Origin of the sequence: Streptomyces sp. AP-93, from assembly GCF_022808175.1 — a bacterium.
Classification (GTDB): domain Bacteria; phylum Actinomycetota; class Actinomycetes; order Streptomycetales; family Streptomycetaceae; genus Streptomyces.
On sequence record NZ_JALGBX010000011.1, the window covers coordinates 20,115 to 77,785 of the forward strand.

Genomic DNA, 57,671 nt, shown 5'->3' on the forward strand with positions numbered 1-57,671 from the left:
GCGTCCCCGACGTCCCCGACCGGCCTTCTGGCCCTGGCAGCCCTGGCGGGCTGGACCACCTCGACCACCTCGATCGGCCTGGCGGCCCCGGCGGCAGCGGCCTCGATCGCCTCGACCGGCCGAATCGTCTCGGCCGGCCCGGCGGCCCCAGCGGCCTCGACCGCCTCGACCGCCTCGGCCGGCCTGGTGACTCCGACGGGTCCGGCGACCCCGGCGACCCCGACGGCCGCGATCGGCCTGGCCACGTCGGTCGGCGTGGCGGGCTCGGCGGCTCCTACCGCCTGGGCCGGTCCGGCGGCCTCGACCGCCTTGATCGGCCCGGTCACCCTGACGGGTCCGGCGACCCCGACGGCCCCGATCGGCCTGGCCACCCTGGCCGGCCCGGAGGCCCCGGAGGCCCCGGAGGCCCCGGAGGCCCCGGAGGCCCCGGAGGCCCCGGAGGCCCCGGAGGCCCCGGCGGCTCCGGCCGAACCGGCGGCTCCGGCCGAACCGGCGGCTCCGGCCGAACCGGCGGCTCCGGCCGAACCGGCGGCTCCGGCCGAACCGGTGGGTCGGGCCTGGCCGGCCGGGTCGCGGTGTTGGCCGGGGTTGGGTACGCGGTGTTGCCGCCCGTGCAGATGTACGCCCAGGAGGGGCGCTCGTACGCCTTCGTCGCCGCGGCCGTCGTCTGGGCCACGTACCTGATGCTGCGCGAGCGCTGGGTCGGCTACGCCGTGGTGCTGGCGCTGGGCTGCTGGCTGCACGAGTTCGCCGTACTGGCGCTGCCCGCGCACGCGTTCGCCGCCTGGCGCTCGCGCGGCTGGCGGCTCGCCGCCGGGGCCGTGGTGGCCGCGCTGCTGCCCCTCGCCCTGGTCAGTGCGCGGCAGGCGCAGCAGCAGCTGGGCTGGCTCGGGCGGCCGAGCTGGCAGGACTGGACGGCGTACGGGGTCCTCGCGGCCGTGTCGCTGCTCCTGGCCCGGGGAGCCGCGCGGGAGCTCGTACGGGTCGCCCTGCCGCTGGCGCTGCTGCCGCCCGGGCTGTTGCTCGTGATCTCGCTGGTGCACCCCTGGTACGTGGACCGGTACGTCCTCTACGCCCTCGCCGGCCTCGCCCTCCTCGCGGGCGCGCGGCTCGCCACCGCGCGGGGCTGGTGGGTGTGGCCGCTGGTCGGGGTGCTGCTGGTCCCCGTCGGATTCTGGTCCGCGTGGCTGCGTACCCCCGAGAGCCGCAAGGACGACGCGCGGGCCGTCGCGGCGGCCGTCGCCGAAGTCGCGCGCCCGGGCGACGCGGTGCTGTTCCTCCCCTCGCGGCGGCGCGCATGGCTGTTGTCCTCACCGGAGACCTACGGGTCCCTGCGCGACCTCGCCCTGTCCCGCACCCCGGCGGCTTCGCGGAGCCTCCAGGGCGTGGAGCGGACTCCGGAGGAGATCCGGGCGGCGCTGCTGGACCCGGCCGTCGACCGGGTGGTCGCCCTGCTCGACCCGGTGGGGCAGCCGCTGGACGGCTACCCGGCCGAGGCGGTGAAACGCCAGACGCTGGTCTCCTCCTTCGACCTGTGTTCCGTGACGGACGTGCGGGGTGCGCGCGTGGCGCTTTTCGCCCGGGCGGGTGACTGTCCGTAGCTCCCGGCGGGGCCGCGGGGCGGCGGGGCCGTGGGGGCGCGGGGCCGTGGGGCCGCTCACGGCCCACCCACCCGTCTGCTCCCGGGAGTACCTGCGCCGACCGGTCGCGCACGCATCCGGTCAGGCACCCCGGCGGCCGCCCGGCGCGAGCCCCGGTACCGCTGCGCCGGTCGTCACCGGCGTGGGTCCGGGGGCGCGGGCCCGCCGCCGGAACCGCTGCCCGGGGTCCCCTACCCTCCCTTCCACCGTTCCCCGGGCCGGCCCGGACCCGAAAGACCTGGGGCTCCGCCCCAGACCCCGCGCCTCAAGCGCCGGCGAGGCTGGAATCGGCCGGCCCCGTCTGCCACGTGCACGAAGTCCCCGACGCCTGCTCCTCACGTGAGCGCTCGCGGGGCGGGCCGCCGACCTCGTAGGCGGGTCGGCCGGTCCGCTCAGGGGTCCGGCCGCCCGCTTGGCCCGCGCCGACCGGCTGCGCCGCGCCCGGGGGCCGGCCCGCCGGGGGCAACGTGCCCCGGAGGCGGAGGCGGAGGCGTTCGCGGGAGGTGGAGTCGCGGGAGGGAGGATGGGCGGCGGGCCGCCGACCTTGCCGGGGCCCGCCGACTTCTGCCAGAGGTGCCGTATGGACGCAGCCCGCCAACACCCCTACCGCCACTCCCTCGTGCCGCCCGGTCCGCTCGTTGGTGGGGACTGGCTCGCGGAGCGTCTCGGTATACCCGGGCTCGTCGTCTTCGACGCCTCCGTCGTGGCGCACCGCGCGACGGGCCGGCGGATTCCGGGGGCCCGTCCCTTCGACCTCGACGGCGCGCTGTCCGACCACACCGCCGCCGCCCCGCACACCATGCCCGGCCCGGCGGCCTTCGCCGAGGCGATGCGCGCCCTCGGCGTCGACGACGGCAGCACGGTCGTCGCGTACGACGGCGCCGGTGTCTACTCCAGCGCCCGCGCCCGGTGGATGCTGCGCAGCATGGGCTTCGACCGGGTCGCCGTCCTCGACGGCGGGCTGCCCGTGTGGACCGCCGCCGGGCGGCCGGTGGAGGAGCGCCGGCCGGGGTACGAGGGCCCGCGCGGTTCCTTCACGGCCAGGCCCCGCGCCGGGCTGCTGGTGGACGCGGCCACCGTCTCGGCGGCCCTGGCCGATCCGGCCGCCGCGGTGCTCGACGCCCGGACCCGCGAACGCTTCGCCGGCACCGCCCCCGAACCCCGACCGGGCCTGCGCGGGGGCCACATGCCGGGCGCGGTCAGCCTCCCCTTCGGCGAACTGCAGCGCCCCGACGGCCTGATGCGGCCCGCCGCCGAACTCCGTACCGCCTTCGGAGCGGTGGCGGGTGAGCGGGAGCGGCTGTACTTCAGCTGCGGTTCCGGGGTCACGGCCTGCGTGCTCGCGCTCGGCGCGGAACTCGCCGGGTACGAGGACCTCGCCGTGTACGACGGCTCCTGGAGCGAGTGGGGCATGCCCTCCCCGAACCGGCCTGTCGTGCAGGGGAGTTAGGCCGCCCCTCCCGGCTCCGGCTGACTGTGTCCTGTCCTGTCCTGCCCTGCCCGGCCCGGGGGTTGGCCCCACCCCGGATCCGGGCACGTGGCCCATGCCTCCGGGCCCCCGTACCAAGGCCACTGCCACCGCCAGGTACACCGCCGCGGCCGTCGCCGCCGGGCTGCTCCTCACCGGTTGCTCCTTCGGCTCGCTCATCTCGGGCGGGGGACCGGCGAAGACAGCGAGCGCGGACACCAGGGTGGCCGAGGCCGTCACCGCGGTCGAGGTGTCGGACGCCGGCAGCGGATCCGTGGAGGTCGTCGCCGGATCCGGCCCGGGCGTGACCGTCCGCCGCACCGTCCGCTGCCACGCAGACACCGTGCCCGAGCCCGCCCAGCGGCTCGCCGGCGGCGTCCTGACCCTCACCAACGGCGACTGCTCCGGCCGCTGTTCCGCAGCAGCGGCCGCGTCACGATGTCGGGGGTGGCCGCCGCCGACGGCGTGACGTCCTGGGGCGCGGTCGCTGCCGGAGAACTGTCCGGAACGGGCGCGGACGCCCGTTCCGACTCCGGCGACGTCCGTCTCGCCTTCACGACGGCCCCGGCCTCGATCGCCGTGCGGACCAGCTCGGGCGACGCCAGGGTGAAGGTCCCCGCGGCCGCGTACGCACCCGACGTCTCCACCGACTCCGGCGACCGCGACATCACCCTCCCCGCGACCCCCTCCGCCACCGCCCGCCTCGCGGTTGTCCTGTGACAGCGAAGTTTGAGCGTGTGTCATCGAGGTTCGACTGATTACGAAGCCTAAGGACAGGGCACGGTTCGCAAAGAACAGCCGCCGGGTACGGCCCCTGGAGCACTCACCCGGACAGCTCGGCCCGCCACTGCCGTGGCCACTGCCCCGACGGCGGCGGAGCTCCGTTGATTCCGAGGTCACGCCGCGCGCTCTCGTAGAACGCGTCACGCGCCGCACTCGCCAGCCGATGGACCTTCGTCCACTTCTCCGCGTCGACCGGTCCCTCTCGTATGAGCAGCTCGATGGTCCAGATCGTCTCGTGCCAGCGCCGGGCCGCTGCGATCGTCGCTGCGTCCCCGACGAGCAGGACAGACTCCCACTCCGTCGCACGGTGGGACTCCGCGTCGGCGAGCAAAGGCAGACCGTCGGCCGGCGGCAACGGGTCGGCCACGTCGGCGAATCCGAGGGCGGCGCCGATGCGCTGGGCGAGACGAAGCTGGGCCTTGAGGGCATTGGCGTAGCCGCCGTATGTCTCGAAACGCTTCTCGTCCCACCGCTCCTCCCGCTGCCGCTTCCACTTCCGGCGCTCAGTCGAGCTCTGCACGGCATAGGAGCCGAGTGAACCGACCACGACGCCTATCAGAGCAGGCAATTGATCCAACAGAGCCACAGTTACCCCTCGACCAGTTTCCCGATGCCGCACGCTCATCGCTCCGCGGCCGACAGCCCCCTGCCCACCCGGGCACCTCTGCTCGGTGGGATGCCGGCCGGTTTGTTCCTCGTAGCCCCGTGATGGATGGCGGTCAAACTGCGGTGACATTAACTGCCAGTGGTCAAACTTCGCTGACATTCGGTGAAGGTTCGATGGCACAGGACAGCGGTGCGGACCTCCTCGGGAGACATCCACATCTCGGCGGCCTGAGCGCCCGCCGGGCGGTGTTCGCCGCCGGCGAACGGGTGTTGGGGAACATTGGGGCGCGCACATGCATTGAGTCGGCATAGCTCAACTTCACTGCCGGAGGGAAGATCATGGCTTCGACGTCCGTAACGCTCACTCTGCCCGTGCTGCCGCTCGATGACGAGGTCGTGCTGCCTGGGATGGTCGTTCCGCTGGACCTGTCCGATGCAGAAGTGCGGGGTGCCGTCGAGGCCGCTCAGGCCGCCGCCGCGGGGGACAAGCCGAAGGTGCTGCTCGTGCCCCGGATCGACGGGAAGTACGCCGGCACCGGGGTGCTCGGGACCGTCGAGCAGGTGGGGCGGCTGTCCGACGGGGACCCCGGGGCGCTGATCCGGGGGCGCGGGCGGGTCCGTATCGGGGCCGGGACGACCGGGCCGGGGGCCGCGCTCTGGGTCGAGGGCGAGACGGTGGACGAGGCCGTCCCCGATCCGCTGCCCGGGGGCGTCACCGAGCTCGTCAAGGAGTACAAGGCGCTGGCCACCAGCTGGCTCAAGAAGCGCGGCGCCTGGCAGGTCGTGGACCGGGTGCAGCAGATCGAGGGGGTCGGGGCCCTCGCGGACAACTCCGGCTACTCGCCGTTCCTGAGCGTCGAGCAGAAGGTGGAGCTGCTGGAGACGGCCGACCCCGTGGCCCGGCTGCGGCTCGCGGTCAGGGCCCTCAGCGACCACCTCGCCGAGCAGGACGTCGCCGAGTCCATCGCCAAGGACGTCCAGGACGGCGTCGACAAGCAGCAGCGAGAGTTCCTGCTGAAGCGGCAGCTCGACGCCGTGCGCAAGGAACTGCGCGAGCTCAGCGGGGAGAAGGACGGCGAGGAGTCCGACGACTACCGGGCCCGGGTCGAGGCCGCCGACCTGCCCGAGAAGGTACGGGAAGCCGCCCTCAAGGAGGTCGACAAGCTGGAGCGTTCCAGCGACCAGTCCCCCGAGGGGTCCTGGATCCGCACCTGGCTGGACACCGTGCTCGAACTGCCCTGGAACGAACGGACCGAGGACGAGTACGACATCCGGGGAGCCAGGGCGGTCCTGGACGCGGAGCACGCCGGGCTCAGTGACGTGAAGGACCGGATCACCGAGTACCTGGCCGTGCGCAAGCGCCGCTCCGAGCGCGGGATGGGCGTCGTCGGCGGGCGCAGGGGCGGGGCCGTGCTGGCGCTCGTGGGCCCTCCGGGCGTCGGAAAGACCTCCCTCGGGGAGTCCGTGGCCCACGCCATGGGGCGCAAGTTCGTCCGCGTGGCCCTCGGCGGAGTCCGGGACGAGGCGGAGATCCGCGGACACCGGCGTACGTACGTGGGCGCGCTGCCCGGCCGGATCGTACGGGCGATCAAGGAAGCCGGGTCGATGAACCCGGTCGTCCTGCTCGACGAGATCGACAAGGTCGGCTCCGACTTCCGGGGGGACCCGGCGGCGGCGCTGCTCGAAGTCCTCGACCCCGCCCAGAACCACACCTTCCGGGACCACTACCTGGAGGTGGAACTGGACCTGAGCGACGTCGTGTTCCTCGCCACCGCGAACGTGCTGGAGGCCATCCCCGAAGCCCTCGCCGACCGTATGGAACTGGTCCGCCTCGACGGCTACACCGAGGACGAGAAGGTCGTCATCGCCCGCGACCACCTGCTGCCCCGGCAACTGGAGCGCGCCGGCCTGGCCGCGGAGGAAGTGGTCCTGGAGGAGGACGCGCTGCGCAAGCTGGCGGGGGAGTACACCCGGGAGGCGGGCGTGCGCACCCTGGAGCGTTCCCTCGCCCGGCTGCTGCGCAAGGTGGCCTCCCAGCACGAACTGGGGGAGCGGGAGCTCCCGCTGCGGATCGGCGCGGACGACCTGCGGGCGCTCATCGGGCGGCCGCACCACGTCCCGGAGTCCGCGCAGGACCCGGCCGAGCGGCGCACCGCGGTACCGGGCGTGGCCACCGGCCTCGCCGTGACCGGGGCGGGCGGAGACGTCCTGTTCGTCGAGGCCTCGCTGGCCGACCCCGAGACGGGCGCGGCCGGGCTCACGCTGACGGGCCAGCTCGGAGACGTGATGAAGGAGTCGGCGCAGATCGCGCTCAGCTTCCTGCGCTCCCACGGCGCCGAGCTGGAACTCCCCGTCGCCGACCTGAAGGACCGGGGGGTGCACATCCACTTCCCGGCGGGCGCGGTGCCCAAGGACGGTCCGAGCGCGGGCATCACGATGACGACGGCGCTGGCCTCGCTGCTGTCGGGCCGGCAGGTCCGCACGGACGTGGCCATGACCGGCGAGGTCTCGCTGACCGGGCGGGTGCTGCCGATCGGCGGGGTCAAGCAGAAGCTGCTGGCCGCACACCGGGCCGGGCTCACCACCGTCATCATCCCGAAGCGGAACGAGGCCGACCTGGACGACGTTCCGGCCGAGGTGCTGGCAGGGCTGTCGGTGCACCCGGTGACGGATGTACGCCAGGTCCTGGAGCTGGCCCTGGCGGCGGACGCGGTCCCGGTGGCCGCCGCGGCCTGATCCGGGCCTCCGGACATCCGGACATCCGGGCCTCCGGACATCCGGGCCTCCGGGCCTCCGGACATCCGGACCTCCGGGCCTCCGGACATCCGGACACCCGGGCCTCCGGCCGGGCGGCCAGGGCCCGGGGTTCCCCGCTCCGGCGGGGCCCCGGGTCCCCGGCGTACCCGCTGCGAAATACTGGTGGGCCACACACCAGCGAAGGAGCGGGCCGTGCACGGGACCGAAGACCAGGAGTTCCTTGCCCTGGAGCGGGAGCTGTCCGTCTTCCTCCGACGGGCCCGCGCCTCCTCCGGGGAGATGGCGCGCGAGCTGCACCCGGAGCTGGAACCGGCCGCGTACGGGCTCCTCGTACGGCTGGAAGCAGCCGGGCGCCAGCGGGCGACCGAGCTCGCCGCGTACTTCGGGGTCGGCAAGGCCACGATGAGCCGGCAGCTGCGGGCCCTGGAGGTGCTGGGCCTGCTGGCCCGCGAGCCGGACCCGGCGGACGGGCGGGCCTTCCTGGTCGGGCTCACAGAGGAGGGCCGGGAACGCTTCCTGCGCGTCCGGGGCGCCCGGCGCGAGCAGTACATGCGCAAGCTCGCGGACTGGGACCGCGGAGAAGTGGCGGAACTGGCGCGGCTCCTGAACCAGTTGAACGCGGGCGGGGAGTAGCCCCCGGGCCCCGGGCCCCGGCCCCGCTCCCCTACAGCTCCGCGTACGCCGCCGACGCGTCGTCGTGGCGCTTGCCGCGGCGGTGCGCCCGGCCCGGGTCCGATTCCAGCGTGCGCACCCGGTCGATCAGGGACTGCGCGCCCTCCTTGCGCAGCACCGCCAGGCATTCGGCCCAGTCGCCCTCCCCGAACGTGTCCGTCCACCGGCTGGCCCCGTCCGTGAGCGCCGCCACCGCCCGCACCTCCGCGCGCGGCGTCAGTCCGGTCACCGCCCGGGCCGCCACCTCCGGGTCCGCGGCGGCGGTGAAGAAGCCGCCCTCCGCGTTGCGCAGCGCGTCGGCGGAGGCCTCCGTACGCAGCCGCTCGCGCGGGATCCGGTCCAGCCGGTCGTCGAGGACCGCGCGCACCTCGCCGCCGGGCGCCTGGAGGAGGAGTACGGAATCCGAGAGCACCAGGTGTTCGACGCGGGACTCGTCCCAGCGGACCACGACCACCGTCGCCTGCGGCGTCCGGACGTGAGAAAGGTCACATGTGTCGCGATGGGCGTCGGCGGTGACGCGGATGGCCTCCGCCAGGACCCGGTCGAGAGGCATGTCCCGGCGCGATACGGACAGTTCGGTCAATCGGCCGCCCAGCCGGGCCGCGAACCACGGCACCCCGTGCACGCATCCGACCTCGCCCGGAGGCGGGGTGACCCCGTCGAGGGCGACCAGGACGCCGCCGCCCGAGGCGGGGATCGCGGCCGACAGCCAGTCCTCGTTGGGGCGTTCCAGGTTGCCGGGGGCGGAGGAGAGATCGATGCGCATGCGGACATTCTGCCCGCGCGGGGCTCCGTAGGGCCGGGAAGAGCCGGGGAAGGTCCGGACCAAAGCGGGACGGGTGGGGCGTGAAGGGACTCCCGGGGTCGGCGGGGTGACCCTCGCCATGTGGGCGGGCATCCTGCCAAAAGCCGCATCGATCTTTCAACCACCCGTCCACGGCGGGGCTCTGACAGCCGATCGCCGAGTTGGTCGCCCCCTCTTCCGTGCTGTTCACTCCTTCGTGTGGCCGGGCGGGCGATGTGCGGCCCTCTTCCCAACTCACTGCGAGGGTCTGAAGCGGTGCGGCGGTACGGCGCGGCGGTACAACGGAGGCGGGCGACCGTTTGCGGTGACCGGCCGTCACCCCGGCCCCAACAGGCAACGAGCACGAGCAGCACACGTAAACAGGATTGCGAGCACCGGTGCAGAAGAAGCGGCCGCGGAAGAACGGCACCGTCGCGAACGGCACCGCACCCGACGGCACCGCAGGGCGCCGCGTCCGCGTGCGCCGCAGGCTGGTCATCGGGGTCGCCGTGGCCGGGCTCGCCGTCCTCGTGGCGGGGTCGCCCGCCGTCCTGTCCGCCTCCGCGGACCTGAAGGACTCCCAGGACCTGGTCACCCTCGCCGACCGGAGCCGGCAGACGCTCACCCTCGCCCACCTGCTCGGAGACGAGCGCGACGCGGTCACCGAGTACGTGGCCAAGGGCCGGCCCGGCGGCGTCCGGGGCAGGCAGGCCGCCGCGGTCCAGGAACGCGCCGCGGGCACCGACCGCCAGCTCGCCGAGGTGCAGGCCGACGCCGACGAAGAACTCGCCCTGGCCCTCGGCCGGGTCGGCGCCGTCCGCACCGAGTCCATCGAGGGCAAGGACAGCGCCCTCACCGCCCACCAGGCCTACTCCGGCGTCATCGCCGAACTCCTCGCGCCGGGCATCCGGCTCGCCGAGCTGACCCCGCCGCGCGCCGCGGACGCCCTCGTCACCACCCGTCCGCTGGGCCCCCTAGGCCAGGCCGTGGAGCAGGCCTCCGCCACCCGCGGACTGCTGCTCGCAGCGCTGTCCGTGCCCGGTGGCGACCGGCAGCCGGGCTCCGCCTACGTGGACGAACTCGCCGCCGCCGCCCAGCGGGCGCGCGTACGGGAGCAGGGCGCGCTCGACGACTTCGCGCGGGCCGCGCGGCCCGACGTACGCCAGAGCCTCGCCGCCACCGTCACCGGACCCGAGGTCAAGACGGCCGACGACTACCTCAAGCGGCTCACCGACCGGCCGGCCCTCTCGGCCGCCGACCGCAAGCTCGATCCCGGCACCGTCGGACCGGCCCTCACCGCCCGCGTCGACCGGATGCGCTCGGTCGAGGCCACCCTCGCCGGTCAGCGGGCCACCGCGCTCGCCGCCCTGCGCGACGACGACGTGACCGCGCTGGAGGTCAAGCTCGCCCTTCTCGGCGTGCTGTTCCTCGTCACCCTCGGCATCTCCACCGCCATCGCCCGCTCCCTGACCCGCCCGCTGTCGGTCCTGCGGCGCGGCGCGGCGCGGCTGGCGACGCCGGAGGGCTCGGTGGAACCGGTCCGGTTCACGGGCCGCAACGACGAGTTCGCCGAGGTGGTGCGCCACCTCAACGCGGTACGCGGCCAGACGGTCTCCCTGCACACCCGGATCGCCGGACTCGACGCCGACCGCCGCCGCCTCATCGGCCGCAACGAGGCGCTCTCGGCCGGCCGGGAGGCGCTGGAGGCAGAGCTCGCGCAGCTGCGGGCCGGGCTGGAAGAGCACCGCCGCATCATGTCGACCACGTCCGTCTCGCTGTCCCTGCGGACCCTGGGGCTCGTCGAACGCCAGCTCGCCGTCATCGAGGAGCTGGAGTCCGAGGAGCCGGACCCGGACCGCCTCTCCACCCTCTTCAAGCTGGACCACCTGGCGACCGTGATGCGCCGCCACAACGAGAACCTGCTCGTCCTCGCCGGCCAGGAACACGGCCACGGGCAGGGCGCGGCGGTGCCGCTGGTCGACGTCATGCGGGCGGCGGTCAGCGAGATCGAGCGCTACGAGCGCGTCGACCTCGGGGTGCTGCCCTCGTACACGCAGGTCGCCGGGCACGCCGCCGACGACGTCTCGCACGTACTGGCCGAGCTGCTGGAGAACGCGACGACCTTCTCGCCGCCGGACGCCAAGGTGAAGGTGTCCGGATGGCTGCTGGACTCCGGCGACGTGGTGCTGTCCGTCATCGACGAGGGCATCGGGATCACCGGGGACCGGCTGGCCACGCTGAACGAGCGGCTCGCCACCCCGGACGCGTACGACGAGGAGCCCGAGTCGGAACACGGCCTGGGCCTCGGCCTGTACGTGGCCGGGCGGCTCGCGGCCCGGCACGGGGTCAGCGCCGAGCTGCGCACCCAGCGGCACGGCGGTACGGAGGCCCTGGTCGTCGTACCGGCGGCGCTGCTGCCCGCCACCCCGCCGGCGTCCCCGGTCCACACCCTGGGCGCACCGGGCGCACCCGCGCTGCACCTGCCCGGTGTGGTCGCCGAGGCCAACGAGAACACCCTCCCCTCGCGCGTACGGGGCCTTGCCGCGCCGACGCCCGAGACCCCGGCGCCCGAGACCCCGACGGCCCCGGCCCTGCCTGAGCCCGCCCTCGAGGCGTCCCCAGAGCCCTACGCGGCCCCGGAGCTCCCAGCGGAGCCTGGCTCGGAGCCGGAGCCTTCGGCGGAGCCTGCCCCGGCCTCGTCCGAAGCCGCGGCCGCGGCCGTCACCCCGGACCCGGACCCCGCCGCCTTCCCCGAGCCGGAGCCCTCGCACGAGACCGCGCGGGCTGCTGCCGCGGAGCCGCCTGCCCGGGTGGCCCCGCAGGCCGCTCCGGCTGCGTTCGCGCCTCCGGCCGGGCAGCTGCCGCCCACGGAGCAGGTGTTCCGGGTCCCGGCACCGGTCGAGGTGCCCGCCGACCAAGTGTTCCGCGTACGGCCGCAGGCCCAGGCCGACGCCGGGGAGCCCGCGGAGGCGCCCGCGGACGCGCCCGCCGAGCAGGTGGCCCGCGTACGGCCGCAGGCCCAGGCGCCCGCCGAGGCGCCCGCGGACGTGCCCGCCGACCAGGTGTTCCGCGTACCGCCGCAGGCCGACGCGCCCGCCGACGCCCGGGCGGCGAGCGGGACCGAGCCCGAGCCCGAGGAAGTGCTCACCGACAAGGGGCTTCCCAAGCGGAGCCCCCGCGTGGTCGCCGCCGGGCGCCAGGACGAGGTGCGCCCGGCCCCGGGCCGGGTGGACGCCGACGAGCTGCGCCGCCGGCTCGGCGGGTTCTACCGCGGTGCCCAGGACGGGCGCCGCGTCGTGGAGGCCGAGCTCGCGCAGGACGCCCGGCAGGACCCGCCGCAGGACCCGCCGCAGGACCAGGGGCAGACCGACCGGGGGGACACCGCACAGGAGGCACGCACATGAACGCGTCCAGTACGTACGGACTGAGCACCCAGGCACGCAACCTTCAGTGGCTGCTGACCGACCTCGTCGAGGAGGTCCCCGGGGTCAACTCGGTGGCCGTCGTGTCCTCGGACGGGCTCCTCCTGCTGTCCTCCGATCCGGCCGCACCCGACACACCCGGCACGGCCGACACACCCGGCACACCGGCCGCGCCCTCCGCGCCCTCCCGCCCCCGCGGCCCCCGCGGCGCGTCCGCCGATCTCGCGACCATCGTCTCCGGCCTCGGCTCGCTCACCACGGGCGCCGCCGCCCTGATGGACGGCGGCTCGGTCAAGCAGACGATGGTGGCCATGGAGCACGGCTCCGTGTTCGTCATGTCCATCAGCGACGGCTCGCTCCTCGGCGTGCACGCCACGCCCGACTGCGACATGAGCGTCGTCGCGTACCACATGGCCTTGTTCGTGGGCCGCGCCGGCCACGTCCTGACCCCCGAAGTCCGCAGTGAGCTGCGCCAGTCGATGGAGAACACCTCGTGAGGAGCCCGGCCTCCGACCGGCTGCCGATACGCGGCGCCGACCGCCGTCCCGCCCGCGTACGCCCGTACTCCCTTACGGGCGGCCGCACCCGCTTCACGCAGATCCTGCACGTCGAGACCTTCGTCGCGGCCCTCGACACCAAGGTGTCCGAGCCGCGCAAGCCCGACCGGATGCCGGAGATGCCGGCGATCGTCGAGGTCTGCCGCCGCATGCGGACGATCGCCGAGATCGCCGCCCTGCTGAAGCTGCCGCTCGGCGTGGTCCGCGTCCTGGTCAGCGACCTCGCCGACCAGGGCAGGATCCGTGTCTACGGGACCGGGCACGGCAGCGGCCGTCCCGACCGCGCTCTGCTCGAAAGGGTGCTCAGTGGGCTCCGCCGTCTCTGAAACCGGTCTCTTCTCCGCGAACACGGACCCGGACCCGAATCCGGACGAGCCCGTACAGCCCTGGCAGTACGACCGCTCGCGCGCGCCCGTCGCCGTGAAGGTGCTGGTGGCGGGCGGTTTCGGGGTGGGCAAGACCACGTTCGTCGGTTCCGTCTCCGAGATCCGGCCGCTGCGCACCGAGGCGGTGATGACCGAGGCCGCCGCTCCGACCGACGACCTGTCCGCGACCCCGGACAAGCACACCACCACCGTCGCCATGGACTTCGGCCGCGTCACGCTCGACGACGACCTCGTCCTGTACGTGTACGGAACCCCCGGCCAGGAACGCTTCTGGTTCATGTGGGACGACCTGGTGCGCGGCGCCGTCGGCGGGATCGTCCTCGCGGACACGCGGCGGCTGCGCGACTGCTTCCCCGCGCTCGACTACTTCGAGAGCTGCGGGCTGCCGTACGCCGTGGCCGTCAACCACTTCGAGGGCACGCCTTCGTACGCACCGGATGACGTGCGGGAGGCGCTGACCATACCGGCGCGCGTACCCGTCGTGATCATGGACGCGCGGCGCCGGGTCACGGTCCTGGAATCCCTGATGACCCTCGTGGGCCACGCCCTCGACTCGACCCCCGAATAGAGAACGTGCAGATGCGCAAGATACTCGTCGTCGGTGCCGGCCAGTCCGGTCTCCAGCTCGCCCTCGGACTCCAGGCGAAGGGGTACGAGGTCACCCTCATGTCCAACCGGACGGCGGACGAGATCCGCACCGGGCGGGTGATGTCCACCCAGTGCATGTTCGACACGGCGCTCCAGCACGAGCGGGACCTGCAGCTGAACTTCTGGGAGCAGCAGGCGCCGAAGATCGAGGGCCTGGGCGTCTCGGTCTCCGCCCCCGACGGCAGCCGCGCCGTCGACTGGCTCGGCAAGCTGAAGGGCTTCGCCCAGTCCGTCGACCAGCGCGTGAAGATGGCCGGCTGGCTCGACACCTTCGCGCAGCGCGGCGGCCAGCTGGTCATCCACGGGGCGTCCGTCTCCGACCTGGACTTCTTCTCCCGTACGTACGACCTGGTGCTGGTCGCGGCCGGCAAGGGCGAGCTGGTCTCGCTGTTCGGCCGGGACGCGGCCCGCTCTCCGTACGACGCCCCGCAGCGCGCGCTCGCCGTGTCGTACGTGCACGGGCTGGCTCCGCGCCCCGAGCACCCGGAGACGGACGCCGTGCGCTGCAACCTGGTCCCGGGCGTCGGCGAGCTGTTCGTGATCCCGACGCTGACCACCTCCGGGCGGGCCGACATCCTGTTCTGGGAGGGGATCCCGGGCGGACCGCTGGACGTCTTCGGCGGCGTGAAGGACCCGGCTGACCACCTCGCGCTGACGCTGGACCTGATGGAGAAGTTCACGCCCTGGGAGTACGCGCGGGCGACGAAGGTGGAGCTGACGGACGCGGGCGCCACGCTCGCCGGGCGGTACGCCCCCGTCGTGCGCAATCCCATCGGCCGGCTGCCCGGCGGCGGGCTGGTGCTGGGCGTGGCGGACGTGGTCGTCGCCAACGACCCGATCACCGGGCAGGGTTCGAACTCGGCCGCCAAGTGCGCGGCCTCGTACCTCTCCTCGATCCTCATGCACGGGGACGGCCCGTTCGACGAGGCGTGGATGAAGGCCACCTTCGACAAGTACTGGTTCACCAGCGGCAAGCCCACCACCCAGTGGACGAACGCCATGCTCGGCGTCCCGCCGGAGCACGTGCTGAACCTGATCGGCGCGGCCGGGCAGCTCCAGCCGGTGGCGGACCGGTTCGCCAACGGCTTCGACAACCCGGCCGACTTCGACGCGTACTTCTACGACCCCGAGGACGCGGCGGACTACCTGGCGGACGTCGCGGGCGCCTCGGCCTCCGCGTAACCCGTGTCGTCTCCCGCCGTCGCGCCCTCGGGCAGCGGCGGCGGGGTGAAGGCGGCCAGCGGCGCCCCGTCCGGGTCCGGCCGTACCGCGCCGAGCAGCGGGTTCGCGGCGATCGGCGAGACCTTCACCTTCGCGCCCGGCCGGGGTGCCTGGATGACCTTGCCGTCGCCGACGTACAGGGCCACGTGGGTGGCGGTCGGGAAGTACACCACCAGGTCGCCGGGGCGCAGTTCGTCGAGCGGCACCCTGGGCAGCCGGGCCCACTGCTCCTGACTGGTCCGGGGGATCTCGCGGCCCGCGTGCGCCCAGGCCTGCGAGGTCAGCCCGGAACAGTCGAAGGAGCCCGGCCCCTCGGCGCCCCAGACGTACGGCTTCCCGATCTGGGCGGCCGCGTACGTGAGGGCCGTGCCGCCGGCCGCCGTGGGGTTGCGGAGCCGGGGGGCGCCGCCGCTGCCCAGCTTCCCCGAACCGATCAGCTCCCGCTGCGCGGTGGCGGTGTCCTCGGCTTCCCGCGCGTCGAGCTCGGTGAGCTGGGCGGGGCTGAGCGAGGCGAGCATCCGCTCGACCTCCTTGAGCTGGGTGGCGGCCTCCTCCTTGCGCTGCTTGGTCTCGGCGGCGAGCTTCTGCTCGGAGTCCAGGGCCTTGCGGGCGGCGGTGGCGAGGGTGTCGGCCTGCTGCTCGCCCCGGGTGAGCCGCTCCAGCGCGGCGGCCCGCCGGGCACCCTCGCGCTCGGCGACCCGCCGCTGGTCCAGGGCCCCTTGGGGGTCCCCGGAGAACAGCATCCGGGCGTACGGGGAGAACCCGCGGCCCCCCTTGTACTGCTCGCGCGCCAGCCGGCCCGTGGTGGTCTGGGCGTCGGTGACGGCGGTACGGGCCTTGCCGAGCTCGGTGCTGAGCCGGTTCTCCTCGCGCTGCCGGGCGGCGAGGGCGGTCTCGGCGGCGTTGTAGGCCTCGGTGGCCTGCTCGGCGCGCTGGTAGAGGCCTTGCAGACGGGTGAGGAGGACGCCGACGGGTTCGGCGGCGGGGGCGGCCGGAGCTTCGGGAGCCCCGGGCGCTTCGGGAGCCCCGGGCGTCTCCGGTGCCCCGGGTGCTCCCGGGACTGCGGGCGCTTCGGGTGCGGCGGGCTCGGCGTGCGCGACGGGGAGCGGGCCGGCCGCGACGAGGGCGGCGGCTAGGCACGCGGCGCGAAGCAGCCGACGTGTGCGTCGACGTGACATGGGGTCACCTCCAGGCGGCCGATGCTGCCATGCCCGGTATGACAAATCGCCCAGCCGGGGCGGCCGAGCCGCGCCGCTCACCCGGTCGGCGTACGCCCGCCGCCCGGACCCGATGAAACGCTCGACGCCCCTCCGGCCAAGTACGGGGCGAGGGGCCGACCGACCGAGCTCCACGGCGGGCCGACGGGGGTGACCGGCCGTGCCGACCGGCCGGGCCCCACGGTGGGCCGGGCGGGTGACCGGCCCGGGTCAGCCGGCCAGCAGGCGGGTCTTGGCCGCCGAGAACTCCTCCGGGGTCAGCAGCCCCTCGCGGGCCAGGGCGGCCAGTTGGGTCAGGCGGTCCGTCAGGTCGGCTCCGGGGGAGACCGGTCCGGGAGCCCCCGGTCCGGCATGCGGAGCCGGGCGGGCGGCCGCGGGCTCCCGGGGTGCGGAGGGGGCCGACGCCGGGGCCGCCGCCGACGGCGGCGCCGCCGGACCGGTATCCGCATGCGCGCCCGCGCCCGCGGCGCCCGCCCCCGGCGCCGTTGCCGGTGTCGGGCCGGGGCCCAGCCCCGCGGACGCCTCCGGCCCCGTGCCGCCCTCCGGCCGTAGCTGCGCCTGCGGTTGCGCCTGCTGCCCCGCCGCCGGGTGCTGGGACGCGTCCCAGACATAGGCCCCGCGCGCCAGGATCCCGCGCAGCAGGGGGTGGCCCGAGGGGCGCTGGGAGGGGTTCACCACGGAGCCGATGGGGCGGATGAACATCAGGCCACCCCCAGCCGGTCGGCCGGGAGCCGGACCGCTCCCGCGATCCGGCCGCCCGCCGCCCGGACGGCGATCGCGGCATCCTCGGCCCAGACGTGTTCGACGACCAGGAGGAGCGCGCAGCTGCCGCGGTCCATCAGTTCGGCCGACTCCCTGACGTCCTCCGGGCCGATCAGCGGGGCCGCCTCCCGGTGGGCGAGCAGGCCCCGGAGTTCGACGAACTCGTCGAACTCCGCCGACAGCACCTTGCCGGAAGCCGTCTTCGTGGCCACCAGTCCGTCGATCAGCCGGACGACCCCGGCCTTGCGCAGCCCCATCACCGCCTCGACCGCCGCGACCCGCAGCTGTTCTTCCGGAAAGGCCAGGACGATGAACTCCGCAGGTCCCATGGGAGGAGGCTCCTGATCCGCTGACGCGCTGATCCGCTACTTCAATTCCGACCAGTTCTGACGACTCTTCGGCACACTATGACATAAGCGGACATACGGCCCGGCTCCTTGCTACGTTTCCCCGTATGACCGCTCTGACGGCGAAGGTGACGGAACCCGCCCCGCCACCGCCACCCGACGCCCGTGCGCCCAAGCGTCGCGGAGTCGAGCTGTCGCTGCTCTTCGGCGCCGTCCTGATCGCCGTCCTCGGCCACCTCTACGTGGGGCTCGCCACCACCGGCCACATCCCCGCGCCCGCCGCCCACTACGCCGCCGGCCTCGCCGTGGCCGCGCTCGTCGCCCACCTCGCCGTCCGCCTGTTCGCCCCGTACGCCGATCCGCTGCTGCTCCCGATCGCCGTCCTGCTCAACGGCCTCGGCCTCGTCCTCATCCAGCGCCTCGACGTCACCACCCCGGGCAACGCCACCGCCGGTGAACAACTGCGCTGGTCCGCCCTCGGGGTGGCGCTCTTCGTGCTCGTCGTCGCGCTGCTGCGCGACCACCGGGTGCTGCAGAAGTACGCGTACCTGTCCGTCGCCGTCGCGCTCGTGCTGATGCTCGTGCCCGTCTTCTTCCCGGCCGTGAACGGCGCGCACATCTGGATCCGGTTCGCCGGGCTCTCCTTCCAGCCGGGGGAGTTCGCCAAGATCCTGCTCGCCGTCTTCTTCGCCTCCTACCTCGCGGCGAACCGCACCGCCCTGGCCCTCACCGGCCGCACCCTCTTCTGGAAGCTGAGGCTGCTGCCCGGCCGGGTGCTCGGCCCGATCCTGGCCATCTGGCTGCTCTCCGTCGGCGTGCTCGTCCTGGAGCGCGACCTCGGGACCTCGCTGCTCTTCTTCGGACTCTTCGTGATCATGCTGTTCACGGCCACCGGCCGGATCGGCTGGATCGCCATCGGGCTGCTGCTCGCGGCCGTGGGCGCGTACGCCGTCGGGACGCTCGAGCCGCACGTGAACAGCCGCGTGGACGACTGGCTGAATCCTTTCGCCTCCATCGAGCGCGGTGACGGCCCCGGCCAGCTCGCCCAGTCCCTCTTCGCCTTCGGGGCCGGTGGACTGCTCGGTGCCGGGCTCGGCCACGGCCAGTCCTTCCTCATCGGGTTCGCCGCCAAATCCGACTTCATCCTCGCCACCGCGGGGGAGGAGCTCGGCCTCGTCGGCCTCACCGCGATCCTGCTCCTCTACGGACTCCTCGTCGCCCGCGGATTCCGCGCCGGGCTGGCGCTGCGCGACCCCTTCGGGCGGCTCCTCGCCACCGGACTCGCCTCGATCGTCGCGCTCCAGGTGTTCGTCATCACCGGCGGCGTCACCGGCCTGATCCCGCTGACCGGCATGGCCATGCCCTTCCTCGCCCAGGGCGGCTCCTCCGTGGTCACCAACTGGATCATCGTCGCCCTCCTGGTCCGGCTCAGCGACAGCGCCCGCAGACCCGGACCGCGACCCGGACCGGCCGAGGAGGCCGAAGCGTGATCCGCTACATCCGCTGGTGCGCGTACTTCTGCGCCCTGCTGCTCGTCGCCCTGCTGGTCAACGCCGGCCGCGTGCAGGTCTGGGAGGCCGCCGGCTACGGCGCGAACCCGGCCAACAAACGCCCCGCCATCGAGCGGTACGCCGAACCGCGCGGGGACATCACCGTCGACGGCCGTCCCGTCACCGGCTCCCGGGACAGCCGCCAACTGCTGCGCTACGAGCGCACGTACAAGAACGGCCCGCTCTACGCACCCGTCACCGGCTTCGCCTCCCAGACCTACGGCACCAGCTTCCTGGAACGCGCCGAGGACCCGGTCCTCTCCGGCACCGACCCCGGGCTCTCGGCCTTCCCGCTCTGGTACGAGCTCTCGCGCGGCCGCCCCGGCGGCGGCAATGCCGCCACCACCATCCGGGCGAACATGCAGCTGGCCGCCTACACCGGGCTCGCGGGCAAGCGGGGCGCGGTCGCCGCCGTGGAGCCGGCCACCGGCAAGATCCTGGCGCTGGTCAGCAGCCCCTCCTACGACCCCGCAGTGCTCTCCGGCACCGGGCCGCGGGTCAAGGAGGCCTGGGAGAAGCTCAACGCGGACCCCGCCAAGCCGATGCTCAACCGCGCGCTGCGCGAAACGTACCCGCCCGGCTCCACGTTCAAGATCGTGACGGCGGCCGCCGCCCTCGACGCGGGCGTGGTCACCGACGTGGACGCGCCGACCGAGACCCCGGACCCGTACCCGCTGCCCGGCACCAGCACCCTGCTGCCGAACGCGGGCACGGGGTGCGCGGACGCCTCGATGGCGGACGCGATCCAGTGGTCCTGCAACACGGTGATGGCGAAGATCGGCGTACGGGTCGGGCTGCGCGGCATGACGGAAGCGGCGCGGCGGTTCGGCTTCAACGACGCGGGGCTGCGCGTCCCGGCCTGGGTGTCGCGGTCGAACTTCGACACCGACATGAGCCCCGACCAGCTGGCCCTGTCCTCGATCGGGCAGTTCAACACCAAGGCCACCCCGCTGCAGATGGCGATGGTGGCGGCGGCCGTCGCCAACGGCGGGGAGCTCAAGGCCCCCTACCTGGTGGACCGCACGACCCAGGACGACGGCGACCCGGTCCGCCGCGCCGACCAGCGCAGCCTCGGCCGGGCCATGACCCCGCTGACCGCGATGCGGATGCAGGAGCTGATGGTGAAGGTGGTGGAGAACGGCACCGGCCGCAATGCGGCGATCCCCGGCGCCGTGGTCGGCGGCAAGACCGGCACGGCCCAGCACGGCGTCGGCAACGCGGGCACCCCGTACGCCTGGTTCATCTCCTGGGCGGGCCCCCGGGGCGGCCGGCCGCCGGCCGTGGCGGTCGCGGTGGTCGTCGAGGACGCGTCGGCCGTCCGCGGGGACATCAGCGGCAACGGCGCGGCCGCGCCGATCGCCCGGGCGGTCATGGAGGCGGCCCTGTCCGCCCATTGAAACGGTCGGGGGAGGCGGCCGTTCTGTGATTACGGTGAGGAAATGACCCACGAACTGGCACAGGTGAACATATCCCGCCTCAAGTACCCCCTCGACTCACCGGAACTGAAGGACTTCGTCGACGGCCTCGACCACGTCAACGCCGTCGCCGACGCCGCGGAGGGCTTCGTCTGGCGGCTGGAGGGCGAGGGGGGCGACGCGACCGGGGTGAGGGTCTTCGACGACGAGTGGATCATCATCAACATGTCCGTCTGGCGCGACGCCGACGCCCTGAACGCCTTCATGTACGCCGGCCGGCACCGGGAGCTGATGGCCCGCCGCCGCGAGTGGTTCGAGCACGTCAAGGAGGCCATGACGACCCTGTGGTGGGTCCCGGCGGGGCAGCGCCCCACGGTCGCGGACGCCGAGGAACGCCTCGTCCACCTGCGGGAACACGGCCCGACCCCGTACGCGTTCACCCTGAGAACGCAGTTCGCGCCGGAGGGCGTGGCGTAGGGCCGGAGCGCCCGACCGCAGGCCCGGCGGCCGCCGCGAGGCCGGCCGTCGGCCCGGCGCCCGGCCGCCCGTGGAATCCCGTCCCGCCCGCCGCCCTAGGCGCCCGCGCCCTCCGCGATGGCTTCCGCCACCTCCGCCACCCGCTGTTCCTCCTCGGCCGCGAACCGCTCCCGGTCCAGGGCCTCGGCGATCTCCTCGTCCTGGCTCATCAGCAGGTCCAGGTTGGAGTTGCCCATGTCGAAGACGCCCATGTCCAGGTACGCCTTCTGTAGCCGCTCGCCCCACAGACCGATGTCCTTCACGCACGGCACGATCCGGCTGAACAGCAGCTTGCGGAAGAGCGCCAGGAACTCGGAGCGCTCGCTGAACTCCTCCGCCTCGACGCGCGAGATGCCGAAGTTCTCCAGCACCTCCACCCCGCGCAGCCGGTCCCGCATCAGGTAGCAGCCCTCGATCACGAACTCCTCGCGCTCGCGCAGCTCGGCGTCCGACAACTGCTTGTAGTAGTCGCGCAGGGCCATCCGCCCGAACGCCACGTGCCGTGCCTCGTCCTGCATCACGTAGGCCAGGATCTGCTTGGGCAGCGGCTTGTCCGTGGTGTCGCGGATCATCCCGAAGGCGGCCAGCGCCAGCCCCTCGATGAGCACTTGCATGCCCAGGTACGGCATGTCCCAGCGGGAATCGCGCAGGGTGTCGCCGAGCAGTCCTTGCAGGCTGTCGTTGATCGGGTAGAGCATCCCGATCTTCTCGTGCAGGAACCGCCCGAAGATCTCCGCGTGCCGGGCCTCGTCCATGGTCTGCGTCGCGGAGTAGAACTTCGCGTCCAGGTCCGGCACCGACTCGACGATGCGCGCCGCGCACACCATCGCGCCCTGCTCGCCGTGCAGGAACTGGCTGAAGTTCCATGCGCCGTAGTGCCGGCGCAGCTCGCCGCGGTCCCGCTCCGTGAGCTTGGCCCAGTGCCGGGTGCCGTGCAGCGGAAGCGACTCGTCCGGGGTGCCCAGGGGATCGTACGGGTCCACCTCGATGTCCCAGTCGATGCGCTTGGCGCCGTCCCACTGCTTGTCCTTGCCCTTCTGGTACAGGGCCAGCAGCCGCTCGCGGCCGCCGTCGTACTCCCAGCTGAAACGGGCGTTGCCGCGGGCGGGGACCGGCCAGACGGTCTCACCCGGATCGTTGGTGTAGAGCTCGTGCGTCGACACTGACGCCCCCTCGCCTCACGTAGCCGCGTACTCGCGTGTACTTCCGTACGGGACTGGACAGTTGGCAGCGTCACACGTTGGTAGACGCGCGGTCAACAAGTCGTGCGCGAGGGATTGACGGCCTTGCTGACAGGCAGTCTCATAAGAGGTGACCGCCGGTAACTCGACGACGAGGTGTCCGAAGCCATGACCACCGTGACCGAACGAGCCGAGCTCCGCGACGCCCTCGGCCTGCTCAAGGACCGCGAGCAGATCGCCGAGCGGCTGCTCGAATCCTCGGCGAAGCACTCCTTCGACCCGGACCGGGAACTCGACTGGGACGCCCCGCCCATCGACGGCAAGTACTACTGGCCGCCCGAGCTGCTCTCCCTCTTCGACACCCCGCTCTGGAAGAAGATGGGCGAGGAGCAGCGCATCGAACTCTCCCGCCACGAGGCGGCGGCCCTCGGCTCCCTCGGCATCTGGTTCGAGATCATCCTGATGCAGCTCCTGGTCCGGCACATCTACGACAAGTCCCTGACCAGCAATCACGTCCGGTACGCGCTCACCGAGATCGCCGACGAGTGCCGCCACTCGATGATGTTCGCCCGCATGATCAAGACGGGCGGCGCCCCCGAGTACCCGGTCTCCCGCGCCAACCACAACCTCGCCCGCGTCCTGAAGACCGTCTCCACCACCCCGGGCTCCTTCGCCTGCACCCTCCTCGGCGAGGAGGTCCTCGACTGGATGCAGCGCCTGACCTTCCCCGACGAGCGCGTCCAGCCCCTCGTCCGCGGAGTCACCCGCATCCACGTCATCGAAGAGGCGCGCCACGTCCGCTACGCCCGCGAGGAACTGCGCCGCCAGATGCTCACCGCCCCGCGCTGGGAGCAGGAGCTCACCCGCGTGAGCTGCGGCCAGGCCGCCCGCGTCTTCTCGCAGGCCTTCGTGAACCCCCGGGTCTACGACAACATCGGCCTCGACCGGCGCGAGGCGCTCGCCCAGGTCAAGGCGAGCGGCCACCGCCGGGAGGTCATGCAGACCGGGGCCAAGCGGCTCACCGACTTCCTGGACGAGATAGGCGTGATGCGCGGAGTCGGCCGGAGGCTCTGGAAGAGCTCGGGCCTCCTGGCCTGAACCCCGCCCGAACATCCCTCACCTCAGGGCCACGGGGTGGGGCTACCCTGCGGACATGACAGCCGTACGGGCGTACCGCAGGTTGAGCGTCGAGGAGCGCCGGGCCCAGCTCCTCGACGCGGCCCTGACGTTGTTCGCACACCGGGCGCCGGAGGAGGTCTCGCTGGACGACGTGGCCGAGGCCGCCGGAGTCTCGCGCCCCCTCGTCTACCGCTACTTCCCCGGCGGGAAGCAGCAGCTCTACGAGGCCGCCCTGCGCTCGGCCGCCGACGTGCTGCGGCTCTGCTTCGCCGAACCCCAGGCCGGCCCCCTGACCCAGCGGCTCTCCCGGGCTCTGGACCGGTACCTGGCCTTCGTCGACGAACACGACGCCGGCTTCTCCGCCCTCCTCCAGGGCGGCAGCGTGGTCGAAACCTCCCGCACCACCGCCACCGTCGACGGCATCCGCCGGGCGGCCGCCGAGGCCATCCTCTTCCACCTCGGCGTGCCGGCCCCCGGCCCGCGCCTGCGCATGATGGTGCGCACGTGGATCACGGCGGTCGAGGCCGCCTCGCTGATCTGGATCGACGAGGGCAAACAGCCGGAGACCGACTCGCTCCGGGACTGGCTGGTGGACCAGTTCATCGCCCTGCTCACGGCCACGGCCGCCACCGACCCGGAGACGGCCGCGGCGGCCCGGGCCGCCCTCGCGCTCGAATCGGCGGACGGTCCGGTGGGGGTACTGGCCCGCCGGGTGATCCCCGTGGTCGCGGAGGCGGCCCACCTGCTGTGACTCCCGAGTAGCTGCGCCCCCTGAACACAAGTGATTCCTGAACAGCTGTGACCCTGATCAGCTGTGACCCCTGAGCAGCTGTGACCCTGAGCAGCGGTAATTTCCGAACTGCTGTGAGACTGGAGGGGTGAGAAGCCAACCCACCCCCTTCGAGGGCGGCCCGATGGACGGCCGGACCCTCCCGATCCTCCTCGGCCCGACCGGCCACCCGTCGAAGTGGTACGAGATCCCGGTCCCCGCCCCGGACGGCGGCGCCCCCACGGTGCTGCTCTACGAGCGGGTCCCGGCCGGGTACTCCAAGCGCCTGGGCCTCCAGAAGGGCTGGAAGTACGTCTACGCCCCGGGCGGCCAGAAGCCGAAGCTCCGCTGGCCCTGGACGAAGCCGACCCCGCCGAGCCCGCCGACCCCGCCGGGGGAGTGACGGCCGGGCGTCACGGCAGCCGGGCCTCGACCAGGGTCAGTACGGCCTCCGCCCCGCCCGCCCCGCCCGCCCCGCCCGCCCCGTCGTCGGCGGGGGCCGCCTGCCGGAACACCAGCCCGGCCCCGATGACCTCCGCCTGTCCCACCGCGATCGTCAGCCCCAGCCCGTGCCCCTTGCTCCCGCCCCCGGTACGGAACCGCTGGGGCCCGTGGGACACGAGGTACTCGGGATAGCCGTCACCGTGGTCCCGTACCGTCACCACCGGCCCGTCCACCGTCACCACCACCGGCGCCCGCCCGTGCTTGTGGGCGTTGGCGACCAGGTTCCCCAGCACCCGCTCCAGACGCCGCCGGTCCGTCTCCACGTGCGCGTCCCGCACCACGACCACCTCCGTGTCCGTCCCCGACGCCCGCACCACCCGCCGCGCGAGACGCCCGAGCTGGTGCAGGTCCGTCTCCACCACCTCGCTGCCCGAGTCGAGCCGGGAGATCTCCAGCAGGTCCTCCGTCAGCTGCCGCATCGTGCGCACCCGCTCCTGCACCAGCTCCGTCGCCCGTCCCTCCGGCAGCAGCTCCGACGCCGCCTGCAGACCGGTCAGCGGGGTGCGCAGCTCGTGCGCGACGTCCGCCGTGAACCGCTGCTCCCGCTGGAGCTTCGTCTGCAGGCTGCCCGCCATCGTGTCCAGGGCCGCCGCCACCGTCGCCACCTCGTCCTGGTGCCGCGAGGGATCCTTCGCCCGGATTCGTCCGGGGGGCCCGACCCGTGCGTCCAGGTCGCCCTGGGTGATCCGGCGGGCCACCGTCGCCGTCTGGTGCAGCCGCCGCGTCAGAGGCGCGGAGCGCCGGGGTTCGCTGCGTTGTCAGTGGCCTCCGCTAGGTTGATGACACCTTGACCGAGAGGGAGGTGGGCTGTGTGATCCGTGCGTACAAGTTCCTCATGCGGCCCACCGTGGGCCAGGCGATCGCGCTCGGCGAGATGCTGCGTGATCACTGCTCGCTCTACAACGGGGCGTTGCAGGAACGCCGTGACGCCTACCGGCACATCTCGAAGACGAGCATCAAGTACGGGATGCAGTCCGGGCAGCTCAAGGAGATCCGGGCGTTCGACCCGGAGCGGCAAGGTCGCTGGTCGTTCTCCAGTCAGCAGGCCACGCTTCGCCGGCTGGACAAGGCGTTCGCCGCGTTCTTCCGCCGGATCAAGTCCGGCGACACCCCCGGCTATCCCCGCTTCCGTGGGGTGAACTGGTTCGACACGGTGGAGTTCCCGAAGGACGGGGACGGCTGCCGGTGGGATTCCACCCCGCACGACCCGGTCACCCGCGTCCGGTTCCAGGGTGTCGGGCACGTCAAGGTCAACCAGCACCGGCCGGTGGCCGGCAAGGTCAAGACCGTGTCCGTCAAGCGTGAGGGCAAGCACTGGTACGTGGTCCTGACCGCCGGGCAGGCCGCCCCCGAGCCCCTGCCCAAGACGGGCAGCGTGGCTGGCATCGACGTGGGCACAGCCTCGTTCCTCACCACGTCCGACGGTGAGCACGTCGCCAACCCGCGTCACGGCCGCCGCGCCGCCGCGAAGCTCGCCGCCGCACAGCAGGCCCTCACCCGGTTCGGCCGGGTGCGCCGCGACAAGCGCACCGCCAATCACCACAGGGCCGTCCAGAAGGTTGCCGCCCTGCATCGCAAGGTCCGCCGCCAGCGTCTGGACCACGCGCACAAGACCGCTTTGGATCTGGTCCGTCAGCACGACTTCATCGCGCACGAAGACCTCAAGATCCGCAACATGGTCAAGGCCCCCGCACCGAAGTCCGACCCCGACATGCCGGGCAGTTTCCTGCCCAACGGGGCCGCCGCCAAGGCCGGACTCAACCGCTCGATCTCGGATGCCGGATGGGGGGTGTTCCTCGCGATCCTGAATGCCAAGGCTGAGAGTGCCGGGCGGGAAGTGATGGCTGTGGACCCCCGCAACACCTCCAGGCGATGCCCCGAATGCGGGCACACCGCGAAGGAGAATCGGCCCACTCAGGAGAAGTTCCACTGCCAGTCCTGCGGCCACCAGGCGCACGCGGACACGGTGGGCGCCCTGAACGTACTACGGGCCGGGCTGGTCCGTCGCGAAGCCCAACCGGCATAGCGAGAAGCCCCCTCCTTCACGAGGGGGAGGAGTCACGAGCATGTGCCTGTCCACACAACAGTAGGCAGAGCCGCATGGTTTCTGCCCGTGGCTCGGGGCCGGCGGGCCGCGGTGCGACGAGGCGGGGAGACGAGGAGGCGGGCGCCTACGCTTCCGTACGCCCGCGGCGCAGCATCGCGAAGCCCAGCCCGGCGGCGCCGATCGCCGCGATCCCGCCGCCCGCGGCGAGCAGCAGCACGCCGTCACCCGGACCGTCGGCCAGGGTGTTCAGCCCCAGCGCCCCGACGGTCCCCGCACCCGAGCGCGGAGCCGCGACGGCGGGCACGACCTGACCGTCACGGCCGTCACGACTCGCGGTCTTGTGCCCGGCGGCGCTCCCGGTGCCGGGGACGCCGCCGCGGAAGTCCTCCGTACCGCTACCGCTACCGCTACCGCTACCACTCCCGCCCCCGGCCCAGGAACTGAGCCGGCCGTCGGACCGCAGCGCGAGGTGCATCTCCCCGGCGTCGCCGAAGCCCGTGCCGCCGTCACGGCTGGTCAGGGTGGCGGCCGTGGAGCCGTCGGGGTTCAGGACCTCGGCCTGATAGGCGCCCTTGGCCACGCGGTACACCTTCGCGGTGGAGACGCCGTCCGCGAGGGACAGGGTCTGGACCAGGGTCCGCGGGGCGGTCGCGCCCTGCGCGGAGGAAGCCGACGGCACCCCGTCGGCGAACGCGGCCGCCACGGGGAGCGCCAGCAGGGTGCCGGCGCCCACGGCCACGGCGGCGGCGCGTACGAGCGTGCGGCGGCTGCGGCTCACGGTGTTCACGGGACGTCCTTCGGTGCAGGTCGGGACCTGGGCTGTCCAGGTGGGATAAACGTATGCACCGGCCGTTGCGGTAACCCGTTGCTTCTGTAACAGCCACGCCTCAGGGACCCGGCGGAGTCGTTACACGCCATGCGGGCCACGTGGACCCCACCGGGGGATTGCCGCGGGGCGCCCGGGCTGCTCCCATGGACGGCGGGGGTGAGGACGATGGCTTCGAGGGGACTGAAGGTACTGCCGAGCGGCCGGCCCGGCCGCGGCCGGCTGTACGTGAACCTGCCCGACGGCCGGGCAGTGGCCTGGTACGACCGGCGGGCCAACCGGATCAGCGTGCTGGCGGACGAGCGCCGCGAGGAGATCCTGACGGCGTTACGCCCCTACCTCACCGGAACCGTCGCCATCGGCCCGCCACCCGTCCCCACGGCCGGGGACCTGCTCCGCCTGTCCCTTCCGCCCGACGAGGACCTGGCCCCGAACCGCCCGGGGGAGGCGCAGCTCGGCGCCCTCACGTACGGCACCGCGGGCACCCGCGCCCGGCACCGGCTCCGCCAGGAGCTCACGGTGAGGCAGCGGATGGGCGACGTACTGGACGCCTTGGCGGAGTCGGAGGACTGGCAGGTCCTGCACTCGATCCACGCCATCGCGGATCACCTGCTCATCGGCCCGCCGGGCGTCTTCTGCATCCGCACGGTCCAGGGCCGCCGCCAGCGCGCGGTGATCGGCAACCTCCTCCTCACGGTGGGCCGCGCCGACCCCACCCCGGACCCCCGCGAAGCCCGCCGCGCGGCGGCGCACGCGACCCGCGCCCTCTCCACCCCGGTGACCCCGGTCCTGGCGGTGGTCGACGCGACCCGCCTGGAGGTCACCCCCACCCTCCGAGACGTCCGCGTCCTCACCCCGACCACCACGTCCACCTTCCTGACGAACCACCCCACCACCCTCAAACCCCGAGACGTAGAAGCCCTCTTCACCACAGCCAGAGACCGCCGAACCTGGCACTAGCGAGCCCTCCCACCCGGGCATTCCAGCCGTCCGGCGTTCGAGGACCGGGGTCCGGGGCGGAGCCCCAGGGGCTCCGGGCACGGCCCGGTACCCACTCCAGCCGTCCGGCGCTTGAGGACCTGCTCCGGGCGCGGCCCGGTACCCGTTCCAGCCTGTCCGGCACTTGAGGATCCGCTCCGGGCGCAGCCCGGTACCCCTCCCAGCCGTCCGGCGCTTGAGGACCCGCTCCGGGCGCGGCCCGCTACCCCTCCCAGCCCGTCCGGCGTTTGAGGGCCGGGGTTCGGGCAGAGCCCGGTGGCATTCCCAGCCTCGCCGGCGTTTGAGGCGCGGGTCCGGGCGGAGCCCGGCTGGGGGTCCCCCCGGACGGAGTCTGGGGAACGGTGGAAGGGCGGGTAGGGGACTTCGCCCCGCAGGGCCCACGGCCCTCAAGCGGAGCTCCGCTTGCGCGGCGTCACCGCCTTCTTCGCGGCAGCACGCGCCGCCGGCTTCGCCTCCGCGGCCTTGGCCGAAGCCGTCTTCTTCGCGGCCGCCGTAACGGCCTTCTTCTTCGCACCGGCGGCAGCCGTCGACTTCTTCGCAGCACCAGCCCCAGCCCCAGCACCGGCCCCCGCACCCGCCCCCGACGCAGTCGACTTCTTCCCGCCCACCGCCTTCGGCGCAGCCGCCCCCGCCGCCCTCTTCCGCCGAATGGGCGTAACCTCCGCCCCCGCCCCCGCCCCCGCCCCCACCCCCTCCGGCGCAGCCGGACCCGCCCCCGCCCGAGAAGCCTTCGCCGCCCGCACACTGTTCTCCAACGCCGCCATCAGGTCGATGACCTGCCCACCCGCACCCTCCGCCGGAGGCCCCGGCGCCACGACCGTCTCCCCACCCGCCTTCGCCGCGACCATCGCCTCGACCGCCTCCCGGTAGTCGTCGCGCAGCGAGTCCATCTCCACCTCCCCCAACGTCGCCATCAGCGCATCCGCGAGGTCCAGCTCGGCCTCCCGCACCGACACCTCACCCTCGGGCGCCACCCCCTCCGGAACCCGGATCTCGTCCGGCCACAGCAGCCCGTGCATCGCGATCACGTCGTCGACGACCCGCAGCATGCCCAGCCGCTCCCGCCCCCGCAGCGCGTACTTCGCGATGGCGACCTTCCGGCTCCGCTTCAGCGCCTCCCGCAGCAGCGTGTACGGCTTGGCCGCCGTAGCTCCGCTCGCCGCCAGGTAATACGCCGCGTCCATCTGCAACGGATCGATCTGATCAGCCGGCACAAACGAAACGATCTCAATGGTCTTGGCCGTGGCGATCGGCAGCTGCGCCAGATCCTCATCCGTGATCGGAATGATCGACCCGTCCGCCTCCTCGTACCCCTTGCCGATCTCGGCGGTCGACACCTCCTCCCCGTCCAGCTCGCAGACCTTGCGGTAGCGGACGCGCCCGCCATCGCTGACATGGATCTGGCGGAAGGAGATCGAGTGGCTCTCGGTGGCGTTCACGAGCTTGATCGGAATGCTGACCAAGCCGAAGGAGATCGCCCCGTTCCATATGGATCGCACGGTTCCTCCTGTTTCGTGGCAGTCTCATCGTATGACGCCGATCACCCTGGTGGAGGGCCGTCGCATTTCGCTCAGCAACCTCGACAAGGTCCTCTACCCGGAGACCGGCTTCACCAAGGGCGAGGTCCTCCACTACTACGCCACGGTCGCGGGCCCCCTGCTCGCCCACATCCACGACCGCCCGGTGTCCTTCCTGCGCTATCCCGACGGCCCGGACGGACAGCTCTTCTTCACGAAGAACCCGCCGCCCGGTACCCCCGCCTGGGTGAAGACCACACCCGTGCCCCGCTCGGAGGACCTCCGCGCCGAACAGGTGGTCGTCGCCGACCTGCCCACCCTCATGTGGGCCGCCAACCTCGTCGTCGAGTTCCACACCCCCCAGTGGCCGGCCGGCGCCCCCGCCCTCGCCGACCGGCTGATCCTGGACCTCGACCCGGGTCCCCCCGCCACCGTCGTCGAATGCTCCGCCGCCGCCCTCTGGCTCCGGGACCGCCTCACGGCCGACGGCCTCCACGCCTACGCCAAAACCTCCGGCTCCAAGGGCCTCCATCTGGCGGTACCCCTCGAACCGACCCCCTCCGAGCACGTGTCGGCGTACGCGAAGGCCCTCGCCCAGGAGGCCGAGCGCGAGCTCCCCGACCTCGTCGTGCACCGGATGACCAAGGCGCTGCGCCCCGGGAAGGTCTTCGTCGACCACAGCCAGAACGCCGCCGCCAAGACCACGGCGGCCCCCTACACCCTGCGCGCCCGCACCCTGCCCACCGTCTCCACCCCCCTCTCCTGGGCCGAGGCCGAGGCCTGCCGGACCCCCTCCGACCTGGTCTTCCTCGCCGACGACATCGCGCCTCGACTGGCCCGCGACGGAGACCTCTTCGCGCCCCTCCTCGACCCTTCCCTGGCCGGACGGCTCCCGTGATCACCGTCGCGCTCGCCGCCGCCGTCCGCTCCCTGCCGCGCGCGCCGGGTCTCGCGTACGAGCCCAAGTTCGACGGCCATCGCCTCGTCGTCATCCGCACCGTCGACGGGGTGACCCTCCAGGCCCGCTCCGGCCGCATCGTCACCGCGGCCTTCCCCGACCTCGCGGCGGCCGCGCACCACCTGCCGGCCGGGACGGTGCTCGACGGGGAGGTGGTCGTCTGGCACGCGGGCCACACCGACTTCGCGCTCGTACAGCGCCGGGCGGCCGCCGCCTCGGCCGCGCGAGCCGCCGTGCTGGCCCAGACGCTGCCGGCCTCGTACGCGGCCTTCGACGTACTGGAACTCGCCGGGCTGGACCTGCGCTCCCGGCCCTACGAACGCCGGCGCACCCTCCTCGTGGACCTCCTCCTGCCCCTGGGCCCACCGCTCCAGCCGGTCCCCATGACCACGGACCCGGAGCTGGCGGAGACCTGGTACGAGACCCTGCCCGCCAGCGGCATCGAGGGCCTGGTCGTCAAACGGATGGACCAGCCCTACCCCGCCGGCCGGCGCGGCTGGCAAAAGCTCCGCCACACCAACGTCCGCGACGCGGCGGTGGTCGGCTACACGGGCACCGCCCGCCGCCCGCTCGCGCTCGTCCTGGTCCTGCCGGTCGGAGACGAGACCCCGCTGGTGTCGAGCCCCCTGACCGCGGCGCTACGCACCGAGGTGGCGGCGGCGCTGGCCGGGCGCACCCCGCGCACATCTCAGGGCGCCACCATCACGGCCATCGGCCTCGGCGAGGTCCCCTTCCACCCCCTGGACCCGCCCCTGACGGCCGAGGTCCGCCACACCTCGACCCGCCACCCGCCACCGGAGGTGCTGCGCCTGCGCACAGACCTGTGACCCGCGCGGGAGGCGCGGGTCACCGGCCTGTCGGCCTGTCGTCTTGTCGGCGGGTGGTTGCGGGGTCAGTCGTGCGCACCCCGCCCCGAGTTCGGTGGAGCGCCGGGCTGCGGGTGCGGGCCCGGCCCTTCGACGTGCTTGTATCCGGACTCCCGGTCGGCCCTGACCTCCTCCGGATGGATCGAGGTGGTGGAGCCGAAGTTCCCGTAGCCCTGCATCTCGTGCGGGCGCAGGCCACCCTCGGGGATCTCCACGGGGTCACGCTCCTCGCGGACCTCGTAGACCGCGCCGCCGTTGGGCAGGTGGGGCTGGCTCTCGGGTGTGGGCGGCGGGGGCTCCTTGGCCCGGACCCGCTGGCCCAGCTTGAAGCCGCCGAGGAGAACGCCGACCACGACGAACCCGACGACCAGGAACCAGGCGATGTCGGTCAGGGTTCCGTCCACCGCCATGTAGGTCAGGCTTGTGTCCATACCTCCTATTTTCCCGCATTCCGCACATTCCACCCGTTTGGGAACGGATCGGCCCAAGAGTCCCCGCTATCCCTTAAGGGGCCCATCCGCGTCCCGCACCCCACGCACCTCGCGACCCCCGAGGACCGCCAGGATCTCCGCACAGATGGCCAGCGCCGTCTCCGCCGGGGTCTGCCCACCCAGGTCCAGGCCGATCGGCCCGTGCACCGTCCGCAGCCGCTCCTCGCTCACCCCGGCCGCGAGCAGCCCCTCGCGGCGCCGCGCGGTGGTCTTGCGGGAGCCGAGCGCGCCGACGTACGGAATCCCGAGCGCGAGCGCGGTCCGCAGCGTCGGCACGTCGAAGTCCGGATCATGGCTCAGCATCGCCAGACAGGCAGCGTCCCGCCGCGCTCCGAGCAGCTTCTCGGCCTCAATGACGTCGGTGACGACACTCACCTCCCACCCGAGCAGCCGGGCCTGGGCCTCGATGACCTCGGCCAGCTCCCCGCCCCCGCCGATCACGACATACGGAGCCGACGGGTACGCCTCCACGAGCACCAGCCCGGACCCCGCGTACAACGCGTCCCGCCCCGGCCGCCGGGTCCTCAGCAGCTCCCCGGCCCGCCGCTCGGCGTCACCGGACGGCTGATCGGCCCCCCGCACCACGACGCTGACGGCCTGATCCGCCCGCTCGTTCAGCTGGGTCACGAGCGCGACCCCGACCCCCTGCCCGAGCAGCTCCCACCACTCACCGGGAATCGAGCTCAGCGGCTGCAACAGCACCTCGGCCTGCCCGCCACACGTCAGCTTGGCCTCAACAGCCTCCCCGGCCCCCACGGAAACCTCACACACCCGCGCGGTCTCCCCGCCCCCCATGGCGGCGGCCTCCGCCACCAACTCGGCATCGAACACCCCCCGGTACAGGGCCCCGACGCACTCCCCGCGCGCATCCACGAGCACGGCCCCGGCCGGATCCCGGGGCCCGAACCCCTGCTCGGTCACGGGCCGCGCCAAAAACCCGACCCGCCCCTCGGCCACCCACTGCCGCGCCGTCTCCACCAAGTCACGCATTTCGCGCCGCCCCATCCTCACCGTCAGAGCACGCCACACTCAGCAACGCCAAGTGGCCTCCCTTCCAACCTACGCACGCCCACCCCCGCCCCCCACCCCCCAAAACCCACAGACCCACCCCCACACCCTTCGTACGGACCACCGGAACGGGCGGCCCCGAGCCCGGCCTCGGACGGCCGCTGAACCCGGTCGACGTAAAAGAAGGCGGACCACGGGTGGCTGCCGTGCCGCGCCTCTAGGCTGCCGGGATGACCACCGCCACGCCGCTTCTCCTTGATGTGGACGCCTTCCTTGCCCGAGCCGAAGAGCGGGGCGCCCCGCTGGACGCGCGGGCGGCGGAGGCCGTCCTCGGCCTGCTGGTCCTGGGCGGGGCCCGCCGCCGGACCGGCCTGCCCGAGCCCACCGAGGAGCTCGCCGAGGAACTGCTCCACCTCCTGCTCCCGCTCTACGTCAGCGCCGCCGCGGAAGAACTTCCGGGCTTCGTGGCCGCACTGGTCTCGCTGGCCGACCACACGCACGAGGCCGGCCGCCTCAATGCCAAGCGGCACGCGAAGCTCGTGGCCCGGGTGCACGAGCTGGCAGAGGGCTTCGGGCAGGCGATGACGAGCCACGGCCGCCTCACCTGGCCGCGGCTCTACGGGAACCTGGTGCGCGCCGCGGGAGTTGACGCCAACGACCCCCGGGCGGTGCGCGACTGGCTGGAGACGTTCGCAGCGCTCCCCTACGCCGAGCGGAACGCCGCGCTGGGCTTCGTAGCCTCCTCGTCCCCGAACGGACCGCTCTCCGAGGCGGCTTATGCGCAGGCGCTGTGCGCGGAACGCTCAAGCCAGGCCCGTCCGCTGCTCACCGCACGGCTGAATGCCGTGACGACCGCCGGGGTCCCGGACGACGCGCGGGAGGACTGGTACGACGATCAGGCGGGCGTGCTCGCGGACCGCTGGACGGCAGCCGGGCTCGACACCCTGCTGCGCGGCCGCTTCGCGCACCTGGCGCCGGGCGGCGGCGATGCTCCCGGCCGCCCCCTCCTCGCCCTCGTCGAGGCGATGGCTGTCCAGCACCTGGAGATGTACGGCGAGGCCCTCGCGCCGATGCCCCCGGCCCCACTGCCGGCCTCCCCCCAGGAGCAGGCCGCGCTGCTGCGTGCCGCCCCCTTGCCCCAGCTCCTGGCGCGAGCCGCCGCCGACCCGCAGGGTGCGGACGACCGAACGCGCGAACTGGCGCTGGCGAGCGGGTTCCTGGTGCGCCGGGAGCCGGGCGGTACGCCGAGCGCGGGGCCATCGGCCGAAGCGTGGCGCGACGGCGGCCCCGCCGAGCTGACCGGACTGGCCTTGAACCTATTCGGCGCCCTGCTGGCACAGCTGGCCGCGGAGGACGAGACCGCCGAACAGTTCGACGGCGAGCACGTGCTGACCCTCTACTTCCTGTCCGAGCGGGCGGGGGCGGCGCAGTCCGTGGCCCGACTGGCCGCCCTGAACGACATGTGGTTCATCCCGCCGGATCACGAGAGCGGCCCCGACCCGTCCGTCCCGGCCACCGGAGCCTACGAACTGCCCGACCCTCAGGGCCTGTCCGCCGTCCTCGGGCTTCCGGCACTCACCGAGTCCGACCGTACGGACCTGATCCCGGGCGCAGCCCGCCTCGCGCGCTTGATGGACGGCCTGGCCGCCCTGGGCGTCACCGAGCGCACCGGCGATGCCCTCACCCTCACGCCCCTCGGCACCTCCTTGCTGCGCGATGCCCTCCTCCTGGGCATCGGAGGCGAAGCCGCCGATGTCTTCCCCACTCGGGAGCAGGTGCGTGCCTGGGACGCGGAACGGCTCGTCGCGGGAGCCCAGTGGTGGCCGCAGTGGGCCGCCCGGCAGACCGTCGCCGACTGGCTGACCGCACACGGCACCCACGGATGGACCCCCTTCTTCGAGGCGCTCTCCGCCGACCGCCCCGAGGAGGAGCCCGCCAGGCGACGAGCCCTGCTCGCCACTCTGGACGCGACGTCCGTGCCCGACGAGGCCCTGTACGGACTGCTGCCCGACCCGGTCCTGGGCGGCTGGGCCGAGAACACCCTGCATACACGCGGCCAGGCGGCGCCCGACACCTCCACCGTGCCGCTGTCGGCCCGCGCGGTACACCTGGTCGACGAGCTCGAAGCCGTACGGCGCACTGCATCCCTCAACCACCGCTTGACGGCGGCCCCGGATCAGGAGGAACCCGATCTCTTCTCCGCGCTCCACGCCGCCTTCGACAAGGCGGCATCAACCTGGCCCGGCGGCCCCCCGGCCCTCCTCACCGCCCTCATCGGAGCGGACCCGTACACGGCTGCCTTCCTGGCGCACCAGCTCTCGCACCACCCCGACCGCACCACGGCCGACCAGGCCCGCCGAGCCTGGCGCGCCTCCCACACCAGCGGCACGAAGAAGCCCGCGAAGCGCGCCGGCGGCAAACGCAAGCGCCGCTGACCGGTCAGCGCACCTGAGTGACGAACGCCTGCCAGGCACCGGGCCCGAACCCGATCACGGGCCCGGCGGGCCGCTTGCTGTCGCGGACAGGGACGATGCCGGGGACGTTGTCGGCGACCTCGACACAGTCGCCTTGACCCCCGCTGTAGCTGCTTGTGTGCCATATCGCGGTCTCGTGGACCCCGGTCGTCGAGCGAACCTCGTTACTCATGCTCTGTGCTCCTTGGCAACACGCTGGATCAGCGCGAGTGACTCCGTTGGCGGCAATGCTGCCATGCGGGCGTCATCGAAGAGCCCTCGGTAGCAGGCGACTTCCTGCTCCCGCTCCATCCAGATGTTGCCAGTGGGGGCCTCCGTGAGTACGAGGTCGAGCGAGGCCAACTGCGGGAAACTGAGCAGCACGTAGGGCCCGTACATGCCCGAGTGGGCGCCGCGTGTGAACGGCAGCACCTGGACCGTGATGTTGGGACGCTCGGCCATGGCCAGCAGGTGCTTCAACTGTGCGTGCATGATGTCCGGCCCGCCGACCTGTTGGCGTAGCACTCCTTCAGCAAGTACTGCCCAGAACTCCATGGGTTCCGCACCCGCCAGCCGTTCCTGCCTGGCAAGTCGTACCTGGACGAACCGGTCGATCTCCTCAGCCGTCTGCCAGGCGCGCGATGCCACTGTCACTGCCCGCCCGTACTCCGGAGTCTGGAGGAGTCCGGGCACCATCTGTACCTGGTAGGTACGGATGCTGTCGCAGATCGACTCCATCTCGATCTGGTCGCGGTACGCATCACTGAGAACGGAGGCGTACTCGTGCCACCACCCTTCACGGCGTCGACGATTGGCCCTCTGGGCCAGAGCACCCAGCCGTTCCTGGGTTCCGGGATCGGTCACGCTGTAGGCGTCCATGAGCGCAACGAGGTCAGGTGTCCGGACCGGCACGTGGCCGTTCTCGATCCGGCTGATCTTTCCGCCAGTGCAGTCAAGAGCCTTCGCCGCAGCGGCGGTGGTGAGACCCGCTGCCTCGCGCAGGCGCCGGAGGTCGTCGCCGAGTTGGCGACCCAGGACGGTGGAGGGCATCACATTTGGCATAGGTAACTGCCTATCAGAGCAGGGCGCTTGCGGACATGTGAATCCCCGTATGGGTGAATTAAGAGCCAGCTATCCATTCAACGTTGCGCGGCTACCTGTTCTGCGGGCACCCTCCTGGTGTCGGTACCTGAGCCCCCGCTCTATCCGGGGGTTCCGACCCTCTGGGAGCTGCCATGGCTGCACTGATCGACGTCTCGTTCCGCCTCTCACGCCGACCCCGCAGCGCGCCAAGGGCCCGCGCGGCACTGCACGCCGTACTCGGGGACTGGGGAGCAGGGGGCGACCTCCTCCACACCGCCGAACTCGTCCTCTCCGAGCTGGTCACCAACGCCCTGCGCGTACCGGTGCCCAGCGACCGCCAGGTCGGCGTACGGATCGCGCACTCCTCGACGGACGCCCTGCTCCGCCTGGAGGTGAGCGACGCCGGCTCCGGCCGGCCCGAGGTGCGACGAGCCGACGCGGACGAGACCGAGGGGCGCGGCCTCTGGATCGTGGAGGCACTGAGCCTCCGATGGGGCGTGAGCCCCCGCATGGGCGGCATCGGCAAGACCGTGTGGTCCGAGCTCAAGGCCCCCGCCCTCACGCCCGCCCCCGCGACGCGGGAGATCGCGGCCATCGCCGTCCAGGCGGGGCAGTCCGTACGGGCATGGGGCACCTGGCACACGGTCCACGGCGTACGCGCGGAACGGCAGGCGACCGGCGGCCTCGCGGTCGTACTCGTACTGGAAGAAGGCCCGCCGCTACGGGTACCGGCCGGAGAACCGCTGGCGGTACGGGCCCGGCCGTGACCGACTCTCCCCGTTACCCCATCCCCGTCCGACGCGGGCACCTGCGTGAAGCCGCCGAGCGGATCGAGCAGGCCACCGGCATGCGCGTGGAAATCATCGGGGGAACCCTCGTGATGGCCCCGAGCCCCAGCGGCAAACACGCCGGGATCGTGATCGACCTGCGGGACGCCATCCGTCCGGGCCTCGCCGCCGCGCACGAGGCGTACGAGAACGTGTCGGTCCCCATGCCCGGAGACCCCGACGACTACGCGACCCCAGGCCTGACCATCGGGCCGCGCGCGTTCAAAGAGGAGGACGCCTGGCTGCTGGACGCCGACGCTGTCGTGCTCGCCGTAGAAGTGATCTCGCCGAGCGAGCGCCTGAAGGGGATCAACGAGAAGACCGCGTGGTACGCGGCCGCCCGGGTCTCGCACCTCCTCCAGATCGACCCGCGCACCGGAACCTGGTCGCTGTTCACCCGCCCCGGGGAGGGCGAGTACAACGGCGTGGTCCACGGCAAGTACGGGGAGTCCGTACCGCTCCCCGACGAACTCGGCGGCGACCTGCCCACCTCCGGCCTCCCGGTGTACGGGGTCCGGCCCTCGCAGTGACCAAGTCCGTCACGGGCGCCGGTTACGCCCCCAGCCCCCGGATCCGGCGGCCGGCCTCCGTCGCCGGGTAGAGGATCGCGTCGGCGACCCGGCCACCCGAGTCCTTGACGCCCCCGCTGAAGTTGAGCCGTCCGGTGGTGCCGGTCTTGGCGGCGACTCCGTCCCAGTACACGGGCTCGCGCTCCCACCGGATGTCGGCGAGCAGCCGGTGCAGTTCGTCGGCGGTCATGGCGTGCATGGGATCGGCCCACGGCGTGGTGTGGTGCGCGGCGACGCCGATCCCCGCGATGACGGCGGGCGCCGTGATCGCGCCGCGGGCGGTGAAGTGGGGGAGGCGCTCGGTGATCAGACCGGCCAGCAGCGGGATGAGGGCCCGCTCGACGAGTTCCGCGTCGGTACCGGAGGGGAGGTCCGCCTCCTGCACCGTGTCCGAGGAGCGGCCCAGGCCGGGGCGGCCGTAGAGCGCGGCGACGACGAGGGCGCGCAGCGCCGAGAGGGTGACGACCTCCGTTGCCGTCTTGCTCACCTGGCGCTTGTTCGCGTCGACCAGCTTGCTGAACGGTTCGACCCGGCCGTCGACCTCGACCCTGACCACCTCGGTGAGGCGGTGGGTGAGGCGGGTGGCCAGGTCGCGCTGGTCCATGGACATGGACAGGTTCTTGGAGACGTCGACGCCGAGGACGTTGCGGTCGTGGAAGATCTGCCGGGCGTCGGTGGCGGAGAGCCCGACGTACATCTCGAAGGGGATGCGGAGCGGCGCCAGCTGGGGGTAGGTCAGCCCGTAGCTGTCGGGGTCGTCGTAGAGGTCGTGCCAGGCGGTCAGCTGGGTCTCGCCGTCCACGGCGACGACGGTCGCGCCCGGCGCGATGGTGATGGTGCGCAGCCCGGTGCCCGGTACGAGTTCGTCGCTGATGGCGGCCAGCGCGTCGGCGTGCCAGAAGGTGATCGGCGGGGTCGACCAAGCGTCGCCCCAGGTCCCGGAGAGCCCCGCGGCGATGTACTCCGCGTACGAGCCCGCGTTCTTGCCCTTGGCCGTCGCCTTCAGCGTGCGCTGCACCTGGGCGCGGATCTCCGCGTGCTGGCGGATCTTGCCGGAAGCCGCCTTGAGTGACTTCGCATCTTCTTCGCGGCGCGGCGACGGGACGATCTGGAGCAGTGCGGGGAGGGAGATGGTTCCGACGACGGCGTCCTCGCGGAACGGCATGACGGTGACCTGGGTGCCTTCGACAACGGCGGTCGGGAGGGAGAGGCGCAACGGGACTCCAGGGCATGAGTGGTGGGCAGCGCATTCAGCAGCAAGCGTTGAAAACGTAGCGGCTGGTTGAAAGCACTGTCAAACGACTTGACGGGTTTGACGATCGTTGTAGGGTGTGAGCTGTTCGCATCCAAGAGGTTCAGGAACCCGCCATGCCCCCACAGCCAGCAGGCCCCTCTTCGCCTCCGCTACAGGTGACGGCCGCCGAGATCTCCCGTATCGCCGGGGTCACGCGGGCCACGGTCAGCAACTGGCGCCGCCGCCACGAGGACTTCCCCGCCCCCGCCGGCGGTACCGAGACCAGCCCCCTCTACGACCTCCAGTCCGTACAGGAGTGGCTGGGCACACGCGGGCACACCTCCGCCGCCGCGCCTGACGAGGAGCTGCGGACCGCCCTGCGCCTGCAAGGGCCGCGCTCGGGGATCGCGGCCCGCCTGCTCCCGCTGGTGCTGGCCGCTTCGCAGCACACCGCCGAGGAACTCGAAGACCTTGCGGCCGCCACCGACGAGGAACTCACCGCCGCCGCCGATCGAGCTGCCGGCCGTCTGCCGGCCGTCGTGCCCGCGGCTGCCGACGTCCACTACGGCCCCGGGGATGCGGCGGCGGTCCGCGCCCTCCTGGCGTGCGTCCGCGAGCAGGGCCCGCAGGCCGCACTCGACGTGCTCGCCGAACGGGAACTGGACGAGGGGCCCGCCGCCGGCACGTACCGCACCCCGTACGGACTGGCCGAGCTCATGGCGAGCCTGCTCCCGGCCGGTGTCGGCAGCGTGCTCGACCCCGCCTGCGGCAGCGGCACCTTCCTCGTCGCCGCCGCCGGGAAGGGCGCACGCGAACTGTTCGGCCAGGACACCCTGCCCGTCCAGGCGCAGCGCACCGCCGTACGCCTGCTCCTGGCGGGCGGCCTCCCCGAGAACGCGGTGGCCATCCGGGCGGGAGACAGCCTGCGCGCGGACGCCTTCCCCGGACTGTCCGTGGACGCGGTCCTCACCAACCCGCCGTTCGGCGACCGCGAATGGGGCCACGAGGAACTGGCCTATGACCCGAGATGGGCCTACGGAGTCCCCACCCGCTTCGAGTCCGAGCTGGCCTGGGTCCAGCACTGCCTGGCGCACCTGCGCCCCGGCGGCTACGCGGTCATGCTGCTTCCCCCGGCCCTCGCCTTCCGCGCCTCCGGCCGCCGGATCCGCGCGGAACTCGTCCGCAGCGGCGCGATCCGGGCGATCATGGCCCTACCGGCGGGCGTCGCCCAGCCCCTGCACATCGGGCTCCAGATCTGGGTCCTCCAGCGTCCCGAGCCGGGCGGTACGGAGCGCGCGGCCGTCCTGTTCGTCAACGGTGAGCCGCCGAGTGAGGGCGAGGCGTCGCAGGCGCGCGGTACGCGGGGCGGCTCCCGCATCCGGCAGGAGCCCGTCGACTGGGCCGCCCTCACGGCCCGCGTCCTGACGCCCTGGGCGGCGTACTCGACCAATCCGGATGCCTTCACCGACGTCCCGGGCGTGGCCCGCGCCGTGCCGGTCGTGGACCTCCTCGACGATCTGGTGGACCTGAACCCGGCACGGCACGTACGGGCATCGGCGTCGGACGTCGACCCGGCAGCCCTTGCGGGTCGGCTAGCGAAGCTGCAGGCAACACTGTCCGAGCATCTGGCCGCCCTGGCCGACGCCGCCCGGTTCGGGGACTGGCCCCCGGCCGAATCCCCGGCTGCTGCTGCCGCTTGGCGTACGGCGACGGTCTCCGACCTGGCGCGGGGCGGGGCGCTGACCCTGCTGCGGGGGGCGACTCCGGCGCCGCAGTCCCGGGGCACGGCATCGACCTCCCACCGGCCCCAGGGCGGCACGGCCACACGCGTCCTGACGGGCGCTGACATCGCTACCGGCGGCCCCCCGTCCGGTGATCCGGACCGCATCCGTACGGATCCGGCGCAGGTCGTCACCGTGGCCGAGGGAGACGTCGTCCTGCGCGGAGACTTTCCCCGCGGTACCGGGCCGTACACGACGGCCCAAGTAGCCGACGCCACGCAGGCCGGTGCCCTGCTCGGGGCCCATCTCCACATCCTGCGCCCGGACCCGGCCCGCCTGGACCCGTGGTTCCTGGCCGGCTTCCTGGGAGCGGAGGGCAACATCGCCGCGGCTTCGTCGGGCGCGTCGATCATGCATGTCAACCCGGGTCGCCTGCGCGTCCCCCTGCTACCGCTGGAGGAACAGCGCCGGTACGGCTGCGCCTTCCGCCACGTCCACGACCTGCGAGAGAGCGCCCACCGTACCGCCGAACTCGCCACCGAGGCGGCGGCCGCACTCTCCAACGGCCTTACGGTGGGCGCACTTCTGCCGCCTCCCGATGCCAATGTCTGATCAGCTACTTGCTCGACGCATCCTGACCACTCCGACCTGTAAGGAACACGGGCCCCTTGAACAGCAGTAAGCACACGGAACTGGCGAACCACGCCTGGTCCGTCGCCGACCTCCTGCGCGGCGACTACCGGCAGTCCGACTACGGCAAGGTCATCCTGCCGTTGACGGTGCTGCGTCGGCTGGAATGCGTCCTGGAGCCGACCCGCGAGAAGGTCACGGAGACCGTCGCCCGTTTCCAGGGCCAGGACCTCGACACGGACTACTTCCTCCGCAAGGCCTCGGGGCACTCCTTCTACAACAAGAGCGACCTGACCCTGAGGAAGATCGCCGCCGACCCGCAGAACGCGGCGAAGAACCTCCAGATCTACATGGGCGCGTTCTCGGAGAACGCACGCGAGGTCCTCGACAAGTACGAGTTCACGCAGCAGATCAAGCGGCTGGACAGTGCCGACCTGCTCTACAAGGTCATCGGAAAGTTCACCGACCTGGACCTGCACCCCGAGGTCGTGCCCAACCACAACATGGGCTACATCTTCGAGGAGCTGATCCGCCGCTTCGCGGAGCAGTCCAACGAGACGGCGGGTGAGCACTTCACTCCCCGCGAGGTCATCAAGCTGATGGTCAACCTGCTGATCGCGCCCGACGGGGACGCGCTCACCGTTCCGGGTGCGGTCCGTACGGTCATGGACCCGGCGTGCGGCACCGGCGGCATGCTCTCGGCGGCCGAGGAACACATCCGGAACCTCAACCCGGACGCCACGGTCGAGGTCTACGGCCAGGAACTCAACCCGGAGTCCTGGGCAATCTGCCGGTCCGACCTGATGATCAAGGGGCAGGACCCGGAGCACATCGCGTTCGGCAACTCCTTCAGCGACCCCGGCCACGGCCGCGAGAAGTTCGACTACCTCCTGGCCAACCCGCCGTTCGGTGTGGAGTGGAAGAAGGTCAAGGAGGAGGTCGAGTACGAGCACAAGCACCTGGGCGAGGCCGGCCGCTTCGCCGCGGGCCTGCCGCGCATCAACGATGGCTCGCTCCTCTTCCTCCAGCACATGATCTCGATGATGAAGCCGGTGGACGTCAGCGGGGGCGGCGGCTCCCGCATCGCCATCGTCTTCAACGGCTCGCCGCTCTTTACGGGCGCGGCCGGTTCGGGCGAGTCGGAGATCCGCCGCTGGATCCTGGAGAACGACTGGCTGGAGGCCGTCGTCGCCCTGCCCGACCAGCTCTTTTACAACACTGGCATCTCCACGTACTTCTGGATCCTCACAAACCGGAAGGCCCCGGACCACAAGGGCAAGGTCGTCCTGCTGGACGCGCGCGACCAGTGGCAGAAGATGCGCAAGTCGCTGGGCGACAAACGTAAGGAGCTCGGCAAGCAGCACATCGCGGAAGTGACGCGCCTGTACGCGGAAGCGATCCAGGTCGCCAAGGACCCCGAACGCGCCCTCCACACCAAGGTCAAGGTCTTTGACAACGAGGCCTTCGGCTACCAGCGCATCACGGTCGAGCGCCCGCTGAAGCTCCGCTTCGAGGTCACGGAGGAGACCCTGACGGCCCTGGCCACGGCGAAGCCGGTCCAGAAACTGGCCGAGGCTGAGCCCTTCGTGGCCGCCGTCCGCACCCTGCTGGGTTCGACGTGGTCCAAGAAGTCCGACGCGCTGGTCGCGCTGAAGGACGCGGTCGTCGCCGCCGGTCTCCTCTGGCCGACGGGCGCCCCCTTCACCAAGGCGGTCCGGGACACGATCGGCGTCCGCGACCCCGAGGGTGAGGTCCAGAAGATCAAGGGCGAGCCGGAACCGGACGCGGACCTCCGGGACTACGAGAACGTCCCGCTGGGCGAGGACGTCGAGGAGTACCTGAAGCGCGAGGTCCACCCGCACGTCCCGGACGCATGGATCGACCACACGAAGGCGAAGATCGGCTACGAGATCCCGTTCACGCGGCTCTTCTATGTGTACGAGCCGCCGCGCCCGCTGGCGGAGATCGATGCTGAGCTGAGGACTCTGGAGGCGGAGATTCAGGCGCTGCTGGGAGAGGTGACCGAATGAGGTCGACAGTTCCGCTGAAGCGGGTGACCCGCATGGCCTACGGGGATTCACTCGCCGCTGGCACGCGGGTTGATGGCGACTTTCCCGTCGTTGGTTCGGGGGGCATCTCTGGAAGTCACAGTTCGTCAAACTTTCGGGCGCCCGGAATAGTGGTCGGCCGCAAGGGAAGCTACGGATCGGTGCACTGGCTGCCTTCGGGCGGGTTCGCCATCGATACGGCGTATTACATCGATGAGCGACTTACGTCTGCCAACCTCAGGTGGCTGTACTACGTCCTGCAGGCCGTAGACCTCAAGGGCCCCTCACAAGACGTTGGAGTCCCTGGCCTGGCTCGCGAGGCTGCCTATGAGGTGTCAGTACCTGCGCCGCCTTCTCTGGACGAGCAGCGCTGCATCGCCGACTTCCTCGACGCCGAGACAGCCCGAATTGACCAGCTCACCGCGTTGCGTAGTCGACAATCCGAGCTGCTGGGTGACCACTGGCGGAGTGAGGTGTCCGCGGTTCTGCTTGATCTCACGACCCGGTATGGCGATGTCCGCATTCGGCACTTGCTGATGGGCATGGAGCAAGGGTGGTCTCCGCAGTGCGAGGACCGCCTAGTCGAGAATGGCGAGTGGGGTGTAGTAAAGGCCGGTTGTGTCAATTCTGGCAAATTCGATGCTAGTCAACACAAGGCCCTCCCGGCAGGCGTGGAGCCGCGGCGAGAATTTGCCATCAAACAGGGAGACCTGCTCATGTCGCGCGCGAGTGGCTCTACCAAACTGATTGGGAGTGTCGGCATCGTGGGTGAACTGAGGAGTAATCTGCTGCTTTGTGACAAGGTGTATCGCCTTCAGATTAACCGCACGCGTGCGCACGTAGATTTCGTCGCCCACACTCTGCGCAGCCATCAGGTGCGGATGCACCTTGAGAACGGAATCTCCGGGGCTGAAGGGATGGCAAACAGTCTGCCGTCCAGCGTTGTCAAGGACTGTGTCATCCCAGACGTTCCTGTCGGCAAGCAGAGCGCGATCGCATCTGCGCTCGATCGGAGCGCTGAATCAGTCGCGCGCGCCCGGAAGGCGCTAGCTGCCTCTGTGGGACTTCTCGCTGAACGTCGCCAGGCGCTCATCACCGCCGCAGTCACCGGCCAGTTCGACGTATCCACCGCCAGCGGACGCAATGTCACGGACGGAGTCACCACATGAGCCCCATCCACAACGAGTCCGCCTTCGGATCCGCGATAGTCGCCGCCCTCACCGAGCGCGGCTGGCGCGAGGCGCAGCCCGCCGACTACCAGGCCGACGTCGGCCTGGACACCAACGAGCTGTTCACCTTCATCGGTGCGTCCCAGCCCCAGGAGTGGTACGACCTGGTCGGCGTCTACGGCGGCGACCAGGCCGAGGCCATGCGAGGCTTCGGCCGCCGCCTCGACCAGGCCATCGCCAACGACGGCCTGCTCACTGTCCTCCGTAACGGCGTCAAGGACCGCGGCGTACTCCTCCGGGTGGCCTACTTCAAGCCAAACCTCGTCGCCGACGACTCCATCCTCGACGGCTACCGAGCCAACCGCCTCACCGTCGTCCGCGAGCTCCCCTATGCGACGAAGCAGCTCGACTGGAACAACCGCCTCGACCTGACCCTCTTCCTCAACGGGATCCCGGTCGCCACCGCCGAGCTCAAGAACCCCCTCACCGGCCAGGGTGTCGAGCACGCCAAGGAGCAGTACCGCACCGACCGCGACCCCACCGAGCTGATCTTCACCCGCCGCGCCATCGCGAACTTCGCGATAGACCCGGACCTCGTCTTCGTCGCGACCCACCTGAAGGGGAAGAACACCCGCTTCCTCCCCTTCAACACCGGCTCCGAAGGCCCCGGCCGCCCCGGCGGCGCCGGCAACGCCGCCCCCACCGCCTTCGGCACGTACGCGACCTCCTACCTCTGGGAGCAGGTCTGGGCGCGTGACAACTGGCTCGACCTCCTCCAGCGCTTCGTCCACCAGCAGAAGTCGAAGAAGACCGCCGGCGCCACCACGATCTTCCCCCGCTACCACCAGTGGGACGTGGTCAAGAAGCTGACCGCCCACGCCGCCACCCACGGCGCCGGCCAGAACTACCTGGTCATGGCCTCGGCCGGCTCCGGCAAGTCCAACACCATCGGCTGGCTCGCCCACCGCCTCTCCGACCTGCACGCGGACAACGACCCCCGGGTTCTCAACCAGGAGGCACTCACCGCCGGCCTGATCAAGCCCGGCGCACCCGTGTTCGACAAGGTCATCGTCATCACCGACCGCCGGAACCTGGACGCCCAGCTCCGCGAGACGGTCGGCAGCTTCTCCCAGACCGACGGCCTGGTCGTCAAGATCGACGAGAAGCACGGCGCCAAGAGCGAGCAGCTCGCCCGCGCTCTCTCCCGCGACACCGGCAAGATCGTCACGGTCACCCTGCACTCGTTCCCCGCGCTGCTCGACTACATGAAGCGCAAGCCGACCGAGATCACGGGCACCACCTTCGCGATCATCGTCGACGAGGCCCACTCCTCCCAGTCCGGGGAAGCGGCCACCAACGTACGCGAGGCCCTGCGCGACCTCGGCCTCGACTCGGACTCCGAGGACGCCGGCGCGACCACCCTCACGGTCACCGACCACCTCAAGAAGAAGGCCGAGGACCGCTCCCGGGCCGCCAACCTCTCCTACTTCGCCTTCACCGCCACCCCCAAGGCCAAGACCCTCGAACTCTTCGGTACCCCCGACCAGATCGACGGCAAGGCCGCCTACCGCCCCTTCCACACGTACTCCATGCGCCAGGCCATCGAGGAAGGCTTCATCCTCGACCCCCTGCGCAACTACGTCACGTACAACACGTACTGGAAGCTGGTGAACCAGAACCGCGACGAACTGGAGGTCGACCCCTCCAAGGCGAACGGCCTCCTCGCCCGGTACGCGCTCACCCACGACTCGACCGTCTCCCAGCACGCCCAGGTGATCGTCGAGCACTTCGTCACCCACACCCGGGGTCGGCTCGGCGGGCGCGCCAAGTCCATGGTCGTGACCGCCTCCCGGCACTCCGCGGTCCAGATGGCACGCGCCATCAAGAGCTACATCCAGGACCGCGACTACCACACGAAGTACCCGGACCTCGGCGTCCTGGTCGCCTTCTCCGGCTCGCTCACCATCGACGGGGACGAGACCACCGAGCCGAAGGAGAACGGCGGCCTGGCCGAGAGCGCGCTGCCCAAGGCCTTCGGCTACACGCGCACCGACGACAAGGCCGTGAAGGCCGGCGCCAAGGGCCAGCAGGAGTACAAGATCCTGGTGGTCGCCGAGAAGTACCAGACCGGCTTCGACCAGCCCCTGTTGACGACGATGTACGTCAACAAGAAGCTGACCGGCATCTCGGCCGTCCAGACCCTCTCCCGCCTGAACCGCACCGCCGAACGCAAGGCGCAGGCAGACCTCGCCGTCCTGGACTTCGTCAACGAGGCCGAGGACATCAAGGAGGCCTTCCGCCCGTACTTCAAGGAGGCGAACACCCTCCCCTCCGACCCGAACCTGCTCTACACCGCCCAGAGCCGGGTCATGTCCGCGCCGATCATCTCCGAGCAGGAGATGGACGAGTTCGCCGCCGCCTACTTCGCGGCGAAGGAGAAGGCCGCCGGGTCGCAGGCCAAGTGGGAGAAGCTCCACGCCGAGCTGTACCGCCGCCTCTCCCTGGCGGTCACCCGCTACGAGGACCTGCGCGACGACGACGAGGACGAGGACAAGGTCAAGACGGCCGAGGACTTCCGCGCCGACCTCAACGACTACGTACGCAAGTACGGCTTCCTCGCCCAGATCGTGCCCTACCACGACCCCGACCTGGAGCGGCTGCACCTCTACGGGCGGTACCTCCTCACCCGGCTGCGCGGCCGCACCGACGGCGGCGTGGACATCGGCGCGGTGGACCTCAGCCACCTGAGGGTGCAGAAGACCGGCGGGCACGACCTCTCCCTCACCGACGAGGGGTCTGCGACGCTGCCGGGCTTCGGTGAGGGCGAGGGCGGCGCCAAGGAGGCCGAAAAGTCGCTCCTGTCCGAACTGATCGAGAAGTTCAACGCCAAATTCGGCACGGACTTCACCGAGCAGGACGTCATCCGCCCCTTCGAGGAGGCCAAGGCCGACGCGAAGGTACGGGCCGCGGCCGTCGTCAACGACGAGGACAACTTCGGGAAGGTGTTCGACAAGGTCTTCGCCGACAAGATGGCCGACCACATCGACACCATCGCCGGTATCGGCCGCCAGTACTTCGGCGCCGACCGCAACTTCAAGTCCAGCCTGGACCGCAGCGCCCGCCGCGCCGCGTGGCGGATGATCCGCCGCGAGGAAGGTGTGGACGACGCGGCTTAGCGCGCCGCCGCCGCGGGCCCGCGTACACCACACGACGTACGCGGGGCCCGCCACGAGGAGACCGATGGATGCGCGCGGCCCGAGCCGAGCTGCCATGGGCCCTTCTCGGCCATAGCCGCCAAACCCGGCAACCTCACTGGACGGAAGATCGTCACGCGCCGCAGACTAGCCTGACATGTCGGGCCGGCCGGCACCACCTGTGTTCGTACGCCGGCGCTCGGACGCGACGGGGGCGGGCAAGATGCCGCAGCAGATGATCGCCGGAAGATACGAACTCCTGGAGGAGATCAGCCACGGAGGCATGGGCGATGTCTGGCGCGGCTACGACGCCGTGCTGGACCGGCCCATCGCCGTGAAGCTGATCCGGCAGCAGTCCGTCACCTCGCCGCAGCTCGCCGAGGAGTTCGCGAAGCGGTTCCGCCGCGAGGCCCGGATCACCGCCCGGATCCAGCACCCAGGCGTGCCGCAGGTGTACGACGCAGTCCTCGACGACACGCACGAGCGGCTCTTCCTCGTCATGGAACTGGTCGAGGGCGTACAGCTGTCGGCCTACGTCGACCCCGCCCGCCCGCTGCCCGTGAGCTGGGCCGCGGCCGTCGCCGCCCAGGTCGCCACCGTGCTGTCGCACGCCCACGAAGTGCCGGCCATCCACCGGGACCTCAAGCCGAGCAACGTCCTCGTCGCCCGGGACGGGACGGTGAAGGTCCTCGACTTCGGCATCGCGGCGATCCTGCGCACCGACGCGACCAAGCTGACCGCGACCGGCACGCCCATCGGGACCTCCCAGTACATGGCACCCGAGCAGGTCCGCGGCGGCCGTATCACCCCCCAGACGGACCTGTACGCGCTCGGGTGCGTCCTCCACGAGCTGCTCAGCGGCCGCGTCCTGTTCCATGCGGACAGCGAGTTCCTCCTCATGTACCAGCACGTCAGCGCAGCCCCCACCCCGCTGCGCCACCTGCGCCCCGAGGTACCGACCGCGCTGGAGGAACTCGTACTGCACCTGCTCCGCAAGGCCCCGGAAGCGCGGCCCGCCGACATCCAGGAGGTGTACGAGCGGCTGCGGCCCTTCCTGCCCGCGGCCGGGCAGGAACCGGCCCCCGACGAGGCGGGGCCGACCGGGGCACCCGACCCGACCGGGCTGTTCCGCAACCCGTACGCACCGCGTGCCCGCCCCCAGCCCGGACGGAGCGGAACCGGCGCACCCGCCGCGCAGGCCGAGGCCCCCGGGCCCCTACCCGTCCCGGCCGAACTCAGGGCCGAGATCAAGGAGGCGTACGCGCACTCCGACGCCCTCATCGAGGAGGAGCGCTTCGCCCAGGCCGCCGAGGTGCTGAGCGAGGTCATCGAGCCGGCCGCCCGGGCGCTCGGCTCCGAGAGCCGGCAGGTGCTGGAATTGCGCACCCAGCGGGCCGCCATCCGCCTGCTCGGCGGCGACTACCGGTCCGCGCTCCCCGAGTTCGCCGCGCTCGCCGACGCGTACGGCCGGATCAACGGCCCGACCAGCGAACAGGCCCGCGCCTGTCGCGCCCAGGCCGCCCGCTGCCGCGCCGAGCTCGGCCAGGTGACGGAGGCGCTCGCCGCGCTGCAGGGACTGCTGGGTGTCGTACGGTCCGTCGACAGCGACGTCAGCGAGGAAGCCGTCGAACTGCGCCGCGACATCGGCATGCTGCTGCTCGCTCAAGGCCGGGCGGCCGAAGCCCGGGACATCCTCGAACCGCTCCACGTCGACCTCACCCTCGTCTACGGGCCCGAGGACGAGCTGACCGCGGAGATCGCCGGGGCGCTGGCGCTCATCCGCCTGGACCTCGATGGCCACACGCCCTGACCGTCGTCAGCGGCTCGGTCAAGATATGCAAGGCGGGGGGCTGGTCAGCCCCGCCGAGGGGAGGAAACGAAACATGAACGCACGGCAGTCCAAGGACGGCAAGCCTGACCTCGTCACCCAGGTGCGCCAGATAGGCAACGCTCTCAGGAGCGTCTACGGCGAACTGCTGGACGTCGGCGACCTGGCCGCCAAGTACACGGGCGAAGCATTCGAGAAGCGGCTGATGTCCCGCATGCTGACCGCCCAGGCGGTTCGGATCGTCACCGGCCTCAGCCCGGAGGAATCGGCCGCCACCGTCATCGACGGGGACCTCGATCAGGGCATCGACGCGATCGCCGTGGTCGAGGGACCGCAGCCCCACGTGTACCTCGTCCAGAGCAAGTGGAGCGGGAAGGGCAGCGCCAAGGACGAGCGGGAAACCGTGCTCGAACTCCTCGCGGGATACCGGCTCATCGACGAGGAGAACTTCGCCCCGTTCAACCCGCGCGGCCGGCGGCTGGCCGAGTACGCGAAGTCCGTCATGGACCGGGGAGCGGTTCCCGTCACCCAGGTCGTGGTCCTGATCCGCCCCGACCTGCCCAAAGAGGGCTTCATGCAGGCCATCGCCAACGGGGAGGCGGAGTTCAACCGCTACGGCCCGGTGCTGGACCACCGCATCATCCTGGCCGCCGAGGTGTGGGAGTCCGTCCGGGCCGACCAGGCCCCGGACCCGGTGGTTCTCTCCGCGGAGCTGTTTCCCTGGTTCGGCATGGGCTCCGACGCGCTGTACGAGTCCTACCAGGGAATCGTCGACGCCGAACAGGTCGCGGACTGGGCCACCCAGCACGGGACGAACCTCTTCAATCTGAACAACCGCAAGCCCTTGGGGCGGACGTCCATCAACAACGCCCTGATCTCCACTCTCACCGAGGAGCCGGCGACCTTCTGGTACTTCAACAATGGCATCACCGTGCTGTGTGACCGGGTAGACAAGGCCGTCAGGTCCGTTCGTGCCCCCCAGCAGAAACCCCTCACCCTGACGCTGCACAACGCGAGCGTCGTCAACGGTGCACAGACCGTGCGGGCGGTGGCCGATGCCATGGCCAACGACAACGCCGCCGCCGAGGCCAAGATCAGTGTGCGAATCATCGTCACGCAGCAGGCCGAGGAGTTCGCCAGCGAGACCACGCGCGCCACCCACCGCCAGAACAGCGTCAGCGACCGTGATTTCATCACCCTCGACCCTGTCCAGGGCGACATCATGGACGAGATGAGAGCCGAACTCGGCCTGGAGTACGAGGTCCAGCGCAGCGAAGTGGATCTGCCCGAGGCGTCAGGCTGCACGGTGGTCGAGGCTGCCTGTGCCCTGGCCTGCGCGCATGTCGACAGCCAGTACGCGGCGCGGATCGCACTGTCGCTTGACCCCTTGTGGGAACGGGGTCCGCAGGGCGCCTACGACACGCTCTTCCGACCGAGGCCGAGTGTGTACCTGCTGTGGAACGCGGTCCAGGTGCTGCGTGAGGTACAGCGCTGCCTCCTCGATCTCCGCAAGCGCTACGAGGGGCGCGGCGCGGCACTGACGCAGCACGGCACGTACCTGCTCACCCATCTGGTGTTCCGGCTGCTCGACACCGAGGCCATGGGCGAGCCCGACACCAAACTGGCCTGGGCCGAAGAAGCCACCGCGAAGACAAAGGCACTCGTCGAGCGGCTGCTGCCCGTCACCATGGCCGCGATCGACGAGCTCTTCACGGAGCGCTCACAGATCCGGGCCCTGTGCTCCGACGCCGACCGTTGCCGCGACCTGATAGAGCGCGTCGTCGCCGTCATGACCGGTGATGAGCAGGAGGGCCGCCGCTCCCCGGACACCTACCGCCGTGCCCGCCCCCAGCGCAAGCGCCGCCGACCCAACGCCGTGCACGTACTCGTCGACAAGCGGGTCCTGAACGACGGTGAACCGCTGATGCTCAGCACGGCCTACCCGATGGAGGCCGAAGCCCTGCGGGATTGGCTCGCCGAGGACGAGCGGCGGGCCCGTGCGAGCTGGGTGAACGACCGTACGAAGCCGATCCTCTGGGCGGCCGATGGCGAACAGTATTCGCCCGCCGGGCTGATCGCCCGTATGTGGGAGCTGGCCGAATGGGCAGAGCGGCCCGTCGCGAACCAGGGCACCGCCCGTTGGGCCACCAAGTCGGGGGAGACCCTTGCCGATCTCGCTTGGCGGACCCTGGGCGCTCTGGAGGAGCCGGAGGAGCCGGGACAGCAGGCTGACGAAGAGGCCGGCCACTAGAACCACCGGCGCATCACGACCAGGAGAGAGAACCACCAGCCATGCCCCGCCTAGCTTTCGACATCGCCTTCTGCGCCCAGCTCCCGAAACTCCAGGGCACGGTCCGGCAGGGGGTGTTCGATGCCTGGGAGAAGTTCGAACGTCTCACCCTGGACCAGCTGTTCAAGGACCCCGGCCTGAACCTGGAGGCCCTCAAGGGGGCACGTGACCGCAACATCCGGACCATCCGGATCGACCGGGGGACCCGCGGGGTCGTGCTCGCACCCGACAGCGGGGACACGTACGTCCTGCTCCGGGTGCTGCCGCACGACGCGGCCAACGCCTGGGCGGTCAAACAGAAGGCGAGCATCAACACGGTCACCCGGGCCGTCGAGATCCGCGACATCGCCGTACTGGAGGAACTCACCCCTGCCTACGAGCGGATCGCGCCAGCGCCCGCACAACGGCTCTTCGCCGAGTTCTCGGACGGGGACCTGGCCGCCCTCGGCATCGACGGAACCACGCTCGACCAGGCCCGGGTACTGACTACGCATTCACAGCTGCAGGCGTTCGCTCCCTTCTTCCCGCAGGACCAGCGCGACGTCCTGGAGTACCTCGCCGCCGGTTTCACGGTGGAGGACGTGTGGCGTGACGTGGTGGCCGTCAGCCTGGCCGCCGCCGACAGCGCGGAGCCCGTGGACCCGGTGGACTACGAGAGCGCCATCCGGCGCACCCGCACCCGCATCGCCCTGGTCACCGGATCGGAGGAGCTCCGCGAGATCCTCGACAAGCCCTTCGCCGCCTGGCGGGTGTTCCTGCACCCCTCCCAGCACAAGGTGGCCTACCGCGCTTCGTACTCCGGTCCGGCGCAGGTCACCGGAGGCCCCGGCACGGGCAAGACGGTCGTCGCCCTGCACCGCGTGCGGCACCTGCTCGGCCACCTGCGGGAGGGCGACCGCATCCTGCTCACCACCTACACCAATGCGCTGGTGGCGGCTCTCCGCGCCGGCCTCGCCGAACTCGTGGACGACGGGACGCTCCGGGACCGGGTGGACATCATGACCGTCGACGCGTTCGCAGGGCGCGTGGTGTCCACCTCACGTCGGCCGCTGCGCGCCGACGAGGAACCCGCCCGCTGGCAGCGGGCCGCGCAGGCCTCGGGCTTCGCCGGTAGCCCGCAGTTCCTCGCCCAGGAATACAGGCATGTCGTCCTCGCCCGGAACCTGCGCACGTACGAGCAGTACGAAACCGCCGAACGGAGGGGGCGCGGCAGCGCCCTGCCGCCCGCGGCCAGGCCCTCGGTATGGCGTGCCATGGAGGAGTTTGCCGACCGGCTCGGCTCCGAAGGCCTGCGCACTTACCTCGGCACGTGCGCCGAGGCCGCGGACCTCCTGGAACGGTCCGGTCCGCGCTACCGGCACATCGTCGTAGACGAGGCCCAGGACCTGCATCCCGCTCAGTGGCGCCTCCTGCGCGCGGCCGCTCCGGCGCGCCCGGACGACCTGTTCATCGCAGGTGACCCGCATCAGCGGATCTACGACTGCAAGGTCTCGCTCAAGGCGGTCGGGATCAAGGTCGCGGGCCGGTCGGCGAAGATGCGGAAGAACTACCGATCGACCCACGAGATCCTCAGCTGGTCCACCGCGCTGCTGATCGGGCGCCCCTTCGCGGAGCTGGAGGACGACGCCCGTCACGAAACACTTCTCGGCTACCGCTCGGCGCTCCACGGGGGACTCCCCGAGACCCACGCGGCCACCACGCAGGAAGAGGAACTGGGCGCCCTCGTCACCCGTGTCCGGGGATGGCTCGAGGAAGGCGTCGCCCTCGGTGACATCGGCGTGAGTGCTCGCTTCAACCGGACTTGCGACCAGGTGGCGGAGCACTTGACGGCCGCCGGCATTCCTGCGCGGCGGCTGCGGGCCGACCGGCCGACCGTGGCCGACGCGGTGAACGTGGGCACCATGCACTCCTTCAAAGGCCTGGAGTACCGCTGCGTCGCAGTGGTCGGCGTCCACGACGGCGCTCTGCCGTTCCCCAAGGCGGTGACGCCTATGGACCTTGACCGTCTCCAGCACGAGGCCGACCTGCTCGCTGAGCGCTGCCTGCTGTTCGTCGCCTGCACGAGAGCGCGCGACGGGCTGTACGTGTCCTGGTCGGGTGAGCCGAGCCCGTTCCTGCGGGAATCCGGCGTCTGAGTTCACCCCGGGCCGTTGCGTCCGAGCTGCCGCAACCAGAACTCGGGAGGCTGGGGCCGAATCGCCGGCTCGGCCCAGCCGTCTTCCGAACGGGGGTTCCTCGGCGCCCAGGTGCGGGGAGGCCGCAGAGCGAGTACCTCTCTGACCCGTGCTCCCATGGCCGGAGAGATGTCCCGAGTCGTGAAATTCATCAGCAGCGGCCAGCCCGATGGATCACGCTGAAGGGCCCATGAGCGGTAGGTGATCTGGCAGAACGAGTCGGCTTCGAAGACAACGGCCTGGCAGTGCTCCGCCCCGTCCTTGTCCGACAGCCAGACGAGCCGGTCTCCTGCCACCAGGCGTTCGCGGCCGAGCAGCATGCCGTTGGGAGCAGTCGCCTTCCGGTCGAGGAAGGGCACCGGGTCTTCATCCCCGCCCGGGTCGTTGTCGCTGAATCCGGCGACGTGCCCGGGGTCGTTCGTTACGTGGATCTCCAGCAGGTCATGGTCCGCATGTGCCTGCCACAGATCGAGGGGTTCGGCGGGGCTGAACAGGTCGGGCAGGGCGGTGAGCGCGAAGATCTCGTCCGCTGCCAGCGGGAGGACGACACGGTCCCCTGACCGCAGCCGATGGACGGCCGGGAGCGATTCCCATGAGCTGATCCCGGTCACCGTCTGCTGGCAATGACGGATCGCTGTGACGGCGGTATCCAACGACACTCGGAAGAATTCTCGGTTACCGGACACCCTTTGCGCAGCCAGGAGCCGGTGAACAGCCTGCTCCACCTGAGCGGCGTGTGATGACGCGGTCCGGAAGAGCACCTCGTAGGGGAAGGGCACCGATGTGCGGGACAGTTCCTTTGCCCGGTCCTCTGCGAGACGCTCGGAGTAGCCGATCTTGAGCATGTCGGGGAATGCCGGGTTTCTCTGGACGTAAACGAACCCGATCTCTCTGCGGGAGGGACGGCCGGGCGGTGCAGATGGTTGACGAGTGTGGTGAGTCTTCCGGACCGTCGTCTGCTGCGGAAAGGCAGAAAGGGATACCGGGGGATCCGTGACCAGCGGTGTGATTCCACCGTCAAGGGCAGAAGCGGGGACGCCGGTGATGTGGCGCGCCGCGGCGTAGTGTTCAAGACGGCCGTGGCGGAGGCGCTTCAGCTCGCGCGTGAGAGCCTGGATCCCCTCATAGATGTCGTGATCCGCATCCCACGCCCCAGGCAGCGATCTGGTCAGGGCCTGGGTGGCGACCTGTGTGATAAGCCCTGCGAGCTCTTGGGGCACAGCCGCGTACGAGGTGCCCACATGGGTTGCCTCGATCTCCCATTCGTCCTGGGACCCCACAAAGAGGTCGATGGGAACGCCCGGCCGACGCCCGATGAGGAGCAATTCGCAGAGATGCGCCGGGTTGGCCAGATCGAAGACGAAGCGGGCGAGCATGCCCACGGACGCCGTTCTAGGCTTGCGGACGATCATTGTCAGTCTGTCCTGGGCTGTGGGGTCCTCTTCGAAGCTGAGTGGAAGAACTCCCTCATCCAGAACACCTTCGACAGCAGCCGCTTCAGCAGCGTTGCGCGCGATGATGTTCCACCAGGGCAGGGCCGCCCAGATGCCGTGTACTGCCTGGGCCTCGCTGTCGTACGTGCTTCCCGACCTGATGTCTCCGGCCCAGTTCAGGTAGGTGAGGATGCAGGCATCCCTGAATTTCTCCCCCTGGGAGCGGGCCTGGACCAATTCACGCTCAGCACTGCTCAGGCTGCGAATCGTATCGGCGAGTCGTGTGCGTTGCTCCCCGACCAACTGCAGTGCGCGGGCGCTGACCGTCCGTAGTGCGGCATCCGCCTTCGGGTGGGTGAGAGCTGTCCGCAAGTACCGCTCAACTCCGGCGCACCCGACCGCCTCGGACCCGAGTTCCTGCAGATGACCGGCCTTATGGGCGGTGAACTCGCTCAGCCAGCGTTCACTGCGGGTACTGCCCCCCTTGCCCATGGCAAACGCGGCAAGATTGGCGACGCGGCCATCGGGTTCTGCTTTGAGGTGGTGCCAGATGTCTTTGAAGTCCTCCAGGGAAATGATCGAGGGGGTGACGTGGCAGTCCGATGCCTCGGAGCTCTCCATGCCCCAGTACCTGATCAGTTCCTGTCGCACCTGAGTCTCGGTGACCGCCCGAGCGCGCTGATGCGCCCAGAAATCCACGAGGAGGCGGTGTGTGCTCTCAGGATCCTCGCCACGCAGGCCAAGCCCGAGCAGGAGAACCGAGCCGCCGATTCCTCCGTGATACTCCATGTGCCGCCGGACGTGCTCGACGAATCCAGTCAGTTCGCTCAAGTCGGGCTGCGGGCCGGCGAATACGGGCATCCCCGCCAGCGCTTCAGCGATGTCACTGGTCGACAGGCCGCGCGCTTCCAAAACAACCGTCCGTGTGACGAGGAGGGCGCCTAGCAGCTCCGGGTCCCCGAGCTCGCCCAAGAGCCGCCCGGGATCGAGAAGTGGGTGCTGACCCGACGCGGCGATCAACCCCGTGCAGATGTCCCGGATCCACTGCCCACGCTGTGCAGTGAGTGTGCCAGTGGATCGCATGGCTGCTCTGCCCCCTACAAAGAAAACCCCGCCTCCAGCGATCTTGCTGGTGGCGGGGTTCGTCGGCACTTCTTGCGAAGTGCCCCCGGCAGGATTCGAACCTGCGCACACGGCTCCGGAGGCCGTTGCTCTATCCCCTGAGCTACGGGGGCGCTGTCGCTGGTGTTGCTGCGACGGGTTGAACACTACCAGCTTCCCGGCGGTGATCAGGAACGGATTGGCGGGGAGGGGGACGTGGGTCGCCCGGTGGGGGTGGAAGTGGCAAAAACCCGGACGCGGGGGCCGGGGCGGACCTACTCTCGAGTTGTGTCAGGCGCCTCGGGCCGGGTGCTTGTTGTCGACGACAACAAGGTCATCCGGCAGCTGATCAAGGTCAATCTCGAGCTGGAGGGCTTCGAGGTCGTGACCGCGAACGATGGTGCCGAATGCCTGGACGTCGTTCATCACGTGCTGCCCGATGTGATCACCCTTGATGTGGTCATGCCTCGCCTGGACGGGTTCGGGGCCGCCGCGCAGCTGCGGGCCGACCCGAGGACGCGGCATCTGCCCGTTGCGATCGTGAGCGCCTGTACGCAGAACGAGGTCGAGGCCGGGATCGCCGCCGGCGTGGACGCCTTCCTCGCCAAGCCCTTCGAGCCCGCGGAGCTGGTGCGCGTCGTGCACCGCCTCATCGAGCGCCGCGACCGGAGAGAGCGGAAGGGCGCTCCCGCCGGGAGAGGGAGGGGATGAATTCCGCTCCCCGGTTGACTGCCGTCGAGGATGCCGGGTATGCCCGGTACGCCTATCGGCTTCGTCTGTCGTCGAGTGCCCGCGTCGCGCTGGAAGCCGAGTGGGCGCGGTGCCGGTGGATCTGGAACGAGTGCACGGCCCGGTCGAAGAAGGCTCATGCCGAGGACGAG

General features: G+C 71.5%; 47 protein-coding genes, 1 tRNA gene and 2 pseudogenes (1 of these 50 only partly in view). 33 read left to right on the forward strand and 17 right to left on the reverse strand.

What is annotated here, in order from left to right; all coding sequences use genetic code 11:
- Positions 1-326 (reverse strand): annotated as a pseudogene (locus MTF69_RS19325) (hypothetical protein); the annotation flags it as partial.
- A gap of 285 nt (positions 327-611) precedes the next feature.
- On the opposite strand from MTF69_RS19325, the gene MTF69_RS19330 reads away from it, so the two are divergent.
- The 4 genes from MTF69_RS19330 (at position 612) to MTF69_RS19345 (ending at position 3,828) form a co-directional block, all read left to right on the forward strand.
- Positions 612-1,601, forward strand: a complete 990-nt coding sequence (locus tag MTF69_RS19330; RefSeq protein ID WP_243336169.1) for a hypothetical protein — start codon at positions 612-614, stop codon at positions 1,599-1,601.
- 619 nt (positions 1,602-2,220) lie between these two features.
- The gene (locus tag MTF69_RS19335) at positions 2,221-3,090 is read left to right on the forward strand and encodes a sulfurtransferase (RefSeq protein WP_243336170.1); all 870 of its coding nucleotides are present in this window, start codon (positions 2,221-2,223) and stop codon (positions 3,088-3,090) included.
- Positions 3,091-3,184: 94 nt separating this feature from the next.
- The gene (locus tag MTF69_RS19340) at positions 3,185-3,577 is read left to right on the forward strand and encodes a hypothetical protein (RefSeq protein ID WP_243336171.1); all 393 of its coding nucleotides are present in this window, start codon (positions 3,185-3,187) and stop codon (positions 3,575-3,577) included.
- Positions 3,556-3,828, forward strand: coding sequence for a DUF4097 family beta strand repeat-containing protein (locus MTF69_RS19345; RefSeq protein ID WP_243336172.1), 273 nt, complete (start codon positions 3,556-3,558; stop codon positions 3,826-3,828). The genes MTF69_RS19340 and MTF69_RS19345 overlap by 22 nt, the downstream gene beginning before the upstream one ends.
- A gap of 103 nt (positions 3,829-3,931) precedes the next feature.
- Here MTF69_RS19345 and MTF69_RS19350 read toward each other — a convergent pair whose 3' ends face one another.
- Positions 3,932-4,411: a hypothetical protein gene (locus tag MTF69_RS19350; RefSeq protein ID WP_243336173.1), complete on the reverse strand. Its 480-nt coding sequence runs from the start codon at positions 4,409-4,411 to the stop codon at positions 3,932-3,934.
- A gap of 425 nt (positions 4,412-4,836) precedes the next feature.
- On the opposite strand from MTF69_RS19350, the gene lon reads away from it, so the two are divergent.
- Together lon and MTF69_RS19360 are read left to right on the forward strand one after the other, a co-directional pair.
- Positions 4,837-7,233, forward strand: a complete 2,397-nt coding sequence (lon, locus tag MTF69_RS19355; protein WP_243336174.1) for an endopeptidase La — start codon at positions 4,837-4,839, stop codon at positions 7,231-7,233.
- 177 nt (positions 7,234-7,410) lie between these two features.
- Complete coding sequence (locus tag MTF69_RS19360; protein ID WP_374323432.1) at positions 7,411-7,887, forward strand: MarR family winged helix-turn-helix transcriptional regulator; 477 nt, start codon at positions 7,411-7,413, stop codon at positions 7,885-7,887.
- Positions 7,888-7,918: 31 nt separating this feature from the next.
- Here the strand turns inward: MTF69_RS19360 and MTF69_RS19365 are convergent, their stop codons facing one another.
- Positions 7,919-8,692 carry a protein phosphatase 2C domain-containing protein gene (locus tag MTF69_RS19365; RefSeq protein ID WP_243336176.1) on the reverse strand — a complete coding sequence of 258 codons (774 nt, stop codon included), beginning with the start codon at positions 8,690-8,692 and terminating at the stop codon, positions 7,919-7,921.
- 416 nt (positions 8,693-9,108) lie between these two features.
- Here MTF69_RS19365 and MTF69_RS19370 point away from each other — a divergent pair, with 416 nt between their 5' ends.
- Genes MTF69_RS19370 through MTF69_RS19390 form a run of 5 tightly spaced genes read left to right on the forward strand, consistent with a single transcriptional unit; the run spans position 9,109 to position 14,905 of the window.
- Positions 9,109-12,114, forward strand: a complete 3,006-nt coding sequence (locus MTF69_RS19370; protein WP_243336177.1) for a nitrate- and nitrite sensing domain-containing protein — start codon at positions 9,109-9,111, stop codon at positions 12,112-12,114.
- On the forward strand, positions 12,111-12,629 hold the full coding sequence (locus MTF69_RS19375; RefSeq protein WP_243336178.1) for a roadblock/LC7 domain-containing protein: 519 nt from the start codon (positions 12,111-12,113) through the stop codon (positions 12,627-12,629). The genes MTF69_RS19370 and MTF69_RS19375 overlap by 4 nt, the downstream gene beginning before the upstream one ends.
- A complete protein-coding gene (locus tag MTF69_RS19380) occupies positions 12,626-13,015 on the forward strand; it encodes a DUF742 domain-containing protein (RefSeq protein ID WP_243336179.1) in 390 nt (129 codons plus the stop codon). The genes MTF69_RS19375 and MTF69_RS19380 overlap by 4 nt, the downstream gene beginning before the upstream one ends.
- The gene (locus tag MTF69_RS19385; RefSeq protein ID WP_243336180.1) at positions 12,996-13,643 is read left to right on the forward strand and encodes an ATP/GTP-binding protein; all 648 of its coding nucleotides are present in this window, start codon (positions 12,996-12,998) and stop codon (positions 13,641-13,643) included. Before MTF69_RS19380 ends, MTF69_RS19385 begins: the two co-directional genes overlap by 20 nt.
- Positions 13,644-13,654: 11 nt before the next feature.
- Entirely contained in the window at positions 13,655-14,905 is a 1,251-nt protein-coding gene (locus tag MTF69_RS19390; RefSeq protein ID WP_243336181.1) for a styrene monooxygenase/indole monooxygenase family protein, read from the forward strand.
- Here MTF69_RS19390 and MTF69_RS19395 read toward each other — a convergent pair.
- From MTF69_RS19395 to MTF69_RS19405, 3 genes are all read right to left on the reverse strand, one after another.
- Entirely contained in the window at positions 14,866-16,122 is a 1,257-nt protein-coding gene (locus MTF69_RS19395; RefSeq protein WP_243336182.1) for a C40 family peptidase, read from the reverse strand. The two genes, MTF69_RS19390 and MTF69_RS19395, sit on opposite strands and share 40 nt — an antisense overlap.
- A gap of 249 nt (positions 16,123-16,371) precedes the next feature.
- The gene (locus MTF69_RS19400) at positions 16,372-16,863 is read right to left on the reverse strand and encodes an SHOCT domain-containing protein (RefSeq protein WP_243336183.1); all 492 of its coding nucleotides are present in this window, start codon (positions 16,861-16,863) and stop codon (positions 16,372-16,374) included.
- Positions 16,863-17,252 carry a DUF6325 family protein gene (locus tag MTF69_RS19405; RefSeq protein ID WP_243336184.1) on the reverse strand — a complete coding sequence of 130 codons (390 nt, stop codon included), beginning with the start codon at positions 17,250-17,252 and terminating at the stop codon, positions 16,863-16,865. The genes MTF69_RS19400 and MTF69_RS19405 overlap by 1 nt, the downstream gene beginning before the upstream one ends.
- A gap of 125 nt (positions 17,253-17,377) precedes the next feature.
- Here MTF69_RS19405 and MTF69_RS19410 point away from each other — a divergent pair, with 125 nt between their 5' ends.
- From MTF69_RS19410 to MTF69_RS19420, 3 genes are read left to right on the forward strand one after another with little or no spacing between them, the layout of a single operon-like run.
- Positions 17,378-18,760, forward strand: coding sequence for an FtsW/RodA/SpoVE family cell cycle protein (locus tag MTF69_RS19410; protein ID WP_243336185.1), 1,383 nt, complete (start codon positions 17,378-17,380; stop codon positions 18,758-18,760).
- Positions 18,757-20,217 (forward strand): penicillin-binding transpeptidase domain-containing protein, encoded by a 1,461-nt coding sequence (locus MTF69_RS19415; RefSeq protein WP_243336186.1) that lies wholly within the window; start codon positions 18,757-18,759, stop codon positions 20,215-20,217. Before MTF69_RS19410 ends, MTF69_RS19415 begins: the two co-directional genes overlap by 4 nt.
- A 42-nt stretch (positions 20,218-20,259) precedes the next feature.
- Positions 20,260-20,712, forward strand: coding sequence for a DUF3291 domain-containing protein (locus MTF69_RS19420; RefSeq protein ID WP_243336187.1), 453 nt, complete (start codon positions 20,260-20,262; stop codon positions 20,710-20,712).
- Between the two features lie 95 nt (positions 20,713-20,807).
- On the opposite strand, the gene MTF69_RS19425 is transcribed toward MTF69_RS19420, so the two are convergent.
- Entirely contained in the window at positions 20,808-21,914 is a 1,107-nt protein-coding gene (locus tag MTF69_RS19425; RefSeq protein WP_243336188.1) for a ferritin-like domain-containing protein, read from the reverse strand.
- A gap of 186 nt (positions 21,915-22,100) precedes the next feature.
- On the opposite strand from MTF69_RS19425, the gene MTF69_RS19430 reads away from it, so the two are divergent.
- The 3 genes from MTF69_RS19430 to MTF69_RS19440 all read left to right on the forward strand — a co-directional run bounded on the left by MTF69_RS19430 (position 22,101) and on the right by MTF69_RS19440 (position 24,223).
- The gene (locus tag MTF69_RS19430; RefSeq protein WP_243336189.1) at positions 22,101-23,030 is read left to right on the forward strand and encodes a diiron oxygenase; all 930 of its coding nucleotides are present in this window, start codon (positions 22,101-22,103) and stop codon (positions 23,028-23,030) included.
- A 55-nt stretch (positions 23,031-23,085) separates the two neighbouring features.
- Positions 23,086-23,802: a TetR/AcrR family transcriptional regulator gene (locus MTF69_RS19435; RefSeq protein WP_243336190.1), complete on the forward strand. Its 717-nt coding sequence runs from the start codon at positions 23,086-23,088 to the stop codon at positions 23,800-23,802.
- A gap of 127 nt (positions 23,803-23,929) precedes the next feature.
- Entirely contained in the window at positions 23,930-24,223 is a 294-nt protein-coding gene (locus MTF69_RS19440) for a hypothetical protein (protein WP_243336191.1), read from the forward strand.
- Between the two features lie 10 nt (positions 24,224-24,233).
- Here MTF69_RS19440 and MTF69_RS19445 read toward each other — a convergent pair.
- A pseudogene (locus MTF69_RS19445) lies at positions 24,234-25,052 on the reverse strand (histidine kinase dimerization/phospho-acceptor domain-containing protein); the annotation flags it as partial.
- 83 nt (positions 25,053-25,135) lie between these two features.
- Here MTF69_RS19445 and MTF69_RS19450 point away from each other — a divergent pair.
- Positions 25,136-26,350 (forward strand): transposase, encoded by a 1,215-nt coding sequence (locus tag MTF69_RS19450; protein WP_243336192.1) that lies wholly within the window; start codon positions 25,136-25,138, stop codon positions 26,348-26,350.
- Positions 26,351-26,495: 145 nt separating this feature from the next.
- On the opposite strand, the gene MTF69_RS19455 is transcribed toward MTF69_RS19450, so the two are convergent.
- Positions 26,496-27,158: a hypothetical protein gene (locus tag MTF69_RS19455; protein ID WP_243336193.1), complete on the reverse strand. Its 663-nt coding sequence runs from the start codon at positions 27,156-27,158 to the stop codon at positions 26,496-26,498.
- A gap of 207 nt (positions 27,159-27,365) precedes the next feature.
- On the opposite strand from MTF69_RS19455, the gene MTF69_RS19460 reads away from it, so the two are divergent.
- The gene (locus MTF69_RS19460) at positions 27,366-28,157 is read left to right on the forward strand and encodes a nuclease-related domain-containing protein (RefSeq protein ID WP_243336194.1); all 792 of its coding nucleotides are present in this window, start codon (positions 27,366-27,368) and stop codon (positions 28,155-28,157) included.
- A 425-nt stretch (positions 28,158-28,582) separates the two neighbouring features.
- Here MTF69_RS19460 and MTF69_RS19465 read toward each other — a convergent pair whose 3' ends face one another.
- A complete protein-coding gene (locus tag MTF69_RS19465; protein WP_243336195.1) occupies positions 28,583-29,695 on the reverse strand; it encodes a Ku protein in 1,113 nt (370 codons plus the stop codon).
- Positions 29,696-29,726: 31 nt separating this feature from the next.
- On the opposite strand from MTF69_RS19465, the gene ligD reads away from it, so the two are divergent.
- Positions 29,727-30,611 carry a non-homologous end-joining DNA ligase gene (ligD, locus tag MTF69_RS19470; RefSeq protein WP_243336196.1) on the forward strand — a complete coding sequence of 295 codons (885 nt, stop codon included), beginning with the start codon at positions 29,727-29,729 and terminating at the stop codon, positions 30,609-30,611.
- Positions 30,611-31,498, forward strand: coding sequence for an ATP-dependent DNA ligase (locus MTF69_RS19475; protein ID WP_243336363.1), 888 nt, complete (start codon positions 30,611-30,613; stop codon positions 31,496-31,498). The genes ligD and MTF69_RS19475 overlap by 1 nt, the downstream gene beginning before the upstream one ends.
- A 65-nt stretch (positions 31,499-31,563) precedes the next feature.
- Here MTF69_RS19475 and MTF69_RS19480 read toward each other — a convergent pair whose 3' ends face one another.
- Positions 31,564-31,968 (reverse strand): DUF6479 family protein, encoded by a 405-nt coding sequence (locus MTF69_RS19480; protein WP_243336197.1) that lies wholly within the window; start codon positions 31,966-31,968, stop codon positions 31,564-31,566.
- 66 nt (positions 31,969-32,034) lie between these two features.
- Positions 32,035-33,018 carry an XdhC family protein gene (locus MTF69_RS19485; RefSeq protein ID WP_243336198.1) on the reverse strand — a complete coding sequence of 328 codons (984 nt, stop codon included), beginning with the start codon at positions 33,016-33,018 and terminating at the stop codon, positions 32,035-32,037.
- A 248-nt stretch (positions 33,019-33,266) separates the two neighbouring features.
- On the opposite strand from MTF69_RS19485, the gene MTF69_RS19490 reads away from it, so the two are divergent.
- Complete coding sequence (locus tag MTF69_RS19490; protein WP_243336199.1) at positions 33,267-35,471, forward strand: hypothetical protein; 2,205 nt, start codon at positions 33,267-33,269, stop codon at positions 35,469-35,471.
- Positions 35,472-35,475: 4 nt separating this feature from the next.
- Here MTF69_RS19490 and MTF69_RS19495 read toward each other — a convergent pair whose 3' ends face one another.
- Both MTF69_RS19495 and MTF69_RS19500 read right to left on the reverse strand, forming a co-directional pair.
- Entirely contained in the window at positions 35,476-35,682 is a 207-nt protein-coding gene (locus MTF69_RS19495; RefSeq protein WP_243336200.1) for a DUF397 domain-containing protein, read from the reverse strand.
- Positions 35,679-36,551 carry a helix-turn-helix transcriptional regulator gene (locus MTF69_RS19500; RefSeq protein WP_243336201.1) on the reverse strand — a complete coding sequence of 291 codons (873 nt, stop codon included), beginning with the start codon at positions 36,549-36,551 and terminating at the stop codon, positions 35,679-35,681. The genes MTF69_RS19495 and MTF69_RS19500 overlap by 4 nt, the downstream gene beginning before the upstream one ends.
- 173 nt (positions 36,552-36,724) lie before the next feature.
- Between MTF69_RS19500 and MTF69_RS19505 the strand changes: the two genes are divergently transcribed.
- Both MTF69_RS19505 and MTF69_RS19510 read left to right on the forward strand, forming a co-directional pair.
- Positions 36,725-37,339 carry an ATP-binding protein gene (locus MTF69_RS19505; RefSeq protein WP_243336202.1) on the forward strand — a complete coding sequence of 205 codons (615 nt, stop codon included), beginning with the start codon at positions 36,725-36,727 and terminating at the stop codon, positions 37,337-37,339.
- Positions 37,336-37,929, forward strand: a complete 594-nt coding sequence (locus tag MTF69_RS19510) for a Uma2 family endonuclease (RefSeq protein ID WP_243336203.1) — start codon at positions 37,336-37,338, stop codon at positions 37,927-37,929. Before MTF69_RS19505 ends, MTF69_RS19510 begins: the two co-directional genes overlap by 4 nt.
- A 22-nt stretch (positions 37,930-37,951) precedes the next feature.
- On the opposite strand, the gene MTF69_RS19515 is transcribed toward MTF69_RS19510, so the two are convergent.
- Positions 37,952-39,184 (reverse strand): DNA sulfur modification protein DndB, encoded by a 1,233-nt coding sequence (locus tag MTF69_RS19515; protein WP_243336204.1) that lies wholly within the window; start codon positions 39,182-39,184, stop codon positions 37,952-37,954.
- 152 nt (positions 39,185-39,336) lie between these two features.
- On the opposite strand from MTF69_RS19515, the gene MTF69_RS19520 reads away from it, so the two are divergent.
- From MTF69_RS19520 to MTF69_RS19550, 7 genes are all read left to right on the forward strand, one after another.
- Positions 39,337-41,535, forward strand: a complete 2,199-nt coding sequence (locus MTF69_RS19520; RefSeq protein ID WP_243336205.1) for an N-6 DNA methylase — start codon at positions 39,337-39,339, stop codon at positions 41,533-41,535.
- A gap of 56 nt (positions 41,536-41,591) precedes the next feature.
- Entirely contained in the window at positions 41,592-43,583 is a 1,992-nt protein-coding gene (locus MTF69_RS19525) for a class I SAM-dependent DNA methyltransferase (RefSeq protein ID WP_243336206.1), read from the forward strand.
- Positions 43,584-43,606: 23 nt separating this feature from the next.
- A complete protein-coding gene (locus MTF69_RS19530) occupies positions 43,607-44,770 on the forward strand; it encodes a hypothetical protein (protein ID WP_243336207.1) in 1,164 nt (387 codons plus the stop codon).
- Positions 44,767-47,946, forward strand: coding sequence for a type I restriction endonuclease subunit R (locus tag MTF69_RS19535; RefSeq protein WP_243336208.1), 3,180 nt, complete (start codon positions 44,767-44,769; stop codon positions 47,944-47,946). Before MTF69_RS19530 ends, MTF69_RS19535 begins: the two co-directional genes overlap by 4 nt.
- 241 nt (positions 47,947-48,187) lie before the next feature.
- The gene (locus MTF69_RS19540; protein WP_243336364.1) at positions 48,188-49,774 is read left to right on the forward strand and encodes a serine/threonine-protein kinase; all 1,587 of its coding nucleotides are present in this window, start codon (positions 48,188-48,190) and stop codon (positions 49,772-49,774) included.
- Between the two features lie 73 nt (positions 49,775-49,847).
- Positions 49,848-52,043, forward strand: coding sequence for an AIPR family protein (locus MTF69_RS19545; RefSeq protein ID WP_243336209.1), 2,196 nt, complete (start codon positions 49,848-49,850; stop codon positions 52,041-52,043).
- A 41-nt stretch (positions 52,044-52,084) separates the two neighbouring features.
- A complete protein-coding gene (locus MTF69_RS19550) occupies positions 52,085-54,217 on the forward strand; it encodes a UvrD-helicase domain-containing protein (protein ID WP_243336210.1) in 2,133 nt (710 codons plus the stop codon).
- 2 nt (positions 54,218-54,219) lie between these two features.
- On the opposite strand, the gene MTF69_RS19555 is transcribed toward MTF69_RS19550, so the two are convergent.
- Complete coding sequence (locus tag MTF69_RS19555) at positions 54,220-56,709, reverse strand: GIY-YIG nuclease family protein (RefSeq protein WP_243336211.1); 2,490 nt, start codon at positions 56,707-56,709, stop codon at positions 54,220-54,222.
- A 143-nt stretch (positions 56,710-56,852) separates the two neighbouring features.
- Positions 56,853-56,924, reverse strand: a tRNA-Arg gene (locus tag MTF69_RS19560).
- Between the two features lie 106 nt (positions 56,925-57,030).
- Here MTF69_RS19560 and MTF69_RS19565 point away from each other — a divergent pair.
- Together MTF69_RS19565 and MTF69_RS19570 are read left to right on the forward strand one after the other, a co-directional pair.
- On the forward strand, positions 57,031-57,501 hold the full coding sequence (locus MTF69_RS19565) for a response regulator (RefSeq protein ID WP_374323434.1): 471 nt from the start codon (positions 57,031-57,033) through the stop codon (positions 57,499-57,501).
- Between the two features lie 14 nt (positions 57,502-57,515).
- Positions 57,516-57,671 carry the 5' end (the start) of an RNA-guided endonuclease InsQ/TnpB family protein gene (locus MTF69_RS19570; RefSeq protein ID WP_374323381.1) on the forward strand. It continues 1,059 nt past the right edge of the window, so 156 of the gene's 1,215 nt are visible here — the first part of the coding sequence; it begins with the start codon at positions 57,516-57,518; its stop codon lies off the right edge, out of view.

What these genes read in the sequence shown, in the direction of transcription:
- lon (WP_243336174.1), top strand. Translation starts at nt 4,837, where the DNA reads ATGGCTTCGACGTCCGTAACGCTCACTCTGCCCGTGCTGCCGCTCGAT.
- MTF69_RS19400 (WP_243336183.1), bottom strand. Translation starts at nt 16,863, where the DNA reads ATGTTCATCCGCCCCATCGGCTCCGTGGTGAACCCCTCCCAGCGCCCC.
- MTF69_RS19395 (WP_243336182.1), bottom strand. Translation starts at nt 16,122, where the DNA reads ATGTCACGTCGACGCACACGTCGGCTGCTTCGCGCCGCGTGCCTAGCC.
- MTF69_RS19420 (WP_243336187.1), top strand. Translation starts at nt 20,260, where the DNA reads ATGACCCACGAACTGGCACAGGTGAACATATCCCGCCTCAAGTACCCC.
- MTF69_RS19540 (WP_243336364.1), top strand. Translation starts at nt 48,188, where the DNA reads ATGCCGCAGCAGATGATCGCCGGAAGATACGAACTCCTGGAGGAGATC.
- MTF69_RS19490 (WP_243336199.1), top strand. Translation starts at nt 33,267, where the DNA reads ATGACCACCGCCACGCCGCTTCTCCTTGATGTGGACGCCTTCCTTGCC.
- MTF69_RS19460 (WP_243336194.1), top strand. Translation starts at nt 27,366, where the DNA reads ATGGCTTCGAGGGGACTGAAGGTACTGCCGAGCGGCCGGCCCGGCCGC.
- MTF69_RS19410 (WP_243336185.1), top strand. Translation starts at nt 17,378, where the DNA reads ATGACCGCTCTGACGGCGAAGGTGACGGAACCCGCCCCGCCACCGCCA.
- MTF69_RS19505 (WP_243336202.1), top strand. Translation starts at nt 36,725, where the DNA reads ATGGCTGCACTGATCGACGTCTCGTTCCGCCTCTCACGCCGACCCCGC.
- MTF69_RS19340 (WP_243336171.1), top strand. Translation starts at nt 3,185, where the DNA reads ATGCCTCCGGGCCCCCGTACCAAGGCCACTGCCACCGCCAGGTACACC.
- MTF69_RS19430 (WP_243336189.1), top strand. Translation starts at nt 22,101, where the DNA reads ATGACCACCGTGACCGAACGAGCCGAGCTCCGCGACGCCCTCGGCCTG.
- MTF69_RS19365 (WP_243336176.1), bottom strand. Translation starts at nt 8,692, where the DNA reads ATGCGCATCGATCTCTCCTCCGCCCCCGGCAACCTGGAACGCCCCAAC.
- MTF69_RS19435 (WP_243336190.1), top strand. Translation starts at nt 23,086, where the DNA reads ATGACAGCCGTACGGGCGTACCGCAGGTTGAGCGTCGAGGAGCGCCGG.
- MTF69_RS19500 (WP_243336201.1), bottom strand. Translation starts at nt 36,551, where the DNA reads ATGCCAAATGTGATGCCCTCCACCGTCCTGGGTCGCCAACTCGGCGAC.
- MTF69_RS19335 (WP_243336170.1), top strand. Translation starts at nt 2,221, where the DNA reads ATGGACGCAGCCCGCCAACACCCCTACCGCCACTCCCTCGTGCCGCCC.
- MTF69_RS19550 (WP_243336210.1), top strand. Translation starts at nt 52,085, where the DNA reads ATGCCCCGCCTAGCTTTCGACATCGCCTTCTGCGCCCAGCTCCCGAAA.
- MTF69_RS19375 (WP_243336178.1), top strand. Translation starts at nt 12,111, where the DNA reads ATGAACGCGTCCAGTACGTACGGACTGAGCACCCAGGCACGCAACCTT.
- MTF69_RS19405 (WP_243336184.1), bottom strand. Translation starts at nt 17,252, where the DNA reads ATGGGACCTGCGGAGTTCATCGTCCTGGCCTTTCCGGAAGAACAGCTG.
- MTF69_RS19480 (WP_243336197.1), bottom strand. Translation starts at nt 31,968, where the DNA reads ATGGACACAAGCCTGACCTACATGGCGGTGGACGGAACCCTGACCGAC.
- MTF69_RS19495 (WP_243336200.1), bottom strand. Translation starts at nt 35,682, where the DNA reads ATGAGTAACGAGGTTCGCTCGACGACCGGGGTCCACGAGACCGCGATA.
- MTF69_RS19535 (WP_243336208.1), top strand. Translation starts at nt 44,767, where the DNA reads ATGAGCCCCATCCACAACGAGTCCGCCTTCGGATCCGCGATAGTCGCC.
- MTF69_RS19520 (WP_243336205.1), top strand. Translation starts at nt 39,337, where the DNA reads ATGCCCCCACAGCCAGCAGGCCCCTCTTCGCCTCCGCTACAGGTGACG.
- MTF69_RS19485 (WP_243336198.1), bottom strand. Translation starts at nt 33,018, where the DNA reads ATGCGTGACTTGGTGGAGACGGCGCGGCAGTGGGTGGCCGAGGGGCGG.
- MTF69_RS19545 (WP_243336209.1), top strand. Translation starts at nt 49,848, where the DNA reads ATGAACGCACGGCAGTCCAAGGACGGCAAGCCTGACCTCGTCACCCAG.
- MTF69_RS19390 (WP_243336181.1), top strand. Translation starts at nt 13,655, where the DNA reads ATGCGCAAGATACTCGTCGTCGGTGCCGGCCAGTCCGGTCTCCAGCTC.
- ligD (WP_243336196.1), top strand. Translation starts at nt 29,727, where the DNA reads ATGACGCCGATCACCCTGGTGGAGGGCCGTCGCATTTCGCTCAGCAAC.